Origin of the sequence: Myceligenerans indicum (genome assembly GCF_016742955.1) — a bacterium.
GTDB classification, from domain to species: domain Bacteria; phylum Actinomycetota; class Actinomycetes; order Actinomycetales; family Cellulomonadaceae; genus Myceligenerans; species Myceligenerans indicum.
Window position 1 is genome coordinate 1 of the sequence record NZ_JABBYC010000034.1, and the last position, 51796, is coordinate 51796.

A 51796-nucleotide genomic window follows, 5' to 3' on the forward strand; every position below is an offset into this window, starting at 1 on the left:
CATACGAGATGTAGCTCCGTCTCGTGGGCTCGGAGATGTGTATAAGAGACAGCCCCGAAAGCACCCAGCCCTGGCACCCGGCCCGCTCAGGGACAGACCGCCAGGAGCGTGCGGTCCACCGCCTCCAGGTGATGCGGCCCCGTCCCCGGACGGAACACCGTACGCTCCCCGCGCACCAGGCGGCGCCGGCCCTCGGCGTCGACCAGGACCGCGCCGTCCGCGTCCACCGCGATCAGGTCGCCCCCGGTGCGCAGCAGCACGGGCTCACCCGGTCCGGGAAACCGCGCGATCGCGGTACGGCCGGCGGCCACGGCCTCCAGGATCGCCTCGGGCGTGCGCTCGGCCGCCGCGACCCAGGTGGTCGGTGTCCCCGGCGGGAACCCCGCCTCGGGCGTGTGGAAGTCGGACCCGCCCAGCAGCACCGGCGGCTCCCCGCCCCGCGACCACTCCTTCAGGAAGGCCCACGGGGCGCGGGCCGCCGGGCTGAGGAACCACGAGATGTGCCACAGCTCCAGCGCCGTGCGGGCCCGGGCGTCGTGGGACAGGTCCGACAGCCAGGCGCAGTCCTCCTGGACGGGGTGGTTGACCGACATGACGCCGCCGCGAGCGGCGGTCTGACGCGACCACTGCTCGGCCGGGGCCCGGAAGTCGATCCAGCCGACGTCGCCGAAAGCGTTCGCGTGGCCGTCGTCGGTGGTGACCTCCTGGCCCGGCAGGAGGCACGTGTCGTAACGGGAGGCCGCCTCGGGCAGATGGGCGTGATGGGAGACGGTGTTGTGGTCCGTCACGGCCAGGAAGTCCAGCCCGCGCGTGGCCGCCGCGGCCGTGAGCTCGTGCAGCGACAGGCTCCCGTCCGAATGCGTGGAATGGGTGTGCAGATCGCCGGCGTACCAGGTCAGCCCCTCGGGTGCGGGCAGCCCGCGCTGGGACGCACGAGGGTTGGTCGGCGCCGGCGGCGAAGGGGGTTCGGGCTCGACGTCCGCGGCGTCGTCGTTCACGACCACGGTGACGGTCACGGGAATCGGGTCGGCCGTCACGGAGTGCAGGCCCAGCACCACGGCCCAGCCGCCGTCCGGCAGGCCGCCCGGCTCGTAGCCCGGAGTGGCCCGGGTGGGCCGGATGACGAAGCCGTCGCGTGCGGTACCCGACCATCCGCGCCACCGCTGCGGGTCGCGACAGCCCAGCTCGATCGACGCGGCGTGCCGGTCGTAGGACACGCGCACCTCGATCGCGTGGGCGCCGGACACGTCGAACGGCACCTCGACGTAACGGTGCGCGATCTGTTCCTCGATCCCCAGTAGCAGGCGTTCTACCTGGTGAGTCACGAGGCACGAGCCTAGCGGGAAGGGACGGCGCCTGCCTGCCCCCGGTGCGGTACGCGAGGGGACCGCACCGGGGGCGCCGGGGGCGCCGACCTGCCGGCCCGGGCCTCTCGCGCTACCCGGCCATCTGGACGTAGTGGGCGTTGTACATGACCCCGAGCACGTTGCCGAACGGGTCGACGACGGCCGCGGTCACGAAGCCGTCACCGCGCGGGGTGACGGGCTGGTACTCGGTGGCCCCCTTCTCCAGGAGCCGCTCGACGGTGCCCGGCAGGTCGTCGACGTGCCAGTACATGATCGCGCCGCCGGGCAGGTCAGGCAGGCCCGCCGGCGCGAACGCCCGGCTGACCAGGCCGAGCTCGGCCTGGTGGTCGCCGATGCGGAACTCGACGTACGCGGGCCGCCCGTCCGGACCGGGCCGGGAGAAGTACGGCTCGGTTCCCAGCAGGTCCGCATACCAGGCGGCAGCCGACCCGACGTCGTCCGCCCAGTAGTTGATCGTGGCAAATCCGCGCAGGCTCATGTCGTTCTCCATGGTGCAGCAGGGGCAGGAGTGCTCATCACAGCACGAGACACCGACATCGGAGCGAGTGCCGTCGAGCCGGCCGGCCCGGAGGATTCCGGGCTGGCGCCCGCCCGACACCTCCCGGCACTGCTCCACGCAGTCCTGCCCACGTCAGGAGACCTTCCCGCTCAGGCATCCGGCCCCGCCACGACGGAGACGTCCTGCTCACCCGGCCCGTCCGGCCGGGTCTGGCGGAGGGCTGCCACCTCCCCCTCCAGCCGGGCGGCCGCGACCGCCTGACGTGACGCCTCCGCCTCGGCGGCACCCCGGGCAGCCTCCGCCTGGGCGCGGGCATCACGCTCGGCGTCGAGCCGGCCCTGCGCGGCGGCCACCTCACGGGCGGCCTGGTCACGAGCGACCTCCAGGGCTTCACGTGCCACTCGTGCCTCCTCGCGCGCCACACCGGTGTCCTCCCGGGAGGCCGCCGCGGCCTCGCGGGCCTGGTCCAGGTTCTCGCGCAGCGCGGCAAGAGTTGCCTGCGACTGGGCATGAGCGGCCTCGGCCGCAGCACGCTCCCGGTCCGCGGTGGCTCGCGCGCTCTCCACGTCGCGCCGCGCCTGCTCGACGCCGGTCATCGCGGCCTGCACCCGGGCCAGCTCGTCGCGGGCCTCGCCGAGCGTCTTCTCCACGGCGGAGACCTCACCCTCGGCGCGGGCGCGGGCGGACTGGGCGGCCGTCCGGTCCCGGTCCGCGGCGCCGCGCGCCTCCTCGGCGTGTTCGAGCTGCTCACGCAGGTGGGCCAGCGTGCTGCGGGCCTCGGTGAGCTCGGCGGTCAGGTCGTCGACGGAGCGCGCGAGCTCGTCCGCGTCCCGGCCCGCCCGCTCCAGGGCGTCCCGCGCCCCGGCCAGCTCGGCGTCGTGGTCCTCGCGCGCCCGGCGGACCGCCTCCTGCCACAGTGCGGCGATCCCGCGCCGGGCGATCCGGGTGACGGCCTCGGGCGGGGTGTCGGCCTCGGTCTCGTCCGCCTGGCGTGCGGCGCGGTCCTCCCGCCATTCGCGCAGGAAGCGCGTGGCAGCCGCGTTGGAGCAGCCGGCGCGCTCGCGCACGGTCGTGACGGTGGGGGAGATGCCCTCGGCGGCGAGCGCCTCGATGGCTTCGACGACGCGTTCCTTGTCGCGCACGCGGATTCCTCTCGTGTCGTGCCGCCGTCCCGGGGGATCCCAGTTTTCGGCGGCCGATCGTAGTAGTGGTAGTAGCGCAATACTACTGCTACTACCGCCCTCACACCACCGACACCCGCTTTCATAGAGCGGGTGTCGGCTATGGAGAGAGCCCTGAGAACACACCGAAATCTGAGGGTCGTGAGCCCGCTCGACACCTCTGATGTGCATATGGTGAGCACTCGAATCCGGCTGATCTGCCTTGTGACCTGCGCTGATTCCGGACGCCGACGCGCACCGCGCCCCACCGGGCGAGCACGTCAGGGAACGAGCGCTGCCAGGCCCGGGCCCCGCCGCGACGCGGCTGGATTCAGCTGGATCCCGCACCTGCGCCGCGGGAGGATCAGGCCGTGACCCGCACCGCCGCCCGTGAGCTCGTCGTACTGGGCACCTCCAGCCAGGTACCCACCCGCACCCGCAACCACAACGGGTACGTCCTGTTCTGGGACGACCAGGCGATCCTGTTCGACCCCGGCGAGGGCACCCAGCGCCAGCTGATCCGCGCCGGCGTCGCGGCCTCGGACCTCACCCGGATCGCGCTCACCCACCTGCACGGCGACCACAGTCTCGGCCTGGCCGGCGTCGTGCAGCGGATCAGCCTGGACAGCGTGCCGCACACGGTGCCGATCAGCTTCCCCGCCTCGGGGGAGTCGTGGGTGCGCAACCTGTGCGACGCGACGGCCTTCTTCCACCGCGAGCGCCTCGCTCTCCAGCCGCTGTCCGAGAGCCCGCTGGTTGCGGCCGGTCGGCTGCCGTCCGGTCGGCTGCCGTCCGGTGCGGTCTCGGTGCCGCGCGTGCCGGGAGAGCGGCCCTCGGCGGCGGACGTGGGGCTGACCGCGCGCCGGCTGGACCACGGGATCGAGACGTTCGGGTACCGGCTGCAGGAGGCGGACTCGGTGTCGTTCGACCCGGAACGGCTGGCGGCACGCGGGATTGCGGGGCCCGACGTCGGGCGCCTGCGGCGCGAGGGCTCGGTGACGGTGCCGGGCGGCGGTGTCGTGCACCGGGACGAGGTGACGGTGCCGCGGCGGGGGCAGTCGTTCGCGTTCGTGATGGACACGCGGTTGTGCGATGCGGTGGGGGAGCTGGCCGACGGCGTCGACCTCCTGGTCATCGAGTCGACCTATCTGGAGCGTGACGCCCGGCTCGCGGCCGAGCACGGGCACCTGACGGCGCTTCAGGCCGCGCGGGTGGCGGCCGAGGCGGGCGTGCGGCACCTGGTGCTGACGCACTTCTCCCAGCGGTACGAGGCGGCCGACGGCAGCGGGGCGCTGGAGTTCGAGCGCGAGGCTCGCGAGGCGTTCGACGGCGGCCTCACCGTGGCGCGCGATCTGGACCAGGTTCCGGTGCCGCGGCGCGGGTGAGGAGTCGCGGGGGCGGTGGCGACGTCGGATCGCCGGCGTGGATCAGTGCCGGTCCACCCGGCCCGCGGGGGCTGTGGCGGGCTGCAGGGCGAAGGAGATCGCCTCCATGAGGCGGTTGTGCTTCGTCTTCTGGACGGCGGCGATGCGCCAGGTGCCCTCGGCGTCGCGGACCAGGGTGTAGGTGGCGCGCTTGCCGAGGTGCCGGGGACGCTTCCTGGCGACGTCTCCGCTGGTGACCGCGACGGCGACGTCGGGGGTGAGGAGATCGACCGAGAGGACGTCCGTGTGGAGGCGCGTGTCCTTGAGGAAGCTGTCGAAGAGCGCCTGATGGGCGCGTCCGATGGCCTCGGCGCCCCGGTAGACGGTTCCGACGAAGGTGACGTCGGTGGCGTCGGGGGTGAAGCAGGCGCCGTAGGCGGCGCCGTCGCCCCGGTCCCAGGCGTCCTGGCTGCGGCGCAGCACTGCGGTGATCTCGGCGGTGAGCTCGGCGGCGTTCATGAAAGGCGCTCCTTGGGTTGGACCGGGTGGGGTGGGTGGACCGGGTGGGGTGCTGCTGCGGGTGGACGGTGGAGCGGGTGGCCGGACGGGCACCCGCTCCCGTAGAATCTTCCGCAACACAGTTTCTTCGTTCGAGCAGTCTCTTCCTAGAGGAAGAGAATAGGGACAGGGTGACCCGATGTCAACGTCCGCGCAAGCCTCGCGGCTCTACCGGCGCTACCTGAGCGCGGTACTGCTGCACGGGCACGCCAGCGCCAAGGCCTGCGGCCTGGGCGCCACCGACCTGTACGCACTCAACATCCTCGAGCTGGCCGGATCCATGACCCCGGGCGAGCTCGGCGCCCGCGCGGGACTGACCACCGGCCCCACCACGCGGCTGATCGACCGCCTCGAACAGGCCGGCTACGTGCGCCGCACCGCCGATCCCGGCGACCGCCGCAAGGTGATCGTGGAGTCCGTCGGCACGCCGGCCCGGCTGGACGAGGTCATGGCACCGGCCCGGGAACGGATCGGCGAGATCCTGCGCGGCTACACCACCGAGCAGCAGGAAGTTCTCCTCGACTACTTCGGCCGCGCCGCCGACGCCTACGAACACGCCGCGGACCCGCGCCCGGACGACGGCTGACCGGCGCCGTGGAAGCCGCGGGCGCCGCGGAGGAGTACGCGGTGCTCGTCGCCGGCATGACGGCGGCCCGCCCGCGCGAACGCGACGACGTCACGCCGGAAATATTCGCTCGGCCCCCGCCGGCCCCTCCGACACCATGGGACCGTGACAGCATCACCTACCCGCAACCGTGAGCGACGTCGCGCCGTCGCGGCCGAGACCATGGACATCATCGAACGCGGCACCTACCGGCTCGACGGGCGAGAGGTCGAGATCGGCCCGGCCCTGACCCGCGCGGCCGCGGACACCCGCCTCGTCCTGCCCGGCGACACCGTGGCGCCGCCGGAGCCGGCTCCCGCGCCCGCCCGGATCGAGGTCACGGGGGAGACGAGCCTCGAGGCCGCCCGGCGGCTCGGCCCCGGCGCCGCCTGCCTCGTGTTCGCCTCCGCCCGCAACCCCGGTGGCGGCTTCCTCAACGGTGCGCAGGCGCAGGAGGAGGCGCTCGCCCGCAGCTCCGGCCTGTACGCCTGCCAGAACACCGTCCCCGAGTTCTACGACCACCACCGCGGCGAACAGTCCCTCCTGTACAGCGACCGGGTGATCGTCTCCCCGTCGGTCCCGGTGTTCCGGGACGACGCCGGCGCCCTGCTCCCCGAGCCGTACGCGGTCACGTTCCTCACCGCGGCCGCACCCAACCGCGGCGCCGTCGAGCGCAACGCACCCCAGGACGCGGCCCAGGTGCCGTCCGCTCTCGCGCGGCGTGCGGCCCGGGTGCTGGACGTGGCCGCCGGCCACGGCCTGCGACGCCTCGTCCTCGGAGCCTGGGGCTGCGGGGTGTTCGGCAACGACCCCCACGAGGTCGCCGGTGCGTTCGCCGGCGCGCTGCGGACCCGGCCCTGGTTCACGCACGTCACGTTCGCGACGTTCGACCCCCGACCCGGCCGGCCGGTGCTGCGGGCGTTCGAGGAGGTGCTCGGCTGAAGGCCGCCGCGCCGCCGGCGCCCGAGCCCCCGGCGCACGCGGCGTCCCGTCAGGAGGGCACGGCACGCAGCCGGGCAGGCGCGGCGTCAGGCACGGTGCCCGGCGCCCCCGCCGCGAACCCGGCCGACATCACCTCGCCCACCGCGTCCAGGTCGTCCTCGAACAGGCCCGCATACGTGGACAGGGTCAGCATCGGCGACTCGTGACCGAGCAGGCGCTGCACCGCCTTCACGCTCGCCCCGCCCGCGATCGCCAGCGACGCGGCGGTGTGCCGCAGATCGTGCAGGGTGAGCGTGTCGAAGTCCTCCGCACCGGGGGCGAGAGTGGTGCGCGCCAGCGTCGCCAGCAGGCGCGTGCGGGACACCTTCTGCCCGCGTGTCAGCCCGTCACGGTGTGCCTTGTCGAGCTCGGCCAGCACGGCCCAGGTCTCCGGCCCGCACGTTCCGGTGGGTTCCAGCCCGTGGTCGGCCTGGAGGCGACGGACACGGCCCGCCAGGACGTCGTCGTACACGGTGCGTCCGGCGGTGCGCAGGCCGGGGACGTCAGCCGGCCCGGCACCGTCGTCGGACCGGCCCGTGCGCCCGGAACCGCGGGCGACCGCCGCCCCGAGGATCTCCTCGATCAGCGAGACCGCCGCGCCCGCGGCCCGCACGGCGGGCCGGAACACGGACCGGTCGAAACTCTCACGGCGCAGCGGGGCTCCCGTCGCCCCGGGAAACAGGAGATCGCCGGGCACGCGGCCACCGGTGAGCGCGACGACGTCGTCGGCCACCACCGCGGGCAGCGGCACCTCGCGCCGCGCGTGCGTCTTGGTGTCCCCGAGCAGGAGCGTGCCGTCGTCGAGACGGGTGTAGGCCTTGGTCACGCCGAGGCGGGCACGCAGGGGGTCCACGTCGGACACGCGCAGCGCGCTGACCTCGCCCCAGCGCAGCCCCGTCAGAGCGGTCAGGAGGACGAGGGTGCGCGCCGGCGTTCCGGGCAGGCCCGCGGCGTCGGCCACGCGGCGCAGCTGTTCGTGGCTCAGGTAGCGGTGAGGTTTCGTCTTCGGGGCGCGGGGGAGTGCCGTCACCTTGCCCGACGCCGACCGGGCCGGGTTGGCCAGAAGCCGGCGGGCATCGACGGCGGCATCCAGAAGGGCGACCAGCAGACGCATCGCGTCCCGCCGGCGCGCCGCGGAGGCGGCCTCACCCGTGGTGGGAGAGGCCATCGTCGCCGACCAGCGCGTCACGTCCTCGTGCACGACCTGCCGCAGCGGCACGCCCCCGAAGCGGGGAGCCACCAGCGAACGGAACCGCTCCCGCTCCGCCTCCAGCGTGCGGGGGGCGCGGTCGGCACGGCCTGCCTGCCAGGCCTCGAACCACTCGGCGACCGTGATGCGGGAGGCCGCGGGATCCACCCACTCGCCGCGCTTGCCCGCCTCCTCCAGGCGCCTCGCGGTCGCGAGCGCCTCGCGCCGGGAGGACATCTGCCGGGTGCTGCGCAGCCGTCCGTCCACTCGGTACCGGCCCACGTGGACGGTGCGTCCGGTGCGGTCGGTGCGGGTCTCGGTGTAGGCCACGCGGGAAGACTAGTCGGGCATGCCGGACGGGCCGGCCCGCGACGCGCCGGGCCGATCCGGCCCGGCGCGCCCGGTCAGTTCCCGCTGACGCTGCGCACGGCACCCGCCACGGCCTCGGCGACGCGGTGGTCGAACACGCCGGGGATGATGAAGGCGCTGTTCAGCTCGTCCTCGCCCACGACGTCCGCGATCGCGACCGCCGCGACGCGCAGCATCTCCGTGGTGATCTGTGAGGCACCGGTGTCCAGCAGGCCGCGGAACAGGCCGGGGAAGGCCAGCACGTTGTTGATCTGGTTCGGGTAGTCGCTGCGGCCGGTCGCCACCACGGCCGCGCTCTGGCTCGCGGCGGCCGGGTCGACCTCCGGTGTGGGGTTGGCCAGCGCCAGGACGATCGCGTCCTCGGCCATCGTGGCGACGTCGGCGCCGGTGAGGATGTTGCCGGCCGACACGCCGATGAACACGTCCGCACCCCGCAGGCCCTCGGCGAGGGTTCCCGAGAAGTCCTCGGCGTTGGTGTTCTGCGCGATCCAGTCACGGTGCGGGTCGCCGCTGAGGCTGTCGGCCCGCAGCGCGCCCGAACGCCCGAACGCCACGACGTGCTGGGCGCCCTGGGCCTTGAGCAGCCGGATGATCGCGTTGCCGGCGGCTCCGACGCCGGAGACGACGACGCGCACCTCCGGCAGCTTCTTGTCCACCACCTTCAACGCGTTGATCAGGGCGGCGAGCACCACGATGGCGGTGCCGTGCTGGTCGTCGTGGAAGACGGGGATGTCGAGCTCGGCGCGCAGGCGGGCCTCGATCTCGAAGCAGCGGGGAGCGGCGATGTCCTCGAGGTTCACGCCGCCGTACACGGGCGCGAGGGCCTTGACCGTGCGGATGATCTCCTCGGTGTCCGTGGTGTCCAGGCAGACCGGCCAGGCGTCCACGCCGCCGAACTCCTTGAACAGTGCCGCCTTGCCCTCCATGACGGGCAGTGCCGCGGCCGGGCCGATGTCGCCCAGGCCGAGCACGGCGGTGCCGTCGGTCACCACGGCGACCGTGTTGCGCTTGATCGTCAGGTGGCGTGCTTCCTCGGGACGGCGGGCGATCGCCTCGCACACGCGGGCGACCCCGGGCGTGTAGGCGCGGGACAGGTCGCGGCGGTTCCTGATCGGCGCCTTGGTGGAGACCTCGATCTTCCCGCCCAGGTGCATGAGGAACGTGGAGTCGCTGACCTTGAGCACGCGCACGCCCGGCAGCGCGTCGAGGGCGGCGACGATGCGGTCCGAGTGGTCGCCGTCGATCGCATCGCAGGTCACGTCCACCACGAGGCCCTCGTGCGTGGAGTGGGCGATGTCGACGCCGGTCACGGCGGCACCCGCATCGGCGACCGCGCCGACCACGGTGCTGGTGGCGCGCTGCGAGGCGGGAACCTCCACGCGCAGGGTGATGGTGTAGCTGGGGCTGGGCAGAGCCAAGGGTCTTTCCTCCTGTGGTCCCGGCAGGCACCACGCATCGGCCGGGCCGGTCCAACGGCACGGTCGAAACGGTACGAACGGGACTCGTCGTGCGGTGAAGCGAACGTCAGAGGCAGATCCGTGGCGTGGGTCGCGGGTGGGCGGACGACACACGGAGAAGAGAGGTGTGGGTCAAGGATGACATCCACGGTGCCGAAGCGCGAAGTCCGCCCGCGTGATGCGGGCGGACCCGGGTACATTGCCGCCATGCGCGTTCTTGTCTCCGGCGGTGCCGGCTACATCGGCTCCCACACAGTCCTCGCCCTTCTCGACGCGGGGCACGACGTCGTCGTCGTCGACGACTTCTCCAACAGCAAGCCCACCGTGCAGGGACGCCTGGAGGCGCTCAGCGGCAAGCACGTGCCGTTCCACGCCTTCGACCTCACGGACGCCGACAAGACCGAGCAGCTGTTCGTGCACGAGCAGATCGACGCCGTGATCCACTTCGCCGGGTTCAAGGCCGTGGGCGAGTCGGTCTCCGAACCGCTGCGCTACTACCAGAACAACCTCGACGCGACGTTCTCGCTGCTGCGCGCCATGCAGCGCAGCGGGGTCTCGAAGTTCGTGTTCTCCTCCTCGGCGACCGTCTACGGCGAGAACGCCCCCGTCCCGTACCAGGAGGACTACGAGTACCTGTCCGCGTCCTCGCCGTACGGGCAGACCAAGGTCGTCATCGAGCGGGTCCTGTCCGACGTCGCCGCCGTCCACGAGGGCTGGAAGGTCGCCCTGCTGCGCTACTTCAACCCTGTCGGCGCCCACCCGTCCGGGCAGATCGGGGAGGACCCGCAGGGCATCCCGAACAACCTCATGCCGTTCATCGCCCAGGTCGCCGTCGGCCGTCGCGAGCGCCTGACGGTGTTCGGCGACGACTACCCGACGGCCGACGGGACGTGCGAGCGGGACTACATCCACGTGATGGATCTTGCCGAGGGGCATGTCGCGGCCCTGGAGCATCTCGGGGACCTGGCCGAGCCGGTACGGGCGTTCAACCTCGGGACGGGGACGGGGACGTCGGTGCTGCAGATGCTGCACGCGTTCGAGCGGGCGACGGGCAAGGAGCTGCCGTACGAGGTCGGTCCGCGGCGGGCGGGAGACCTGGCGGCGTTCTGGGCGGACCCGGCGCGGGCGAACACGGAGCTGGGCTGGAGGGCGACCCGCACGATCGACGAGATCTGCGCGGACACGTGGCGGTGGCAGTCGGCGAACCCGCAGGGGTACCCCGGCGCGTGAGCGGGCGCGGCGCCTCAGTTCTGCGCGTCGCGGGCTTCCTCGAACGCCCGGACCACGTCCCAGGGGATCTTCTCCTCGGGTTCGATGGCGTAGCCGTTGGCGGCGGCCCAGGCCCGGATGGCCTTGGGACCGGCGCCGGTGGCGACGGCCGGGCGGGCGCTGCTGCCGGTGTTGTCCACGACCTTCGGGAAGTCGACGGGTGTGGCCTCCACGATGGGTTCGAGCACCACGGACCACGGCACGCCGAGCAGTGAGGCGAGCTGGAACAGTTCGCCTCGTTCCTCCTGGGCGTAGCGGTCCTCCTCGATCGCCTGGGCGATCAGGGTGTTGATGAAGGCGCGGTGCAGTTCGGTGGGGTCGCCGACCCGCAGGAGGGCCGCGGCTTCGTGCAGGATCCGCAGGGCGGGGTTTCCCGCGGGCTCGTCGCGGCCGGTGCGACCGCCCCGGGCGGGGGGCTCGGGCTGCGGGAGCCGCTCCTGGGCGAGAGCCTCGGCGAGCATGGTCAGGTACGCGTGCTCGTGCCCGGTGGTGTCCGCGGCGCCGTCGGCGAGTTGTCGTTCGTTCAGGTGCCGGAGTGAGGCGGTCGGCGTGGCCGGCTCGACGAACCGGTAGAACGTGGGGCGCGGGCGGGGCGCTGCGGCGCGGGCGGGTCGTTCGGGCCAGGGGTACACCCAGGCACGCAGGGTGACCCCGGTCAGCTCGTGCGTGGGCGTGACACCGCCGGCGCCGTCGATGAACCGTACGAGCAGTTCGGCCGTGGCCCGCGCCTGCCCGTTCGCGTCGGTGCCGGCCCCGGCGACCCCGGCCGCCGTGCAGCAGTCCACGAGCCGGCGCCGGCTCAGGCGCGGCAGGTAGCTGAAGCTGGCCTCCAGGGTGGTGACCTGCGCGATGGTGGGCACGTCCCATCCGGAGCGGGTCATGACACGGCGGAGCATCTCGACGCCCAGGCGTCCGTTGTGCGTGACCACGGCCATCTGCGACAGCAGCCCGCGCAGGTGCGTGCCCTGGTCGGCGAACGTGCCGTCGTCCAGCGTGGTGCCCCATTCGTCGACGAGGCCGCCTGCCTCGTCGAGCCGGACCACGGCGAGGTCGCGGACGGTGTCGTTCTCCAGGTCCAGCCCGCTGGTGGTGAAGCCGAGGACGGCGTACGCGGGCGTGCCGGTCTCCGACCTGGCCAGTGTCATCGTCCCGTCAGCTCCCTTGCCGCAGCATCACCCTGGGTTCGACGGCGTGCCACGAAGGCCGCTGAGGGCGGGCGTGGCGCCCACCGCGGACCACCGTCGGCCCATAGAGTGCCACCAGGCCAAATGGTCCGAAAGTCGAATCGCCGCCGAGAGGCATTTCACGCCGCGAGGAGGCGTCCGCGGGGCTCGATCGAGACCCCTGGTAGCGCTCTGGCCTGCGTGAATGCACAATGGATCGCGGATTATCACAAGTTGGACAAGGAATCGCGTCCGGCCGTGTCGCCGGCACCGGGGACGCAGAGAGTGAACCTGCAGAGAGCGAGATCAGCATGGCGAAGCTGACGGTCATCGACTGGAGGGCGCTGGCCGCGCTCGGCCTGGGCATCCCGTACGCGGCCCTGTGGCTCGCGGACGCCCGGGCCACGGGGGCCGGCCTCACCGAGAGCGTCCCGCGCTGGGTGGACTGGTGGTCGGACGCCGTGAGGAACCTGATGAGCACGGGGGAGCTGACGTTCCCGATCTGGTTCTTCGCGCTGGTGCTGCTGCTCGGCGGGGCGGGGCTGGCCCTCGAGCCGGTGATCCGTGAGCCCGCGCAGCGGCGCTATCCGGTGATCAACCTGGTCGTCGCGTTGGGCATGTTCGCGGCGTTCGCGTTCGCGGCGTGGAGCGTCGGGGTCGAGTACTACACCGCGTGAGCACGTACCGCACCGCATGAGCGAGGCCCCGGGGCTCGTGCCCCGGGGCCTCGCGTGCGCCGCGACGGTGACGCGTCACGGCGCACACCGTGGCAGTCGTGCGCTCCGGCGTCTCACAGCACGCCGAGAGCGGTCTTGACCGCCTCACCGAACACCACGCTCCCCGCGACGACCAGCGCGAGGAGTGCGATCCCCGACGCCACCAGCGGGATCCACGCGCTGATCTCGCGAGGAGCGGTGTACCTGTCGTTCCCCGGCACCGGGCCGGACCCGAAACCGGGGTCGGTGAGATCACCTCTGCCCATCGTGATGTTGCTCATGGCTTGCGCCCCCTCGTCGTCATCTTGCCTGCCTGCGATGACTTGTTGCGCGGCGTTTCCCTGCCGAACGCCTCTCTTCCATGGACGCACGAGATCCACATCTGGATGCATGGAAGCCGGTTACGGTCCCATCACGATGCCGGGAGCGAATCGGGCAACCGATTGTCACCCGGGGCAATCCACCGGTGCGGCGGCTCGCGTCAAGGACGGATCACGCCCGATGGAGGGGTGGTCATGTCTCGGTGTTGTCTCGATCGAGTCGCCGACGGCGTTCCGGAGCGTCGTCGAAACATGAGCGCGTTACGTTGGGCCCCGCCTCAAGCGGGACGAACGAGCCCGCAAAGGGCACGACTTGATAGCGACCAGGGAGTACATCCATGCGAACCCGCGGAAAGCTCAACGCCGCGGCCGGCCTTGCGGTCGGCCTCGCCGCCAGCCTGACCTTGACCGCGTGCAGCGGTAACGACTCGTCCGGCGGAGGCGACGGCCGGCTCAACGGCGTCAGCATCACGGTCGGGTCCAAGGACTTCACGGAGAACATCCTGCTCGGGGAAATGCTGGTCCAGGCCCTGGAGGCCGAGGGGGCCGACGTCACCTCGCAGACCAACCTGGGCGGCACCTCGGTCGCCCGCGACGCGCTGCTGGCCGGCGAGATCGACGTGTACCCGGAGTACAACGGCACGGGCTGGACCGTCCACCTCGGGCACGACGACCCGAGCAGCGACCCGGCGGAGCTGTTCCAGGTCACCGCCGACGAGGATCTCGAGACGAACGACATCAAGTGGGTGGGCACCACCCCGTTCAACGACACCTACGGGTTCGCCGCCAACGGCGACCTCGCTGCCGCCGAGGGCGGTTTCGACTTCCAGGGCATGGCCGACTACCTCGAGGCCAACCCCGACGCGTCCCTCTGCCTGGAGACCGAGTTCCCGGACCGCCCCGACGGGCTCATCCTGTTCGAGGAGGCCACCGGCTACGAGGTGCCTCAGTCCCAGATCCAGATCCTGGACACCGGCCTGATCTACACCGAGACCGCGGCGGGCAACTGCGACTTCGGTGAGGTCTTCACGACCGACGGCCGCATCGAGGCGCTCAACATCGACCTCGTCGAGGACCCGAGCGTCATGATCGTCTACAACGCCTCCTACACGTTCAACAACTCCGTGTACGAGGAGAACGCCGACGTGTACGACGAGCTGGTCGACACCATCTTCGCCCCGCTCGACAACGCCAAGATGGCCGAGCTGAACGCGAAGGTCGACGTCGACGGCGAGAGCGCCGACGACGTGGCGATGGAGTACCTGCAGGAGCAGGGCCTGCTCTGAGGCGCCGCGCCCTCACGACGGAAGCGGGGGGCGGGCGGCCGGGACACCACGCGAGAACGTGGTACCGGCCGCCCGCCCCCCGCTTCCGTGCTCGGCAGGGCGCGCGGGGCGCTTACAGCCCCCGCGGGTGCAGGAACCGCTCGGCCAGCGCGCCGAGCCAGTCGAAGGTGAGTGCGACCAGCGCCACCATGATGGCGCCGACCAGGAGTACCGGGTCCTGGTTGAGCTTCAGGCCCGAGTTGATCGTGATGCCGAGCCCGCCCCCGCCGATCAGGAACGCGAGGGTGGCCATGCCGATGTTGATGATCATGGCGGTGCGGATGCCCGCCACGATCACGGGCACGGCGAGCGGCAGCTCGATGCGCAGCAGGGTCTGCAGGCGGGTCATGCCCATGCCGCGCCCCGCTTCCAGCGTGCTGCGGTCGACACTGTCCAGGCCCACCATCGTGTTGCGCAGCACAGGCAGGATCGCGTAGACCACCAGGGCGACGATCACGGTGCGGGCGCCCTGGCCCAGCAGCGCCAGGAAGATGATCAGCAGACCGTACGCCGGCAGCGCCTGACCGGAGTTGGCGACCGTCAGCACCGCGGGGCCGATCTTGCGCACCCCGCTGCGGGTCAGCAGGACGCCCAGCGGCACGGCGATGGCGATCACCAGGAGCGTGGACCAGAACGCGATCGTCAGGTGCTGGGTCAGCTGGGGCCGCAGCTTGGTGTCCCAGTCCAGCGCGGAGGACACCTGGATCTGGGCCGTGGTGCCCACGCCGAGGCTCTGGTAGTAGAACCACAGGACCAGGGCCAGCGCCACGATGAGGACCGGCGCGAGCAGGAGCGAGAACCGGCGCCAGAGGCGGGTGGTGCTCGTGACGCTGACGACGGCCGCCTTCGCGGCGTCGTCCTGGTCCGCCCGCCGCTTGGTGATGACCGGCGCGACCGACTCGCTCACGATGCCGCCTCGAGCTCGTCGTAGTGGCGGCGCGCCTCGTCCTGGGCCGTGCGCAGCGCGTCGCTGAGGTGGCTCAGCTCCACCACGCCGGCGGGCTCACCGGAGTCGTCGAGCACGATGGTCTTGCCGTCCGCGGTACGCAGCATCTCCTCGAGCGCCTCGTACAGGGTGGCGTCCGCCGTGATCGTGCCCGTGGGCTCGGCGCCGGACTCGCCGTTGCCGTTCGGCCCGTCGAACGGCGCGAGGTCCAGGTCGCCGACACGCTCGAACGCGAGGCCCTTCATCGCCGTGCCGGCGCCGATGAAGCTGCGCACGAAGTCGTCCACCGGGTAGGCGAGGATGCGCTCCGGGGTGTCGGCCTGGTGCACCACGCTCTGCTTGCCCAGGATCGCGATCCGGTCACCCATCTTGATGGCCTCGTCGATGTCGTGCGTGACGAACACGATCGTCTTCCTCAGCTCGTCCTGCAGCCGCAGGAACTCGTTCTGCAGGCTCTCGCGCGTGATCGGGTCGATGGCGCCGAACGGCTCGTCCATCAGCATGATCGACGGGTCCGCGCCCAGGGCCCGGGCGACGCCGACACGCTGCGCCTGGCCGCCGGACAGCTCCTTCGGGTAGCGGCCCCCGTACACGCGCGGGTCGAGACCGACCATGTCCAGCAGCTCGTCCACGCGCGCGGAGATCTTCTTCTTCTCCCACTTGAGCATCTTGGGGACCGTGGCCACGTTCTCCGCGATGGTCTGGTGCGGGAAGAGACCGATCTGCTGGATCACGTACCCGATCCGGCGGCGCAGCTGGTCCGGGTTGACGTCGGTGACGTCGTCCCCGTCCAGGTAGATGCGCCCTCCGGTGGGCTCGATCATCCGGTTGATCAGCCGCAGCGTCGTGCTCTTGCCGCAGCCGGACGGCCCCACCAGGACCAGGATCTCCCCGGGGTCGATGTCGAGGGTGAGCTCGGAGACCGCCGGGGTGTCGGTCCCCGGATAGACCTTGCTCACGTGATCGAGTCGGATCTTCGGTTCGACAGCCATGAGTTCCTTACCTTCGCGTTCAGGCCCGTAGGCCGCGGGAGCTGGTCAAGCGCTGGATGAGAGACAGCACGGCGTCGAGCGCGAGCCCCAGGACGACGGTGAAGACCGTCCCGACCCACACCGACTCCACACTGTTCGGCAGTCCCAGACGCGTGAGGCCGCCCTGGATGAAGACTCCGAGGCCACCGCCGCCCACCAGGATCGCGATCGCCGCGATGCCCACCGTCAGGAGCGTCGAGATGCGCACGCCCGTCATGATCAGCGGCCAGGCCAGGGGCAGACGCACCCGCCACAGCTGCTGCGCCGGGCTCATGCCCATGCCCCGGGCGGACTCGACCACCGCGGGGCTGACCTCGTCCAGTCCTGTCACGGTATTGCGCAGGATCGGCAGGATCGCGTAAAGGAACAGGGCCATCATCGCGGGGCTGTTGCCCGGCCCGACCAGCGGGATGAAGAGCGCGAAGAGCGCGAGCGCCGGGATCGTCAGGAAGATTCCCGAGATCGCCAGGGCTATCGCCTTGCTGGTGGGACGTGACTGCACGTAGATCCCGAGAGCGACGGAGAACACCGTCGCCAGGATGACGACGGTCACGGTGATCTGGGCATGCTCCAAGGTGGCCTCAAAAACGTCGTCGCTGTGCCCGACGACGTAGCTCCACCAGCTCTGCAATCCGTCCACGCGCGCCTTCCCCCATATTCGAGTTATCTCTCACACCACTCTTACGGGTGCATCACCATACACAAGCCTGACACGAACCATGTAAAAGGCTGGCAACGACACTGCAACACTACGCCCCTCGTGACACACCTGAGATCATCGTCAAATGAGTACATCAGCATCCGAACGCGAGCGCCTGCGCGTCCTCGCGCTGCTGCGCCGCGTGCGGGACCGGATCGACCGGGAGTACGCGCAGCCGCTGGACGTGGAGGCGCTGGCGAGCGGGGTCCACCTGTCGGCGGGGTACCTGAGCCGCGAGTTCAGGCGGGCCTACGGCGAGTCACCGTACTCGTACCTGATGACGCGGCGGATCGAGCGGGCGATGGCGCTGCTGCGCCGCGGGGAGCTGAGCGTCACCGAGGTGTGCTTCGCCGTGGGCTTCTCCTCCCTGGGGACCTTCAGCACGCGGTTCGCGGAACTGGTGGGCGTGCCGCCCAGCGTCTACCGGACCGACGGGGCGGGCGACGTCGCGGGCATGCCGCCGTGCATCGCCAAGCAGGTGACGCGGCCGGTGCGGAACGGTCCGGCCCCGGCGGCGGGCCTGCCGGTCAGGAATCAAGAAGCGTCCCCGGCCGCACGCCCCTAGCGTCAGGGGCATGGACATCACGATTCACCACACGTTCCTTCCGCACACCGACCCGGCCGAGTCGCTGGCCTTCTACCGTGACATCCTCGGCTTCGAGGTCCGCGGCGACGTCGGCGGCGGCGCGATGCGCTGGATCACGGTCGCTCCCAAGGGGTCGGACACCTCGGTGGTCCTGACGCCGCCGGCGGCGAATCCGGGCATCACCGAGGACGAGCGCCGGACCATCGCGGAGATGATGGCCAAGGGCACCTACGCCACGCTCGTCCTGGCCACCCCCGACCTGGACGAGGTGTTCGACACGATCCAGGCGGCGGGCGCCGAGGTCGTCCAGGAGCCGGTCGACCAGCCGTACGGTGTCCGGGACTGCGCGTTCCGCGACCCGGCCGGCAACCACGTGCGCTTCAACGAGGTGAAGTGACCCCCGTGCGCCGTAGGTTTCGCGAAGCGGTGCGGACCGTCGTGGAGACTGAGGACATGATCACCGACACCCCAGCGACCGGCACCGATGCAGCAGCCCCCGACGGGGCGCGGGCCACCCGGCACCCGGCGGACAGCCACGACGTGATCCGGGTGACCGGCGCCCGCGAGAACAACCTGAAGGACGTGGACGTCCAGCTCCCCAAACGCCGCCTGACGGTGTTCACGGGGGTGTCGGGATCCGGCAAGAGCTCGCTCGTGTTCGGCACGATCGCGGCCGAGTCGCGGCGGCTGATCGACGAGACGTATTCGACGTTCGTGCAGGGGTTCATGCCCTCGCTGCCGCGGCCCGACGTCGACCACCTGGAGGGGATCACGACGGCGATCCTGGTGGACCAGGAGCGCCTGGGGGCGAACGTCCGCTCGACGGTGGGCACCGTCACCGACGCGCACGCGATGCTGCGCAGCCTGTTCAGCCGGATCGGCCGGCCGTACGTGGGGCCCCCGGCCGCGTTCTCGTTCAACGTGCCCACCAGCAAGGCCAGCGGGGTGATGAGCACGCAGAAGGCCGGCGGGAAGGTCGACAAGGCCGTCGTGCGCGAGCAGGTGTACCTGGGCGGCATGTGCCCGGAGTGCGAGGGGCGGGGGAGTGTCTCGGACCTGGACCTGTCCGTGATCGTGGACGAGAGCAGGTCCCTGTCCGACGGCGCGATCCTGGTGCCCGGCTACACCGCCGACGGCTGGATGGTGCGCGGGTTCGCCGAGTCCGGGTTCGTGGACCCCCGCAAACCGGTCCAGGACTACTCCGCCCAGGAGCGCGAGGACTTCCTGTACAAGGAGAAGACCAAGGTCAAGGCCATGGGGATGAACTTCACCTACGAGGGGCTCATCCCGAAGATCCGCGCCTCGATGTTCAGCAAGGACCCCGAGTCCCTGCAGCCGCACCTGAGGCGTTTCGTGGAGGCGGCGGCCGTGTTCGGGCCGTGCCCGGCGTGCGAGGGCACCCGGCTGAACGCCTCGGCCCGGTCGGCCAGGATCCGCGGCAGGAACATCGCCGAGGTCTGCGCCATGCAGATCACCGACGCCGCGCAGTGGGCGCGGACCGTGGACGATCCCGGTGTCGCGCCGCTGATCGCCGGCCTGCTGCACCTGTTCGACTCGTTCGTCGGCATCGGCCTGGGCTACCTGTCGCTGGACCGTCCCGCCGGCACGCTGTCCGGGGGAGAGGCGCAGCGCACCAAGATGATCCGGCACCTCGGCTCGGCGCTGACCGACGTCACGTACGTGTTCGACGAGCCGACGATCGGCCTGCACCCGCACGACATCCAGTTGATGAACAACCTCCTGGTGAACCTGCGCGACAAGGGCAACACGGTGCTGGTCGTCGAGCACAAGCCCGAGGCGATCGCGATCGCGGACCACGTGGTCGACCTCGGTCCGGGCGCCGGGACCGACGGCGGCACCGTCTGCTACGAGGGCACGGTCGACGGGCTCGCGGCCGCCGACACGCTGACCGGCAAGCACCTGGGCTACCGCGCCCGGCTCAAGGACTCGGTCCGCACCGCCACCGGCGCGCTGGAGATCCGCGGGGCGGACCAGAACAACCTGCGCCACGTCGACGTCGACGTCCCCACCGGCGTGCTGACCGTCGTGACCGGCGTGGCCGGCTCGGGCAAGAGCTCGCTCGTGCACGGGAACCTGGCCGGGCGCGAGGGCGTCGTCGTCGTCGACCAGGGCGCGATCAAGGGGTCACGCCGCTCCAACCCCGCCACCTACACCGGCATGCTGGACGCGATCCGCAAGGCCTTCGCCAAGGCGAACGGCGTCAAGCCCGCGCTGTTCAGCGCGAACTCCGAGGGTGCCTGCCCCACGTGCAAGGGCAACGGCATGATCTACACCGAGCTCGGCTTCATGGAGACCGTGGCCACGCCCTGCGAGGACTGCGGCGGCAAACGGTACCGCGCCTCCGTCCTGGAGCACCGGCTGGGCGGGCTGAACATCGCCGAGGTCCTGGACCTGTCCGTGAGCCAGGCCCACGAGTTCTTCGGCGGACCCGACTCCGGCGTCCCGGCGGCGCGCACGCTGCTGGGACACCTGCGCGAGGTCGGACTCGGGTACCTGGCGCTCGGGCAGCCGCTCAACACGCTCTCCGGCGGAGAGCGCCAGCGCCTCAAGCTCGCCGTGCACATGAGCACCAAGGGTGGCGTCCTCGTCCTGGACGAACCGACGACGGGCCTGCACCTCGCCGACGTCGAGAACCTCCTGCGCCTGCTCGACAAGCTGGTCGACGCCGGCCGGTCCGTCATCGTCATCGAGCACCACCAGGCCGTCATGGCGCACGCGGACCGGATCATCGACCTCGGGCCGGGCGCCGGGCACGACGGCGGGCAGGTCGTCTTCGAGGGGACCCCCGCGGACCTCGTCGCGGACGCCTCCACGCTCACGGGACAGCACCTGGCGCGGTACGTGGGGGAGTGACCCCGGGGCGCTCCCGGCCCTTCCCGGCCGGGAGCGCCCCGGGGTCAGTCGTGCAGCACCACCTTCGTGAACCGCAGGTCGACCCGGCACACCTCGTCGTCGTGCAACTGGTCGACCGAGACCTCCAGCCACGCGGAGGCCGTCGCGCCGGTGACCGACACGTCGGCCGGCTCCCCGGACCGCGCACGCACGGCGGTCCCGGCATTCCCGTCGACGTACGGGGTGACCACGACCCGGGCCGGCTCGACGCACGTGCCGGTGCCGTCGGGCGACCGGTTCGCCACGTGCCCCACCACCGTGACGTGGTCCCGCACCGGGGGCCGGCCCGGCAGCAGGACCGTGGCGGCGTCGCACTCGTCACGGCGGTCGGGCGCGCCGTCGGGACCCTGGACGTAGCAGTCCTGCAGGTCCGTCGCGCCGCTGGTGGTGACCGTTCCCGTCACCGGGACGGACGAGGCGGCCACGTAGAACCACGCCAGGTACACGCCCGAGGCCAGGACCAGGACGAAGGACCCCCCGATCGTCCAGGCCAGCCTCTGGTGCCGCACCGCGGCCCGCGCGAAACGTACGGTCCACGGCTCGGCGGCGTCCTTCAGGACGTACTGGTTCATCCGCGGGATGCTCACCACGGCCGCACTTCCACCACTGGTCAGCGCAAGATAGCTGACGATCAGCGCGAGCGCGTCGACCACGGACCCCTCACCGAGCGCGAACTCGATCACCACCGCGACGAGGCACCCGGCGACACCGAGCCCGATCACCGCGCCACGACGCAGCGAGGAGCCGCCGAGCTGTCTCGCGGCCGTACTCACGCCTGCCCGCCGTCGGTGCACCGCTCGTAGTCGGCCGGCCGGAACTCCTCGGGCGACGTCACCTCGGGAAGCGCGTTCTCGAACGCGTCCGTCCACCACTGGCTGACGATGGCCGCGTCGATCGCCTCGGTCAGCGCCTCGCACAGCCGGACCTCACCGTAGGGGATCCCGATGCCGTACAGCTCCTGGTGCCCGAACACGTCGTCCAGCACCGTGAGACTGCCCTCCGCCTCCTCCTGCAGGGGCGACCTGGCCGCGGCGAAGCCGTACAGGATGAGCTGGTCCGTCGAGACGGCGTCCACGTCACCCTCGATGAGGGCCCGCGTGCACTGGCCGAAGCCGTCACGCTCGTCCAGGATCGCGTCCGGGAGGAACCGGACGAGCTGATCGGCGGACGTGGTACCGCGCGCGGCGCACACGGTGTGCCCCGCGAGATCCTCCAGGCCGGCGATCCTCGAACCGTCCCGCACCATCACCCCCTGCTGGGTGCGCGCGTAGGGCCCCGCGAAGGAGACGACGTCCTTGCGCTCGTCGGTGATCGAGTATGTCGCGATCACCAGGTCGAGCTGTCCCGAGATCAGCGCCGTCTCCCGCTGGGCGCTCGCGATCCGGGTGGGCGTGACGGTGAACCCGCAGTAGTGGCCGAGCCAGCGGGCGAACTCGTAGTCGAACCCGCTCCAGCTGGCGTCGTCGGGCGCGTAGCTCCACCCGGGCAGGTCGCTGTGCAGGCCGATCGTGACCCGGTCGTTGTCGTCGCGCGGAACGGCCTGGACGCACGCCGGTTCGGCGCCTCCGCTCGGGGCGCAGCCGGAGGACAGGGCCAGCGCCAGGGCGCAGAGGGGAGCGCTCACCAGCCTGAGCAGCCTTGTCGTCATGCAGGGGACCGTAGCAACCCGTGCCGGTGTAATCCAGGTTTCCTCGGAATTGACGGATATGCCGTGCGGTACCAGCCGTGTGGCCGCGGGGCGGCGGTACCGGGTCGAGTCGCCCCTGATGTCCGCCGCGCAGCTCACCACGGGGGGTCTCGGAGGGGATAGTTCCGATAAGACCATTGTGTTGCGCTATACACCATTGTCTGATGTTCACGACGGCGCGCCGGCCGCCGGCGACGGGGGTGCGCCACCGGCGGCCGGCGCCCGGCGTGCGTGACTCGACAATTCGGACAGCGTCGTCGCGCGCGACCTCGGGGCGCGACCGGCAGCCGGCCCGTGCCGCGAGCGCCACCGGCGTCGAGTTCTCCCGGCCGGGCCTGCCGGGAGAGCGCCCGCCGGGAGGCCCTCCGAGCCGCGCGGCAGGGAGAACGCGCGGCGCCTCAGGACGGGCGACTCAAGGCGATCGCACGGGTCCGGGGAGGGCTCCGCCGCGTCGAAATGACATAATGTGCATTATCGGTTCGCGGCTGTTCCTGTGTGGGCTACCGGGTGGTGACGCCGGCCGGGGCGTTCGCCGAACCGGACGGCGGCTGCGACAGGACGTGCTCCAGGTCGGACTCGTCCACCAGCGGATCGTCCAGGTCGACCGTGATGTGCGAGTGCGCCATCAGGCGCGCGCCGCCCGTGATGGTCGAGTGCAGCGCCGGGTAGTCGCCCACCTGCGCGTTGTCCATCACGGTGCCGACGAACCGGCTGCCGCGCGGCGAGACGGTCTCGAGCTCGTCGCCCTCGTGGATCTCGCCGCGTCGCGCCATGAGCGCCAGCCGCGCCGACGTCCCTGTTCCGGTCGGGCTCCGGCACAGCACGCCCGGATGCACGTACGTCGCCGACGGCGACTCGTACCGCACGTGCCCCTCGCCGGTCCGGCCCGTCTCGCGGACCGGTCCCATGAAATGGGCGAACGGCAGCGGGCCGACGTCGCCCAGTTCCGGGTGCACCTGCAGGAGACCGGGCCGTGCCGCCCGGACGAACGCGTCGCCGAACGCGGTGAGCGCGATCTGCTCGGTGCTCCCCAGGCCGAACCCGTGGCGCGAGGCGTCGATCATCGCGTAGTACGCACCGCTCCACACGAGGTCGAAACGCACCTCGCCGTAGTGCGGCACCTGGACCGACAGCCCCTGATCGGCCACGTAGGCCGGCTCGCCCTGGGTCGTGACCGACACGACACGCCCGTCGGTGACACGCGCACTGACCCGCGCGAGACCCGCCGGGGACTCCAGGACCACGTTCTGCAGCCCCTCGCGCATCGGGATCATGCCGCTGTGCAGGAGCGCCGTCGCGGTGCAGATGGTGTTGGACCCCGAGTACAGCGGATACCCCATCGCCTCCATGATGATGTAGCCGGCCTGCGCCTCGGGATGCGACGGCTCCACGATCAGGTCGACGGACATCGCCGGGTCGCCGTAGGGCTCGGACAGCAGCAGCCGCCGCAGCCCGTCACCGTCGCGCTGCAGGTAGCGGGCCTTGTCCAGCACCGTGGCCCCGGGCAGGGGCCCGACGCCGGCCACCACGATCCGGCTGACGTCTCCCCCGGACTGCGTGTCCAGGAGTTCCAGGGTCCGTTCACGATGCCGCATGGGGCGCTCCCACCGTGGTCCAGTGCCGGTCGGGCACGACGACGAGCTTGCCGATGTAGGTCTTGCTCATGAAGGCGCGCTGCGCCTCGTGGAAGTCGGACAGCCGGTAGGTGCGGTCCAGCAGCGGCCGGATGTCGCCGTTCTCGATGTACCGCACCAGCCGGCGGAAGGCCGTGCGCGTGCCCTGCGAGGAGCCGTGCAGCTCGAGCTGCTTGAGGTACATGGTGCGCAGGTCGAGATCGACCACCGGACCGCCGATCGCGCCCGCCGTCGTGTAGCGGCCCTCGGGCCGCAGGATCCGCAGCAGCGAGTTGAACATCGGCCCCGCGACCAGGTCCGCGACGACGTCGACCGGACCGTCGACCATCCGCTCCACCGCGGCCACCAGGTCCGGGGCGTCCCGCAGGACGACGTCCTGGGCACCGATCGCCCGCAGCGCGTCCTCCTTGCCGGGGCTGGACACGGCGTACGGGATCGCGCCGCGCACGCGCGCCAGCTGGAGGATCGCCGAGCCGACACCGCCCGACGCCCCGGTCACCAGGACCCGCTCCCCCGACGCCAGCCGCGCCCGGTCCAGCATCTGCTCGGCGGTCAGGTACGCGCAGCAGAACGTGGCCAGCTCGGCGTCGTCGATGCCGGAGGTGATCTCGTAGGCGTTCTCGGCCGGCACGGTGACGTACTCGGCGTAGCCGCCGTCGCGCCCGTGACCGATGTAGTCGATGTCGGCGAGGCTGTCGTCGCCCTCGGGCCGGTTGTAGATGCTGAAGTCCACCATCACCCGCTCCCCGACCCGCTCGGCGGGCACGCCGGGACCGACCGCCACGATCTCCCCGACCGTGTCGGTGCCCTGGATACGGGGGAAAGTCAGGGTGGAGCGGCCACGCCGCCACGTGGACACGGAGCCCGGATCCGTCTCCGTGCCGTACGCGCCCTCGCGGACCCAGACGTCGGTGTTGTTCATGCCGCACGCATGGACGTCGATCAGGACCTCACCGGGGCCTGGCGTGGGCGTCGGGACGTCGTCACTGTAGACAAGCTGGTCCAGGCCCCCGTGACCGAGGAGCCGCACCGCCTTCATCACCCCTGGTATCGGCGTCATTCCTGCGAGCATAGGGGCACCGCGGCCCAGGCGCCGACCAGGCGCCGACCAGATCGCGGCCAGGTCGCGGCCCGCGCCGCGCAAATCTGCCGCGTGAAGCTCGACGTCAGTGTCCCCACATAGTCTGACCTGCATGGTTGCACCACCACGCCTGGAGCGCATCACCGTGGACGAGGCAGTCCGCCGCTACCTCGCCGCCGTCGAGGTCGACACGGTGCGCGACGTCCTGTCCCCCGCCACCGCCCGCAGCTACACCCGCGACGTCACCGAGTTCGCGCGCCTGGCCGGCTCCGCCACGGTGCTGGACGACATCAGCGGCTCCGACGTGGACACCATCCTCGTGCGCTACCAGTCCGCGCCCGACGCCCGGTACACCGACCCCGAGGCCAAGGCCGGCCCCGGACGCGCCACCGCCACCGTCAACCGGTTCCGCCAGTCGGTGTCGCGGTTCTTCTCCTACGCGGCACGGGAGTGCTGGGTGCAGGCCGACCCCATGCAGTGGGCCTCTCCCCCGGCCCGGAGCCGCGAGCCGCTGCGCACCGCCCGCACGGCCCTGTCCGCCGGCGCCGCCCGCTCCCTGTTGTCGGCCGACGACGCCGCATCCTCCCGGGCCGACCAGGACCTCGCCGCGCGCGACCGCCTCGTCCTCGCGTTCCTGCTGGTCCTGGGCCCCCGCGTCTCCGAACTGGCCCGGGCCGACCTGGCGGACGTCACCCGCGGCGACGACCACACCACCTGGCGGATCCGCGGCAAGGGAGGCCACACGCGGACCGTTGCCCTGAGCCCGCCGCTCGCCGACGCGCTCGACGCCTACCTCACCGGCCTGCGCCCGCGCCTCGCGGCCCGCCGCCCGGACGACGCCGACGCGCAGCGCGCCCTCCTGCTGTCCTGGCGCGGGCGGCGCATCGACACCCAGGCCGTGCGCGGACTGCTGCGCCGTGCCGTGGACCGGATGCCCTCCCGGGTACGCCGCGAGGTCACCCCGCACGCCCTGCGGCACACCACCGCCACCCTGCTGGTCGCCGAGGGGTGGGACGTCAAGGTCGTCGCCGAGCTCCTCGGGCACGCGTCCATCGCCACCACCGGCGTCTACCTCGATCGCATCGACGGCGAACTGGCCGCCGCGATCCGCACCCACCCGCTGGCGGCCGCCATCGACTGAACCGACCGACCGAACCGACCGACCGAACCGACCGAGAGCGACCGATCGAGACGACCGGCCCCGCACGGACGGCACCACCGCGGTGGACGTCACCCCGTACCTCCGGGTGACCGACGCCCACGGGAGGGCTCCCGGTCAGGAGGACGCGGCTCCCTCCGGCGAGCCCGCCGGTGCCGGCGGGCCCGCCGGCAACCTCACGGTGACCCTGGTCCCCTCCCCGAGCGTGCCGTCCACGTCGAGCGTGCCGCCGTGCGCGTCCGCGATCGCGTGCGCGACCGGCAGCCCCAGCCCGAGACCGAGGACCTGCCCCCCGGTGGAACGACGAGCTCGGCGGAGGCGCTCGGTCAGCCGGCCCAGGTCCTCCGGTCCCAGGCCGGCACCGGAGTCGGTGACCTCGATCACCGCCTCCCGCCGCGCGTCCTCGTCCAGGCGGACCCGCGTGGTGACCGCACCACCGCGCGGGGTCTCCTTCACCGCACGCCCCACCAGGGTGAGGCACAGCTGGGCAAGGAGCTCCGGATCGCCCCGCACCGGCACGGGGCCCGGCGCCGCCATCGTGAACGACAGCCCGGCGTCCCGCGCCGCCGGGCCCAGTTCGGCGCCACAGGTACGCGCCACCTCGGCCAGGTCCACGTCCCTCCGGGTGCGACCCGGCTCCCCCACCGTGAGCCCGACGCTCACCATCAGCTCGTCGATCGTGCGCAGCAGCCGCCGCCCGTTGCGCTCGATCACCCGCACGTACCCGTGCTGCTCGTCGGTCAGGGAACCCGCGGCCAGGATCTGCGCGTACCCGAGCACCGAGGTCAGCGGCGAACGGAGGTCATGGCCGACCGCACCGATGAGTTCCTCCTGCGGAATCAGGGACGGCTCACGCGCCAGGGCTCGCAGGTACCGGGTCACGCCGAAGGTGGCGAGCGCGACCAGGAGGGCCACGAGCGGTACGACGACCGTCTGCGGCAGGAACCGTTCCGGAACGCCCCCCGGTCCGGCGGGCGCGGGCCAGGCCTGCAGGCCCACCGCTGCGGCGGCCGCCAGCACCACCCCGGACCACGTCGCCAGCACCCCGAGACCCGCCACCGGCAGCATCAGCAGCGCGTCCACCGTGGCACCGGCGGCACCGGAGCCTCCTCCCAGCGCGACCAGCGCCCCGACCTGGATGAGCGGCAGCGCCGCCTGCCACGCGACCCCGATCCGGGACCAGGGAAGGACGACCCCCAGGACCTGGGCGGCCAGCACCATCGCCGGCCCCGTCCACAGCCACGGCCGGGCACCGGCCGGCCCGCCCGCGGGCAGGAGCACCCAGGCCACCGCATACGCGAGAGTGAACGGAACCTGGCGCAGCGCCACGGACTCCGGGGCGATCAGGCGGCCCACGGCCCGGTCGAGACGCCTGCCCACACCGCCGGCCGCCGCCGCGTCGTCCGTCATCGGCCCTCCCCCTCCTGGAGCGGCCCTCGCACCCGGACGCCCCCCGTGACTACCTAGACGGTAGGCACGAACACCGCAGGTTGCCCGTCCGGGCACCGCCGGCCGCCGGAGTCCCGTGCGCAGGCGCGAGCAGGCGCGGCCGTGGCACGATGAAACGAGCCGACAGCGCCGACCGAGCGCGAGGAGGTCGAACGGCAGATGCTGAAGCTACCCGGGACCGCAGGTCCGCAGGCAGTCCCATGAACCGCCGCATCCTGGTCGTCGACGACGACGAAGCGATCCGGGAAGTCGTCCGTGCCGGCCTGTCGACGATCCCGGATTGGGACATCGTGCTCGCCGCCAGCGGTCCCCAGGCGATCGACCTGTGCAGGAGCGATCCGCCGGACGCGGTCCTGCTCGACGTCATGATGCCCGTGATGGACGGGCCGACGACGTTCGCCCACCTGCAGGAAGACCCCCGCACGCACGACATCCCCGTGATCCTGCTGACCGCGAAGGTCCAGCCCGCGGAACGGCGCAAGTACGAGGACCTCGCCGTGGCCGGGGTGCTGGCCAAGCCGTTCGACCCCATCGCGCTGCCCCGCAACCTCGCGGCGCTCCTCGAGTGGTCGATCTGAGTCCCCGGCCGCCCGGCCCGAGCTGAACCGCCGGACCGAACCGCCGCGCTGAACTGCGAGGCCGACGATGGTGCCCTACGCTCGGGCGCATGGTGTCGTGGCGCGCTGCCGCGCAGTCAGGGAACAGCTTCATCCGGTGGTGCTGGATAGCCGGCGCCACGGTACTTCTGCTCGTGCTCGTCCTCGCCGGCCCCTTCGAACAGGCGATCCGCGCCGACATCTCCATGCTGGCGATCGCCGGCGCCGGCGCCGTCACGGCGGTGAGCTGCGGACGGCGGGCCGTGCAGTCCCAAGGACGGCGCCGCCGCGCGTGGGGACTGCTGTCCCTCGGCGGGAGCGTGGGACTGGCGGGCAACGTCTACGCGGGACTCGTCGGAGACCCCGAGACGGGCGACATCGCCTACGTCACCGCGCTCCTGCTCGGCGTGGTCGGCCTGTCCCTGTTCCCCGCCGTCCGCCCGCGCGGGCCGGAGACGATCCGGATGCTGCTCGACAGCATCGTGGTCGGCGGATCCGTCCTGTACATCGCTCTGTTCGCCGTCGTCGCGGACGTCGGCGTCTGGGAGGCGCAGGTCTCCGTCACGGCGTACGCGCTACCGGTGGTCGACGCCCTGCTCGCCACCCTCGCCGTCCTCGTCATGACCAGGTCGAGCGCCGCCGAACGCGTCCCACTGGTCCTCGTGGGCGGCGGGTTCGTCCTGTACGCCGTGGCCGACGTCGCGTTTGCCCTCCTGTCGGCCTCGGGCTCCTTCTCGTTCGGCAGCCCCGTCGACGCGGGGTGGGTCGGCGGCTACCTCGCCATCGCGCTCGCGGCACGCCACCCCGCCGCGTCGGGCACCACCGTCACCGACCAGCGGGAGACCGGGACACCCGTGCTCGGAACCGTCGTGGCCTTCGGCATGTTCCTCGCCGCGGCCCTCGTACGAGTCGTCCAGTCGGGCCTGGGACTGCCCTGGTTCGCGAACGCGCTGTGGGTGACCGTGCTCGTCGCCGTCGTCGTGCGCCAGATCCTGGTCGTCGCGGACAACGAGTCCCTGCGACAAGGCCTGGAGCGGCGTGTCCAGGAGCGCACCACCCAGCTGCGCTCGCTGGCGAGCGAACGAGAGCGGACGCTGGAGTCCGTGGCCGACGGGATCTACGGGGTGGATCGCGAGGGACGCGTCACCTTCGTCAACGCGGCCGCGGCGCACACGCTCGGTGCATCCGTCGCGGAGCTCGTGGGCTGTGACGCGCACGCCACGTTCCACGCACCCGCCGAGGACGGCACCCCGTTCCCGGTGGACGGCTGCTATCTCACGGAGGCCCTGCGGGACGGGATCACCGTCACGGCCGAGCAGGACGTCTACCGACGTCTCGACCAGACGGACGTTCCGGTCGAGGTCACGGCCAGCCCGCTGCGCGGCGAGGACGGGATCCGCGGCGCGGTCGTCGCGTTCCGCGACGTGACGGGACGGCGTGAGATGGAGCGCATCAAGGACGAGTTCGTGTCCGTGGTGAGCCATGAGCTGCGCACCCCGCTGACCGCGATCCGCGGGGCGCTCGGGCTCCTCGACAGCCAGGCCCTGGACCACTCGCCCGACCAGGTGGCGCGCATGATCCACATCGCGCTCACCAGCAGCGAGCGGCTCGGCCAGCTCGTGGACGACATCCTCGACATCGAACGCATGGACGCCGGCACCACTCCGCTCGAGCTGGCCGAGCACCCGCTCGACTCCCTCGTCGCCGCGGCGGTGGAGCAGGTCCAGGTCCTCGCCGACGAGGCCGGCGTCACGCTCAGCCCCGCGGAGTCCTCGGAGGTCGTCCGGGCGGACTCCGGGCGTATCGTGCAGACGCTGATCAACCTGCTGGGCAACGCCGTGCGGTTCTCCCCGCCGGGCAGCACCGTGCGCGTGACCACCAAGCCCGTGGGCGACACGGTCGAGGTGCGCGTCGACGACGAGGGCCGCGGGATCCCGCCGGACAAGCTGGAGTCGATCTTCCGCCGGTTCGAGCAGGTGGACGCGTCCGACACCCGTGAACAGGGCGGGTCGGGGCTCGGACTGGCCATCGCGCGCAGCATCGTGGAACGGCACGGCGGACGCCTCTGGGCCGTCAGCGACGGCGAGGGCCACGGGTCCAGCTTCCGGTTCACCCTCCGCCGAGCCGTCCCGCACGCGGCCCCCGCCCGGCCGCGGCCGCAGGAGGCCGCGTCCGTCGCGACGCGGGTGATCGTGGTGGACGACGACCCGGAGGTCGTCGAGGTGCTCCGGACGGTGCTCGAGGAGCGCGGGTACGACGTGGCCGGTGTCACGGACGGGCGGGAGGCACTGGACGCCGTGGACGACGAGCGTCCCGCCGCTATCGTCCTCGACCTGGCGATGCCCGGCACGAGCGGTGCCGAGGTGCTCACCAGACTGCGGCTGTCCGCCGCGACGGCCGACGTCCCGGTCGTCGTCGTCTCGGGCACCCGCCCGCTGGAGGCTCTGGAGAGCGCCGCGCTGGCCGACGACTGGCTCGTCAAGCCCGTGGAGCCGGCGCGGCTCATCGAGACGGTTCGCGACGTCATCCGCCGTCAGCCGCACGACAACCGCGTGCTGATGGTCGAGGACGACGACGACCTGCGGACCGTCGTGGCGACGGTCCTGGAGAACGGCGGTCTCGCCGTCACTCAGGCACGTTCCGTCGAGGAGGCGCGGGCCGCCCTCGCCCACGGCTTCGAACCGGACCTCGTCGTGCTCGACCTCATGCTTCCGGGCGGCAGCGGGCACGATCTCGTGGCCGACCTGCGCCGCGACGGCCGGCTCAGATGGGTGCCCCTCGTGGTCTACTCAGGAGCCGAGGTCGGCTCCGCCGAACGCGAGGACCTGCGTCTGGGCAGCACCGTCTTTCTGACGAAGCGCCAGTCGAACCCGGACGAGGTCCTGCGTGCCGTGCTCGATCTCCTGGACGCCGCGGCGGGTCACACGGGCGAGATCGACGAATCCGGACAGCTTCCATCTTCGAGGACCAGGTGACTGAGAATCTGACGATCCGAGTGAGTACGGGAGTCGGCGCGGGGCAGACCACTCTGGCGGCGTTCGACGCGGCACTCGCCGCAGCGGGCGTCTGCGACTTCAACCTCGTCCAGCTGAGCTCCATCATCCCCGCGGGCAGCGAGGTCCAGGAGGTGAAGAGCAAGGAGCAGCTGCAGGGCCGCCACGGGGACGTCCTCTACTGCGTGTACGCGCGTGCGCACGCCTCTCTGCCGGGCCACGAGGCCTGGGCGGGGGTCGCCTGGTCGCGGCACGACGACGGCAGCGGAGCCGGACTGTTCGTCGAGCACAGCGGGCCCTCCCGCGAGCAGGTCTCCACGGACCTCACCCACAGCCTCGACGACCTGGCGAACACCCGCGGCGAGCCGTACCACCCCGAGGGACGGCAGATCGCGGGCATCTCCTGCGTCACGCTCCCCGTGTGCGCCGTGGTCGTGGCGACCTTCCGGTGCGCGGGCTGGAAGGAGATCGGCCGTGGACGCTGACATCACCTTCGAGACCGCTGTGACGGGTGCGGTCGTCGATCGGATGTGGGAGCTCTACCTCGACGCCTTCGAGCCGTTGCGCACGCGCGCCGCGGCCCGGCACGTCCTGCGCCGCGAGGAGTTCGACCAGGAGATGGCGGACCGGCGCGTGACGAAGCTCGTCGCACGTGACCGGGACGGTGAGCCGGTCGGGCTGACCACGCTCGCGACGGACCTCACCGCCGTCCCCTGGGTGAGTCCGGAGTTCTTCACGGCCCGGTACCCCGAGCACGCCGCACGCGGCGCGGTCTGGTACATCGGTTTCACCCTCTCCCACCCCAGCCGGCGCTCCACGCGCACCTTCATGGACATGATCGACGCGCTCGTCGCCCACCTCACGGAGAACCAGGTCGTGTGCGCCTACGACGTCTCCCGGTTCAACGACGAGTCCCGGCACTTCGCCGACAACCTGCGACGGCACCTGGAACGCACCGAGGACGTCACGGTCGAGACCGTGGACCAGCAGACGTACTACGCGACCACGTTCCACTGAGGTTCCGGCTCGCGCCTCCTCCCGCTCCCGCGCCACCGGCCCTGCGGCGCTGTCGGCGCGAGGCCGTCGACGAGCAAAAGTCCCGCGCGGTTCCACCACTCCCGGTACCGTGAGCATCGTGCCGTCTCGCGACATCCCCGGACTCACCATCGACGTCGCACCCGCCCTCCTGGGCCGGATGCGCAAGTTCGCCGTACGCGCCGGGCTCGTCGCGGCCGCCGTGCCCGTCACCGTGGCCGCCGCGCTGACCGTCACCGACGCGATCCGTCGGCGCATGCATCCGCTCACGGCGACGTTCCCCACGGAGAAGCCGCTCACCGAGTACGTCGAGGAGACCGCCACCACGGTCTACACCTACGGCGCCGACCTGTACGACTCGATGCTGGAGGCCATCCGCGGCGCCCGGCACACCGTCATGCTGGAGACGTACATCTGGAAGGACGACGCCGTCGGCCGGCAGTTCAAGCGGGAACTCATCGACGCGTCCGCCCGCGGGGTCCACGTGTACGTCGTGGTCGACGGCTTCGCCAACCTGGTCGTGCCGGCCGCGTTCTTCCGCTTCCCGCCCGACGTGCACGTCCTGCGCTTCCCCGTGATGCGGCCCGGCATGATCGCGCTGAACATCCGCAAGTCCGGCCGCGACCACCGCAAGATCCTCGTGGTCGACGACCGTGTCGGCTACGTCGGCGGCTACAACATCGGCTCCGTGTACGCGACCCAGTGGCGCGACACCCACATCCGCCTCGAGGGGCCCGCCGTGTGGGAGCTGCGCAACGCGTTCGTCGACTTCTGGAACCGGCAGCGTGGCGCCCGCCTGCCGCAGCTGACCGACGTCGGGTCCGAGACGTGGCTGCCTCACCTCAAGGCGGCGCGCAACGCCCCGTCCGAACTCGTCTTCCCCATCCGCGGCCTGTATCTCGACGCCATCGACCGCGCCACGAGCCACGTCTACATCACCCAGGCGTACTTCATCCCGGACCACGACATCCACGCCGCGCTGCTGGCCGCGGCCGGCCGGGGCGTGGACGTGCGCGTGCTGGTCCCGCACCGTTCCAACCATGTCGTCGCCGACTGGCTCGCACGCGGGCTGTACACCTCGCTCCTGCGCGGCGGGGTGCGTATCTTCCTGTACCAGGACGCCATGGTCCACGCCAAGACCGCCACGGTCGACGGCCGGTGGACCACGATCGGGACGGCGAACATCGACCGGCTCAGCCTCACGGGCAACTACGAGGTCAACCTCGAGATCGTCGACCGCGGCCTCGCCGGCCGCATGGAGGACGTGTTCCGCCTCGACCTGACCAACGCCCGCGAGCTCACCATCGACCAGTGGGAACGGCGGTCCGGGCTCGCGAAGGTCGGCGAGACCCTCATCTCGCCGCTGCGGCCCCTGCTGTAGCCCCGCCTGCTGTGGCCCCGCCTGCTGGTGCCCCGCCGGCGTCAGCCGGCGTTGCGGGTCTTGTCCCGCTGCAGCCGTCGGCGGGTGAACTCGTCGTCACTCCCGGCGAGCGGCTGGGTGAGGCCGTCGTCCTCGGCCTCGCCGGACTCGGGCGCCCCGAACGTCTCCGTGGGCAGCTCCGAGAGCGTCCCCTCGATCTCGCGCCACACCCGTCCCACGGCGATCCCGAACACGCCCTGGCCCCCCTGGACGAGGTCCACGACCTCGTCGGCGGACATGCACTCGTACACGGACGCGCCGTCCGACATGAGCGTGATCTGCGCGAGGTCCTCCACGCCGCGCTCGCGCAGGTGCGTGACCGCGGTACGGATCTGCTGGAGGGAGACACCGGTGTCCAGCAGCCGCTTGACGACCTTGAGCACGAGGATGTCGCGGAAGCTGTACAAGCGGTGCGTGCCCGAGCCCGTGGCCGGTTTGATGCTCGGCTCGACGAGGCCCGTGCGTGCCCAGTAGTCGAGCTGCCGGTAGGTGATCCCGGCGACACTGCACGCCGTGGTCCCACGGTAGCCCGTGGACGCGTCCTGCTCGGTCAGGTCCTCCCCGAAGAGGAGACCTTGAGCGCCGTGCGGGATCGGCTCACCGGCAGCTCTGACCTCACCATGGGTGTTCACTGTGCCTCCTGGAAGTCTCGTGACCACGCTAGGGCTCCCGGGCTCGTTCGCGGGCCAGGCCGCCCGGCGTGTCGCCGTGCGGGAACCCCGCACCACGACGTCTCAGCGCCGTGCGGGCCGGCGCCGTGCGGGCGCGTCGTGTCGATCACTGGCCCGACGGACCGGAGAAGTCCTCCGGGCTGACGTGGTCCAGGAACGCACGGAACTTCTCCATCTCCTCACGCTGCTCCACGTCCACGATCTCGACCCCTGCCAGCGCCACGATCTCGGCGGAGCACAGCACCGGGCTGCCGGTACGCACGGCGAGGGCGATCGCGTCCGAGGCGCGCGAGTCGAGCCGTGCCCCGCCCGAGAGAACCAGCTCGGCGAAGTAGATGCCGCCCTCCAGCGCGACGATCTCGACACGTTCCAGCTCGACGCCCACCGCGGCGAGCACGTCCCGCAGGAGGTCGTGCGTCATGGGCCGGGGGGTGGCGAGTCCCGCCTGTGCCATGGCGATCGCGCTCGCCTCCCGCGGGCCGATGACGATCGGGACGGCGAGGTCCGCAGCCGTGTCCAGCAGCAGGACCACGATCTCCTGATCGCGCTGCTGCTGGCGAACGCCGAGGATCTCCACCGGAACCATCGGCACGTCTGAGGTCACCGTTTCACGGTATGCCGACCGTCACAGATCCGCCACACCCTGGCGCACCCAGACTGCGTGCAATCGGGTCAGCAGTTCACCGATCTCCGTGGCCATCGCGGCCGCCTGGCCCTGTGCGCTCGACGAATGCCGCCCACGCCACGGCGCGACCACCTGATCGGCCAGCGCGACCTGGCGATCGGCCGCGCTGCGCAACGTGCGCATGTGGCGGGGCTCGATGCCGTGCTCGGCCAGTGCGACCGCGATGCGCACGACGTCGACCGAGCCGGCGCCGAGCGTACCGGGGCCGGACTGCTCGACCGCGCCGACCCGGACCAGCTCGTCGACGAGCTCGGGCGACGCCCCGGCAGCCTCCGCGACCTGGTCGCGCGTCCAGCGGCGGCGGGCCGACGACTCGGCAGGCGCGAGGCGCGGGGCCGGCCGGGCCTCGTCCTCTCCCGCGTCCATCGCGGCCAGCCGCTCCTTGATGACCTTGAGCGGTAGGTAGGAGTCGCGCTGCTCGGTCAGGACGTAGCGGAGACGTTCGACGTCGGCCTGGCTGTACTGACGGTAGCCCGACGGCGTGCGTACGGGCGTGATGAGTCCCTGTTCCTCCAGGAACCGCAGCTTGGAGTGCGACACGTCGCCGAACTCCGGGGCGAGTGCGCGCAGCACGTCGCTGATGCGCATCGTGGCCTGGCGTGAGATACCCCGCGGCCACGGCTCGACTTCCTGCCTGGTGGCTCGCTCGTCCGGCCGCGGGCTGTCCGCGGCTCGGCGGGCGGCCCCGGGGCTCACCGCTGCGGCACCCCTGGGAACGCCTGTACCGTGGCCTGCGGGCTGGCGTGGAAGGTGAGACGGAACTTGCCGATCTGCACCTCGTCGCCGGTGGTGAGCGTGGCACCGTCGATACGTTCGCGGTTGACGTACGTGCCGTTCAGCGAGCCGATGTCACGCACGGCGAACGTGTCGCCGTCGCGCACGAACTCGGCGTGCTTGCGGGAGACCGTGACGTCGTCGAGGAAGATGTCCGCCTGCTCGCTGCGCCCGGCCACGCACCGGTCGGTGTCCAGGAGGAAACGGGCACCGAAACCGGGCCCGCGCTGCACGACGAGCAGGGCGGAATGGCGCGGCAGCGCGGCGACGGCCGCGGCCTCTTCAGGGCTGAGGGCGGTCCGCCCCGTTGCGGCGTCGTCCCCGGTCGGGAAGACGATGCGGCCGAGGTTGGCCGTGGTCGCCGTCGGGTCGGGGCCCGGATGAGGCAGGCCACTGGGGTCGGTCATCGGGTCTCCTCGGTCTGAACGGGTCGGTCTGAACGGGTTGGACGTGTCTCGCCCGGATCGTGCCGGCAGGCGGCATGAGTGCTTTCACGTGCGGGTTCACCGGTAGCCCGGTCCGAACCAACTTACATGGCACGGGCCGGGGTCGGCTACTCTTCGCTCGGTACGGCGTTCTCGGGGTCGGACGGCATGCGCGTCGCATCGACGCTCACGAGGTCCTTGCGCTCGACGTTCGCGGTCGCCCCCGCGTCGCGCAGCGTGGGCAGCGCGCCGCCCGGAATCTCCAGGGCACGGTCGACCGTCTCGGGGTCCCCGATCGCCACCCAGGTGTACGGCGGTTCGAGCAGCCGGCCGTCCAGGAGGATGCGGTGCTGCTCGTCCACGGTCTCCTCGAAGTGGCTGCTGGTGACGATCCTCACGTCGTTCAGCTGCTGCGCCTCGACGCCGGCGTTGCGCAGTTCTTCGAGCATGTTGAACATGTTCGCCGCGCTGACGGTACCGGGCCCGGCCTGGATCTCGATCACGACGCCGGGCCCCTCGGCGGGCAGCCTGCCGGACAGGATGCCTTCGTACTCGGCACGTTGCTCGGCCACCTCGCGGGCCGCCCGGTCCTGCCCGTCGGCCGAGCGCAGGTCATCACGTGTCCGGGTCAGGTTGGCGACCTCGGTGTCGAGCTGCTCGCCGCGCTGGGTGACCTCGTCGAGCAGGCGCACGAGCTCGTCCTGTCGCAGGGAGGCGAGCTGATCGCCCGTCGACTGCGCCACCTGCACGGCGAGCGCGAACCCGAAGGCGACGCACAACGCCGCGGTGATGTACTCGGCACGGCGGTTCCCGGGCCGGAACACCTGCCACAGCCTGCGGGTCCCGCCGGGCGGGGGATCGTCGACGACGGCCGACTCGGCGCCGCCGGTGTCCGCGTGTCCGGAACCTGCGTGTCCGGGACCTGCCGGCTCCGGGCCCGGACCCGACCCCGTCGAGGTGTCGTCCTCGGGGGTGCCGGACGCGGTCGAGCCGTGCGCCACCCCGTCATCTCCGGCGGACTCCTGCCCCGAAGGCTCGTGCGCCGACGGCTCGTGCGCAGTCGATCCGCGCTCCGCCGAGTCCCGCGCCGACGTGCGGGCCGCGGTGTCATCGGCTGCGGTGTCATCGTCCGCCGGAAGGTCTCCGGCCGGGAGGTCTCCCTCCACGACGTCGTGCGGCACCGCCTCATCCCTCGCGGCCTCGTGCGGCACCGTGCCGTCCGTGGTGCCGTCGTCGTGGGGTGCTGGTGCGTTCGGCGGCGGGCCCGGTTCCTCGCCCGCCCCGCCCTCCGGGTTCGGCGGCGTCGCGGCCTCCTCGCCCGCCGGGCCGGGTGCGCCGGCCGTGTCCGGCACCTCGGCGGCGGAGGAGCCGGCATGCGGGTCCTGCGCCGTGTGCGGGTCCTGCGCGTGGTCGCGGGCCGGCACGGGCGTCCCGCCGTCGGGCGGCTCGGGCGCCGGGCGCGTCGGTTCCTCGCCGGGGCCGGCGGGCTCGGCGTCGTCGTGGCGCGGGTCCGGCTCGCCGTGCTGCTCGTCGCTCATGCTCAGGCCTTGAAGATGTTGCGGCGGATGGAGGCGGCGTTGGAGAAGATCCGGATGCCGAGCACGACCACGACGGCGGTGGACAACTGCGAGCCCACGCCGAGCTGGTCGCCGAGAAACACGATGAACGCGGCGATGAGGATGTTGAACAGGAACGAGGTGAGGAACACCCGGTCGTCGAACATCCCTTCGAGCGCGGCACGCAGGCCACCGGCCAGGGCGTCGAGCGCGGCGACGACGGCGATCGGCAGGTAGGGCTGCAACACCACCGGAACGGTGGGCTGCAGGATGAGGCCGGCGATCACGCCGACCACGAGGCCGATGACTGGGATCATGCTCCGTCCTTCGCTGTGTCGTCCTGGTCGTTCCCGCCGGTGCCCGGATCCGGTGCCCGGCTCGATGTCTCACCCGGCGTCCCGGTCGGTCCCGGGCTGCCGGTGTCCGTGGCAGGGCTCGTGGCGAACCGCAGGGTCTGGGGCCTGCCGGCCGGCAGGGACAGCTCGTCGGCACCCTGCACCGACGACTCGATCCCGTGGGTGGTGAGCACCTGGAGGAACGCCGGGCCGCTGGACCGCGCGAACTCGACCTGGAGGTCCTCCGTGTCCCCGATCGCCTCGACCTGGTAGGAGGGCCCGTTGAGGGGCTGCAGGTCCACCAGGATGGCGTCACCGGCACTGCGGATCGCGCTGACGGCGGTCAGGCGCTCGCCGCCGACGGCGACCGCCTCGGCACCCGAGGCCCACAGGGCGTTCACGACGAACTGCAGGTCGGTGTCCCACACGCGCTGGTCCCGGTCGTCGCCCGCCAGCCCGCCGTCGGTCAGGGTGATCACGACGCCGGGCCCGCTGACGGCGGTGGTGCCGTTGGCGAGCTTGTCGAGGTCGTTGGTCTCACGCAGGGAACTGGGCAGGGTCCCGGCACGCTCGAGCCGGTCGACCTCGGCCGCCAGCGCGACGGACCGGTCCGTAAGCTCCTCGACCTGCATGCTGCGCTCGGCGACCTGGTCGGCCAGGACGGAACGGGCCTGGGTCACGGCGGGCTGCGGTGCGCGCAGATGGACCACGGCCACGGTGACGACCAGGCCGAGCCCCACCGCGACCAGCATCGCCACCACGAGGGCCGGGACACGGGGCTCGGTGGGCTCCCCGGCCGCCGCCCGCCGCGCGCGACGCCTCGCGGCATCGGCGTACCCCGGGTCGAGCGGCCGCCTCATCACCTCGTTGAGGAGTGTCATGGAGGCGTCCGGACGACGCCCCGGCTCGGGGACGGTCTGCTTCATCCGCGGGCCGCCAGCCGGCGCACCTGCGCCACGTACTGCAGTCCGGCGAACCAGTACAGGGCGACGCCCCACCAGGTGAAGGCCCAGCCGACCACGTGCGCCGTGGTGCCGAGCCTGCCGCCGGCCTCGGCCAGCAGGAGCAGCGGGAACGCGTACAGCAGGGCGAAGGTGGCGACCTTGCCCGACTGGCTGACGTTCAGCGTGCCGTAGCCGAGACGGGCCAGCACGGGAACGGTCAGGGCGAGCATCAGGTCGCGCGCCAGGATCGCGGCCACGAGCCAGAGCGGGACGATCTCACGCCACGCGAGACCGAGCAGGGTGGCGAAGATGAAGAGCCGGTCGGCCAGCGGATCGAGCATCTGGCCCAGCCTGCTGACCTGATGCAGCGAGCGGGCGAGCACGCCGTCGAGCCAGTCCGTCACGCCCGAGACGGCCAGCACCACCAGTGCCCAGACATCCTCGTGTGCGACGATCAGGACGGCGAAGACGGGAACGAGGGCCAGACGCACCAGACTGATCGCGTTGGGCACCGTCAGAACGCGGGAGCTGATCTCCTGTCCCCTGGACACAAACACCGCCTCACGCCTGCCGTTTCCTGCCGTGCGCGCCATACTACGGGCCCGATGTTGCGGATCCGCACAGGGTCCCCGGGCGCGTCCCCGCCCCGTACGACACCACGGCGACGCCCCATGGGTGCCACACGTCACCCCGCGCCCGTCTGGCCTGGCCCGGGGCGTGGCACGTAGGATGGTCACGATCCCCCTGGAGTTGGTCGCCTTTCTGCGCGTGTCGGCATGAGTCGCCGGAGCGAGTGTGTGTTCGCCGAGTGAGCGGCCCGGGGCCAGGCGCTGCAGGCGCCACGAGGTCCGGACTCCCTCTCGACGACGAACGGTTGACACCCCCATGCCCGCTGCTGCCCTGACCACCCCTGCGCCCGAGGCCCCGGCCGACGACGCGACCGCGACGACACCGCCCACGGACTCCGCGCCCGCCGAGCCGCAGCAGCGGTTCGACGACCTGCCGCTGCCCGCCGCCCTTCTCGCCGCGACCAGGGACCTCGGCTTCTCCACCCCGTCGGACATCCAGGCCGCCGCGATCCCGCCGCTGCTGGACGGCCGCGACATCACCGGCGTCGCCCAGACCGGCACCGGGAAGACCGCCGCGTTCGGCCTGCCGCTGCTGGCCGCCGTCGACCCGGACGCCGACGTCGCCCGCGGGCACGTGCAGGCGCTCGTGCTCGCCCCGACCCGCGAGCTGGCGATGCAGGTCGCCGACGCGATCGAGTCCTTCGCCGCCCACCTGCCGGGCGTGCGCGTCCTGCCCGTGTACGGCGGCGCGCCCTACGTGCCGCAGCAGCGCGCGCTGCGCGACGGCGTGCACGTCGTGGTCGGCACCCCCGGCCGCGTCATGGACCACATGGAACGCGGAGCCCTCGTGCTCGACAGCGTGAAGTTCCTCGTCCTGGACGAGGCCGACGAGATGCTCCGCATGGGCTTCGCCGAGGACGTCGAGCAGATCTTCTCCACCGCGCCCGCGCAACGGCAGGTCGCCCTGTTCTCCGCCACCATGCCGCCGGCCATCCGCAAGGTCGCCGACCAGCACCTGACCGACCCGGTCGAGATCGCCGTGTCCCGCCAGTCCTCCACCGTGACCTCGGTCAACCAGACCTACGCCGTGGTCCCCTTCCGGCACAAGACCGGGTCCCTCGTGCGCGTGCTGGCCACCTCCGACGCCGACGCCGCGATCGTGTTCACCCGCACCCGCGGGGCCGCGGAGGACGTGGGCGCCGCCCTGATCGAACGCGGCATCTCCGCCGCCACCATCTCCGGCGACGTGGCCCAGAAGGAACGCGAGAAGATCGTCGAACGGCTACGCTCGGGCGCCCTGGACGTCCTGGTCGCCACCGACGTCGCCGCCCGCGGCCTCGACGTCGACCGCATCGGCCTCGTCGTCAACTTCGACCTGCCGCGCGAGCCCGAAGCCTACGTGCACCGCATCGGCCGTACCGGCCGCGCCGGCCGCACCGGCGAAGCCCTCACCTTCGTCACCCCGCAGGAGCGCGGCCTGCTGCGCCGGATCGAGCGCACCGTCCGCACCCGCCTCACCGAGGCGGACATCCCCTCCCCGCGGGACGTGTCCGCGCACAAGTTCGCCACGCTCCTGAAGCAGGTCCCCGACCGCCGCGAGGCCGGACGCCTCGACCTGTACGCGAGCATGCTGCGCGACTACCTCACCGAGAACACCACGGGCTCGGGCGGAACCGCCGTGGCCGACGCCCCCGCGACGTCCGGCACCACCGAGGCCGCCGCCACTGCGCCCGCCGCCACCGAGCCCAACACCGACACCGCGCCCGGCACCGCCGGCACGGAGACCACACGGCCGGCCCGCACGGCCGCCGACGAAGAACTGCTCCAGATCGCCGCGGCGCTCGCGGCGATGGCCGTCGGCGACGACGGCCCGCGCCTGCGCGCCGAGCAGGAGGAGTACGAGCGCGAGCAGGCCCGGAACAAGGCTGCCGCGACGCGGCGTACCACGCACGACGCCGAGCGGCACGACCGTTCCGGTGAGCGCACCGGTCACCGCGACCGGCCGGGCCGGGGTGCACGGGACCACAGCCGGTCGGGCACGCGGTACCGGCTCGCGGTGGGCCACACCCACGGGGTGAACCCGGGCGGCATCGTCGGTGCGCTGACCAACGAGGGCGGCCTGACCGGGTCCGACGTCGGCAAGATCGACATCTTCGGGTCCTTCTCGCTGGTCGACATCACCGCGCCGCTCGACGAGCCGACCATGGACCGGCTGGGCCGGGCCCGCGTGTCGGGCCGGGCGCTGCGCATCCAGGTGGACCGTGGCGCCCCGGCGCACCGGGACCGCTTCGACGACGACCGGCGCGGCGGCCTCAACCGTCGTGAGGGTGGCCGGGACCGGGGTCAGCGGCCTCACCGTGCTCAGCGATGAGCTTCACGAGGCGTCTCGCCTCGTTCATCCCGTGCTCGCCGTCGGCCCGCTGGACGGCCATGACGGCGAGCACGGTCCCGTCGGCCAGATCGAGGTGGACCCACGGGTCCCCTGACCCGAACCGGACGGCGACGATCTCGGCCCAGTCGAGGCGCCGTCGCCGGGCGTAGTTGACGACGGTCAGCCCCGCCCGGTCCGGTTCGGCGCGCACGGCGGCGAACCGGACCGTGAGCAGGGCGAAGAACAGCCCGACCACGATCGTCGAGACCCGGTTCAGGGCGCTGTCGGAACCGGGCCCCTCGGCGACCAGCGCGACGAAGACGCAGCCCACCGCGAGGGCCGCGCCCATCGCCCAGGCCGTCGGCGTGGTGAAGCGGCCGCGGAACGTGCGGTACCGGACGGTGTCCGGCTCCCGGGACGCGCCCTGGTGCTCGCCGTGCTCGTCCCGGTGCTCGCCGTCGTCCGCGGAAGTTCCCACGTGCGGCCTCCTCTACATACGGCTGGCGTGGATCGATGTGACGATGATCGCGCGCGCACCGATGTCGTGCAGGGCATCCATGACGCGGTTGGTGTCACCGCGCGGCACCATGACACGGACCGCCGACGCGTCCCGGTGGTGCTGCGGCGAGACCGTGGGCGACTCGAAGCCGGGCGTGATCGCCACGGCCTGCTCCAGCAGCTCGTTCGGCACCACGTAGTCCATCAGGACGTAGGAGCGGGCCGTGATGACGCCCTCGAGACGGCGCGTCAGCGTGCGCACGCCGGGCGGGGCGACGGCGTCGGCCTGACGGATCAGTACCGCCTCGCTCGTGAGGATCGGGTCGCCGAACACCTCCAGGCCTGCGGCCTTGAGGGTGCTGCCGGTCTCCACGACATCGGCGATGAGGTCGGCGACCCCGAGCCCGACCGAGCTCTCCACCGCACCGTCCAGGTGGACGACGCCGGCCGGGGTGATCCCCTGCTTCGCGAGGTGGTCGGCGACCAGGGTCGTGTACGACGACGCGACCCGGCGGCCCGCGATCTCGCCGACCTCACGCAGGGTCCCGACAGGCGCGGCGAAGCGGAACGTGGACCGCGCGAACCCGAGCGGCAGGTGCTCGACGGCGTTCGCGCCGGAGTCCAGCAGCAGGTCACGGCCGGTGATCCCGGCATCCACGGTGCCTGCGCCGACATAGACGGCCACGTCTCGCGGACGCAGGAAGAAGAACTCGCACCCGTTCTCGGGATCGGCGAGCACGAGCTCACGGCTGGAGCGGCGCTGCCGGTACCCGGCCTCGCGCAGCATCTCGGACGCGGGCTCCGACAGGGAGCCCTTGTTGGGGACGGCGATTCGCAGCATGTCTGTCTTTCCTTGTCGGACGTACGGCTGATCCAGGAGCGGGTTCCCGGCGCCTGCGGGCCCGGCCGTCGGCGGCCGGACCCGCGGGAGCCTGCCCGCTACAGATGCGTGTACACGTCCTCAAGGGTGAGACCCTTGGCGAGCATGATCACCTGCAGGTGGTAGAGGAGCTGGGAGATCTCCTCGGCCGTCTCGGCGTCCGACTGGTACTCCGCGGCCATCCAGACCTCGGCCGCCTCCTCGACGACCTTCTTGCCGATGGCATGCACGCCGGCGTCCAGCTGCGCCACGGTGCCCGACCCTTCGGGGCGGGTGGCGGCCTTCTCGGAGAGCTCGGCGAACAGGGACTCGAAGGTCTTCACGGGCCCGAGCCTAGCCGCTACCGCAGGGCCACGGCCGTGGCGACCGCAGCCTGGACAGCCTCCTGCCCCTTGTCCTCCCGGCTGCCCGGCAGCCCCGCCCGGTCCAGCGCCTGCGCCTCGTCGTCGCACGTCAGCAGCCCGAACCCGACCGGGATACCCGTGCGCACGCTCACGTCGGCCAGGCCCGTGGTCGCGGCCGAGCACACGTAGTCGAAGTGAGGGGTGCCACCGCGGATCACCACACCGAGCGCCACCACGGCGTCGGGCAGCCGCGCGGCCGTGTCCCCCGCCTCCGGCACCGGCCGCCCGGACAGCCCGGTCAGTCGCGCGGCCGCCACCGGCAGCTCGAACGACCCGGGCACCCGTACCTCGCTCCATCGCGCCCCGGACTCCCGCAGCGCCCGCCGTGCCCCTTCCAGCAGCCCGTCCATCACCTGGGTGTGCCAGCTCGCGGCGATCACCACCACGTTCAGCCCGCTGCCGTCCACCGACATCGCCGGTGCCCCTGCTCCACTCATCGTGCGTCCTCCAGCATGTGTCCCATCCGATCCCGCTTCGTACTCAGGTAGGCCGCGTTGTGCGGCCCGGCGCCGACCCGCAGCGCCCGCTGCCCGGCGACGTCGACCCCCTCGGCCCGCAGGCCGGAGGTCTTGGCCGGGTTGTTCGTCAGCAGCTCGACGCGGTCGATCCCCAGGTCGCCGAGGATCGCGGCGGCGGCGCCGTACTCCCGGGCGTCCACCGGAAGGCCGAGCGAGGAGTTCGCGTCCACCGTGTCCAGGCCGCCGTCCTGCAGCGCGTAGGCCGCGATCTTGTCCGCCAGGCCGATCCCGCGGCCCTCGTGCCCGCGCAGGTACACCACCGCACCGGGCCGCCCCTCGTCCGCGGCCTGAGCCACCGCCTCCAGCGACGCGGTCAGCTGCGGACCGCAGTCGCAGCGCAGCGAGCCCAGCGCGTCGCCGGTCAGGCACTCCGAGTGCATCCGGACCAGCGCCGGGAGCGCGGAACGCGCGCCCTCACCGGGAGCCGCCGGCCCGGCCGGAGCCTCCGGCACGACGTCCGGGACGAGCGCCAGGTGCTCGGCGCCGGTGGCGGTGTCCCGGTAGGACGTGACCCGGAACATGCCGTGCGCGGTGGGCAGGAACGCCTCGGCGACCCGGATCGTGCGGGGCCGGGCCGGAGCCTCGCCCCCGGGCGCCTCCCGGACGGCCGTGTCGTCGTGGGTCGCCGACGGGGCCGCGCCGGGTGACGTGTCCGGCCCACCGGGACGCCCGTGGCCGGGCTCCGCGCCGCGGGCGAGGTGCTGGACGATGTCGGACACCGTCACCAGGACCAGCCCCTCGGCGTCGGCCAGGTGCAGGGCGTCGTCGTACCGCAGCATCTCGCCGTCGTCGGCGACGAGCTCGGCGATCCCCGCGACGGCACCGGAGCCGGTGTCGAGCCCGGCGAGGCGGACCAGGTCGACGGACGCCTCCGTGTGGCCGCGGCGTTCCGCGACCCCGCCGGGGCGGGCCCGCAGCGGGAGCACATGACCGGGCCGGATCAGGTCGGCGGCCGTGGCGGCGGGATCTGCCAGCGTGCGCAGCGTCAGCGCGCGGTCGGCCGCGCTGATCCCGGTGCCCACACCGCGCGCGTCGACCGACACGGTGTAGGCCGTGCGGCGCGGGTCCTCGCCGTTCTCCCACATCAGGGGCAGGCCCAGGGCGTCGGCCCGGTCCAGCGGCATGGGCGCGCACAGGTAGCCCGACGAGTGGCGCACCGTCCAGGCGACCCATTCGGTGGTCGCGGTACGGGCGGGCAGCACGACGTCGACCTCGTTCTCCCGGGACGCGTCGTCCGCGACGAGGACGGGCCGCCCGGCGCGCAGCGCCTCCAGCGCGGCGGCGACGGTGTGGCCGGTGCCGGTTGTGGTCGCTGCGCGGTGATCAGGGACGACGGCGGTCATGCGTGCACCTCCGGGTTCGATGCGGGGACGTGGGGTGGCAGGAGGGAGGGCCCGCCGGCGGCGGGGCCGGGGTGCGCCCCGGAGGCCGTCAGGAGGCGTTCGGCGTACTTCGCGAGGACGTCCACCTCGACGTTCACGGCCGATCCGGGCGTGAGCTCTCCGAGGGTCGTGGCCTCCAGCGTCGTGGGGATGAGGGAAACGCCGAACGTGCCCTGCCCGGGTCCGGCCGGGTCGGAGACGTGGGTGACGGTCAGGGAGACACCGCCCAGCGCGATGGAACCCTTCTCGGCGACGTAGCGCAGGAGTGCGGGATCGGCCTCGAACGTGAGCTCGTCCCAGCGCGGTCCCGGGTTCCGCGTCACCAGGGTGGCGGTGCCGTCGACGTGGCCCTGGACGACGTGGCCGCCCAGGCGGCCGTTCGCCGGCAGCGCGCGCTCCAGGTTCACCCGGGCTCCCGGGGTGAGCCCGCCGAGGGTGCTGCGGCGCAGGGTCTCGGGCATGACCTCGAAGGTGAGGGTGGGCTCGGAGCCGGCCGTGGCGTGGTCCTCGGTGACGTCGGTGACGGTCAGGCAGACGCCGTTGACGGCGACGGAGTCGCCCAGGCGGGCGTCGGAGGCGGCCAGGGGCGCGGCGACCGTGAGAATCGCGTCGGTACCTGCCGCGTCGGGATGAGCGAAGGAGCGGACCGTGCCGGTCTCCTCGACGATGCCGGTGAACATCTGCGGTTTCCCTCCCAGAGCGTCGGTGCTCCGGGGTTCGCCGAGAGATCGCCTGCGAGCCAGGCCGGGAATCCTCCCGGGCGGCGCACGGACGACGGCGCCGGCCACGAACACCGGCCCGTCCCGTGAGGTACGGCCCGACGCCCACGGCCGTACGTGCTTCCTCCCATCCGGACTTTCACCGTCGGCCCTGGAATTTCACCAGGTCAACCGGCCTGCCGTGAGGCAGGTCGCGGGTCGCGGGCTGTCACCGCCGGTTCGGAATTACACCGACCCCGGAGCACGTAGGTGTGGTACTGCTTGCACCGATAAGCATGCCACAACCGGTGCGCGCCCCGGGAGTGTCCTTCGTCTCACGGCACGGCCGAGGACGCCCGGAGATTCAGGGCAGGTTCTCCGGCGGGTTCAGTGCCGGGATCAGGGCGCGTTCAGTGACGGTGGGCGGAGGCCAGGTCGCGCAGGGCCGCGATCTCGCCGGCGGCGTCGTCGGCCCCGTAGACCGCCGATCCGGCGACGAACACGTTCGCGCCGGCGTCGGCCGCGCGGTCGATGGTGTCACGGGAGATGCCGCCGTCCACCTGTACCCACACGTCCAGCCCGGACTCGCCGATCGCCTGGCGGGCGCGGCGGATCTTGGGCAGGGTGCCGTCGATGAACGACTGGCCGCCGAAACCGGGCTCGACCGTCATGACCAGGATCATGTCGACCTCGGCGAGCAGGTCGAGGAACGGTTCGACGGGCGTGGCCGGGCGCAGCGCCACACCGGCGCGCGAGCCCAGGCGGCGCAGTTCGCGGGCGAGGCGGACGGGCGCCTGGGCGGCCTCGGCGTGGAACGTCACGGACGCAGCCCCGGCCTCCGCGTAGGCGGGCGCCCAGCGGTCCGGGTCCTCGATCATCAGGTGCGCGTCCACGGGCACCGGCGACACCTTGGTCAGCCGCTCGAACACGGGCAGGCCCAGGGTCAGGTTCGGCACGAAGTGGTTGTCCATGACGTCCACGTGCGCGAAGTCGGCGTCGGAGATGCGCTGCAGCTCGCTCTCCAGGTTCATGAAGTCCGCCGACAGGATGCTCGGTGCGATGAGGGCGCTCATGCGGCCAAGCCTAGAGTGCGGCAGCACGACTCCTGGTCGGCGTCCCATGACGGCACAATGTCCTCCGTGCCCGAATTCTTGGAACAGCGGTCTTCTCCGGGCCGCCGCAGACCCGATGCCGCGGCCTGCGGGGAGCATCACCGTTGACCCGTTCCCGAGGGCCGTTCGGGCTGCTGGTGGCCGTCATCCGTCGGCAGGCAGCGCAGACGTCACGGGCGAGCCTGGGGCACCTGGTCAAGAACCTGATCGCCGCCGCCGTGCTGCTCCCGTGGATCACCACGCTGGTGGTCCACGCGGCGATCACCCAGTACGCGCTCGACACCCGTGGTGTGGTCGCGGACGCCGTCGTCGCCGAGACCCAGCCCGAGCCCGCCGCCCGCGGGAACGTCGCCATCGACATCGAGCCGTTCGGGGACGGTGACATCCGCATCCTGCGCCACTACGCGCAGCGCCCCGCGAGCTGGGACGGCTACACCTTCTCCGTGACCTACGATCCCCTCGACCCGGACCGCGTCACCCAGACCGGGGTGGACGTGTGGCCTCCCGTGCTGGGCCCGATGGGGATCGCCGCCGCTCTCGTCCTGCTGTGGATGCTGCCCTTCGAGGTCCTGGAGCTCCTGGGCCGAGCCTCCGGGCTGCGCATCCGGCAGGAGGCGCGGGAACCACCCCGGTGACACCGGCGGCGCACCGTGCCGGCCGCCGGTGCCCGGTGGGCCGGTGGGCCAGTGGTGCCACGACGATGCCTCGCCCGCTCCGGTGAGGCGGCACAATCGCCTGTGTGAGAGAACTTCTGGGGATCACGCCGCTCGAAGCCGTCGCCGTCGTCCTGGCCACCGTGGGAATGTACGCGGCGCTGGTGGTGCTGGTGCGGCTGCTCGGGCAGCGCATGCTGGCCGGGCTGTCGGCGTTCGACCTGGCCGCGATCATCGGGATCGGCTCCATCATGGGCCGCGCCGCCCTCGGTGAGGCACCACACCTGGCCGGCGGCATCATCGCCCTGGCGACGCTGGCGGGCTGTCAGCTGGCGACGAGCCGGATCGGCGGCTGGGGAGCCCGCGCGATCACCACGCGCCCGGTGGTGCTCATGGCCGGGTCGCAGGTCGTGGAGCGCAATCTGCGGCGCTGCCGCATCGCCCCGCACGAGCTGGCGGGCAGGCTGCGGCAGGCCGGGATCCGGAACGTCGACGAGGTGGCGATGGCGGTGCTGGAGCCGTCGGGGACGATCAGCGTGACGCGGCGCGGCACGGACGTCTCCCCGTTCCTGCTCGACGGCGTGGACGGCGCGGACCTGGTGCGCAAGTCGCTGGGCCGTACCGAGTGACTGGACGGGCCCCCGTCATCGGGGCCCCGTCCGGTCACGGGACGGGCCGGTGGGCCGTCAGCGTTTGCGCAGCAGGGTCAGGTGCATCGCGTCGGTGCCGTGGACGTGCGGCCAGAGCTGGACGTCGTCGCGGGCGGCGTCGCCCGCGGGCAGCCGCAGGTCCGGCGTCGTGCCGTCGGGCAGGCGGCGCAGCACCGACCGCACGGCGTGAGGGGTGTCGAGGCGTTCGACGTCGTCCCGTTTGCGCAGCACGTCGGTCACCACGAGCTGCGTCTCGGCCAGCACGGGTGAGCAGGTGACGTAGGCGACAACGCCGCCGGGCCGGACCGCGTCGAGCGCGGAGGCCAGGAGCTCACGTTGCAGGCCGGTCAGGGTCGCCAGGTCCGCCGGGGTGCGGCGCCAGCGGGACTCGGGGCGGCGGCGCAGGGCGCCCAGGCCCGTGCAGGGCGCGTCGAGGAGCACGCGGTCGTAGGCGCCGGGTTCGTCGGTCCCGAGGTCGCGGCCGTCGCCGGTGCGCACCTCCTCCACGACGCCCTCCGGAACGGCGTGCAGCGCCCGCCGCACGAGCCGTGCCCGGTGGGGCTGCACCTCGTTGGCGACGAGCGTCGCGCCCTGCCGTGCGGCCAGGGCGGCGAGCAGTGCCGCCTTGCCGCCGGGTCCGGCGCACAGGTCGAGCCAGCGCTCGGCCCGCCCGCCGGCGGCCTCCGGTGCGGCCTCGTGAGACGCCGGCGGAGCGGCGTCGGGCCGCGGCGCGGTGTCCTCGTCCTGCGCCGTGTCGAGCGGGACACCCGCCAGGGCGAGAGTGACCAGCTGGGAGCCTTCGTCCTGCACCCCGGCGCGCCCGTCACGCACGGCGGGCACGGCCCCCGGGTCGTTGCCGTCCAGCACGAGCGCGGTGGGCGCCCAGCGGCCCGGCACGAGGTCGGCGTCGTGCCAGGCGTCGTCGTCGGACACGTCGACCAGGCCCGGGCGGGCCACGAGCGTGACGCGCGGCGCGGCGTTGTCGGCGGCCAGCAGGTCACCGATCTCGGACGGGTCCCGGCCGTGGCCGGCCAGCGCCTCGCGCAGGGAACGCGCGACCCACACCGGGTGGGACTCCACCGCGGCCAGCGCGGTCAGCTCGTCCGGCGCGCCGGCCCTGATCCGTTCCAGCCATTCCTGACGGCCGGCCTCGGACACGCGGCGCAGGACCGCGTTGACGAACTGCGCCGGCCCGGCCCCCACCTCGGCCCGTGCGAGCGCGACGGTCTCGGACACGGCGGCATGGGACGGGACCCGCATCCCCAGGAGCTGGTGCGTGCCCAGGCGCAGCACGTCCAGCACGGCGGCGTCGAGCTCGCCCAGCGGCCGGTCCACGCAGTCGGCGAGGACGGCGTCGTACCGGCCGCGCAGGCGCAGGGTGCCGTAGGTCAGCTCGGTGGCGAACCCGGCGTCGCGGCCGCGGATGCGTCGCTCGGCCAGCAGGGGCGGCAGGACGAGGTTGGCGTAGGCGTCGGACTCGTCCACCTGGCGCAGCACGTCGAACGCCGCGGTGCGTGCCGGGTCGGTGCGTTTGGCGCGCTGCCCGGGTGCCTGCCGGGAACCAGACCGCTCGCCCCGCAGCCGCGCCGCGGACCGCTCCCGGCCGCGGGCGTTCCTGCGGTCCTCGCCGCCCGTGCGGTGCCGGTCACCGCCGTGTTCCTCGCGCCCGGTCTCCGTCCGGCGCCGGTCGTGCCCGCCCCGGCCCGGGCCACCGGTGCGTCCACCGCGGCGGTCGGCGGACCCGCCTCGGGCGTCGTCGTAGCCGCTCATGCCCGGGCCTCCGTTCCGCCCAGCACGAGCCCGGCGTCGATCAGCGGCCGGCCGGCCCCGCGCGCCCAGTCCGGGGCGGGCATGTGCTTCTTGCCCGGCGGCTTGACCTGGCCCAGCGCGACGGCATGGGTCGCGGTGCCGACCAGGACCCGCTTCTTCTCGCCGCGGACCTGCCCGGGCGCGAGATCGGTGACGTCCGGGACCGGCGTGACCGGGCCGAGGCCGAGCCGCGCCCCGCCTGCGGCATCCTGGCCCTCCGGGTGCGGCAGCTCGGTCCACGCCCCGGGTGCGGGAGTGCAGCCACGCACGAGCCGGTCGATCGCGAGCGCGGGCACGTTCCAGCGGACCTCCGCGTCGGCCGGAGTGAGCTTCGGGGCGATCGAGACGCCGTCGGACGGTTGCGGCTGCGGGGACAGTGCGCCGTCCTCCAGGGCGTCGAGCGTGCGGACGAGCAGTTCGGCGCCGGAGACGGCCAGCCGCTCCAGCAGGTCGCCGGAGGTGTCGGTGGGCCGGATCGATTCGGTGGTGGTGCCGAGCACCGGGCCGGTGTCCATGCCTTCGTCCAGCAGGAACGTGGTGGCGCCGGTCACCTCGTCCCCGGCGATGAGGGCCCGCTGCACGGGTGCGGCGCCCCGCCAGGCGGGCAGCACGGAGAAGTGCAGGTTGACCCAGCCCAGACGGGGCACGGCCAGCACCTCGGGACGCAGGATGTGCCCGTAGGCCACCACGGGCGCGGCGTCGACGGCGAGCTCGCGCAGGGTGGTGAGGAACTCCTCGCCGCGGGGCCGGTCGGTGATCACCGGGATGCCCGCCGCCTCGGCCCGGACACGTACGGGGCTGGGGGTGAGCCTCCGGCCCCGCCCCGACGGCGCGTCGGCGCGGGTCAGCACGGCCACCACCTCGTGACGGGAAGCGATCAGCGCCTCGAGCGAGGCGACGGCAGGTTCAGGAGTTCCGGCAAACAGGAGACGCACCGGGCAAGTCTACGAGCGGGCCGGCGCTCGCGTTGCCTCGGCGACGGCGCTCCCGCACGACCCGCCACCCCCGCCGGCCCCGCACCGCGAGGCATTTCGCAACCGATATCCACGCCTGTTTCCGATACGCCGGGCAACACCGCCGGAACCTACTCTCAGCAGACCGGGGCGTCGACGACGCCGCCCCTCGCGCACGTGCCACCTCACCAGGTCACCGCGCCGAAGGCGGAAGCCGCCCCGCACCGGCCCCCACCGCCCAGAAGGAGAACCGACATGCCCGCACGCCACACCCGACCGGCCCCCGACCTGTCTCTTATACACATCTCCGAGCCCACGAGACGGAGCTACATCTCGTA

Annotated in this window: 51 protein-coding genes and 1 riboswitch; of the genes, 18 read left to right on the plus strand and 33 right to left on the minus strand. The window is 72.5% G+C overall.

What is annotated here, in order from left to right; translation table 11 throughout:
- Positions 1-86: 86 nt before the first annotated feature.
- From HGK34_RS22840 to HGK34_RS15635, 3 genes are all read right to left on the minus strand, one after another.
- Positions 87-1325 carry a CehA/McbA family metallohydrolase gene (locus HGK34_RS22840; protein WP_201849087.1) on the minus strand — a complete coding sequence of 413 codons (1239 nt, stop codon included), beginning with the start codon at positions 1323-1325 and terminating at the stop codon, positions 87-89.
- A 112-nt stretch (positions 1326-1437) separates the two neighbouring features.
- The gene (locus HGK34_RS15630; RefSeq protein ID WP_201849089.1) at positions 1438-1845 is read right to left on the minus strand and encodes a VOC family protein; all 408 of its coding nucleotides are present in this window, start codon (positions 1843-1845) and stop codon (positions 1438-1440) included.
- A 170-nt stretch (positions 1846-2015) separates the two neighbouring features.
- Complete coding sequence (locus tag HGK34_RS15635) at positions 2016-3008, minus strand: DNA-binding protein (RefSeq protein WP_201849091.1); 993 nt, start codon at positions 3006-3008, stop codon at positions 2016-2018.
- Positions 3009-3397: 389 nt separating this feature from the next.
- On the opposite strand from HGK34_RS15635, the gene HGK34_RS15640 reads away from it, so the two are divergent.
- Complete coding sequence (locus tag HGK34_RS15640; protein ID WP_201849093.1) at positions 3398-4411, plus strand: ribonuclease Z; 1014 nt, start codon at positions 3398-3400, stop codon at positions 4409-4411.
- 42 nt (positions 4412-4453) lie between these two features.
- Here the strand turns inward: HGK34_RS15640 and HGK34_RS15645 are convergent, their stop codons facing one another.
- Complete coding sequence (locus tag HGK34_RS15645; RefSeq protein WP_201849100.1) at positions 4454-4909, minus strand: SgcJ/EcaC family oxidoreductase; 456 nt, start codon at positions 4907-4909, stop codon at positions 4454-4456.
- A 178-nt stretch (positions 4910-5087) separates the two neighbouring features.
- On the opposite strand from HGK34_RS15645, the gene HGK34_RS15650 reads away from it, so the two are divergent.
- Together HGK34_RS15650 and HGK34_RS15655 are read left to right on the plus strand one after the other, a co-directional pair.
- Positions 5088-5534 (plus strand): MarR family winged helix-turn-helix transcriptional regulator, encoded by a 447-nt coding sequence (locus HGK34_RS15650; protein ID WP_201849103.1) that lies wholly within the window; start codon positions 5088-5090, stop codon positions 5532-5534.
- Between the two features lie 144 nt (positions 5535-5678).
- A complete protein-coding gene (locus HGK34_RS15655) occupies positions 5679-6494 on the plus strand; it encodes a TIGR02452 family protein (RefSeq protein ID WP_307816001.1) in 816 nt (271 codons plus the stop codon).
- 49 nt (positions 6495-6543) lie between these two features.
- Here HGK34_RS15655 and HGK34_RS22845 read toward each other — a convergent pair whose 3' ends face one another.
- Entirely contained in the window at positions 6544-8052 is a 1509-nt protein-coding gene (locus HGK34_RS22845; protein ID WP_307816002.1) for a tyrosine-type recombinase/integrase, read from the minus strand.
- 74 nt (positions 8053-8126) lie between these two features.
- Positions 8127-9509: an NAD-dependent malic enzyme gene (locus tag HGK34_RS15665; RefSeq protein ID WP_201849105.1), complete on the minus strand. Its 1383-nt coding sequence runs from the start codon at positions 9507-9509 to the stop codon at positions 8127-8129.
- Positions 9510-9755: 246 nt separating this feature from the next.
- Here HGK34_RS15665 and galE point away from each other — a divergent pair, with 246 nt between their 5' ends.
- Entirely contained in the window at positions 9756-10778 is a 1023-nt protein-coding gene (galE, locus tag HGK34_RS15670; protein ID WP_201849107.1) for a UDP-glucose 4-epimerase GalE, read from the plus strand.
- A gap of 14 nt (positions 10779-10792) precedes the next feature.
- On the opposite strand, the gene HGK34_RS15675 is transcribed toward galE, so the two are convergent.
- The gene (locus tag HGK34_RS15675; protein ID WP_201849109.1) at positions 10793-11962 is read right to left on the minus strand and encodes an Lsr2 family protein; all 1170 of its coding nucleotides are present in this window, start codon (positions 11960-11962) and stop codon (positions 10793-10795) included.
- A gap of 329 nt (positions 11963-12291) precedes the next feature.
- Here HGK34_RS15675 and HGK34_RS15680 point away from each other — a divergent pair, with 329 nt between their 5' ends.
- Complete coding sequence (locus HGK34_RS15680) at positions 12292-12657, plus strand: hypothetical protein (RefSeq protein WP_201849111.1); 366 nt, start codon at positions 12292-12294, stop codon at positions 12655-12657.
- A gap of 113 nt (positions 12658-12770) precedes the next feature.
- On the opposite strand, the gene HGK34_RS15685 is transcribed toward HGK34_RS15680, so the two are convergent.
- Positions 12771-12977, minus strand: a complete 207-nt coding sequence (locus tag HGK34_RS15685) for a hypothetical protein (RefSeq protein ID WP_201849113.1) — start codon at positions 12975-12977, stop codon at positions 12771-12773.
- A 377-nt stretch (positions 12978-13354) separates the two neighbouring features.
- On the opposite strand from HGK34_RS15685, the gene HGK34_RS15690 reads away from it, so the two are divergent.
- A complete protein-coding gene (locus tag HGK34_RS15690; RefSeq protein WP_201849115.1) occupies positions 13355-14302 on the plus strand; it encodes a glycine betaine ABC transporter substrate-binding protein in 948 nt (315 codons plus the stop codon).
- A 112-nt stretch (positions 14303-14414) separates the two neighbouring features.
- Here HGK34_RS15690 and HGK34_RS23600 read toward each other — a convergent pair whose 3' ends face one another.
- The 3 genes from HGK34_RS23600 to HGK34_RS15705 are packed head-to-tail and all read right to left on the minus strand — an operon-like array spanning position 14415 to position 16958.
- The gene (locus HGK34_RS23600; RefSeq protein ID WP_307816003.1) at positions 14415-15248 is read right to left on the minus strand and encodes an ABC transporter permease; all 834 of its coding nucleotides are present in this window, start codon (positions 15246-15248) and stop codon (positions 14415-14417) included.
- Positions 15245-16279: an ABC transporter ATP-binding protein gene (locus HGK34_RS15700; RefSeq protein WP_201849117.1), complete on the minus strand. Its 1035-nt coding sequence runs from the start codon at positions 16277-16279 to the stop codon at positions 15245-15247. Before HGK34_RS15700 ends, HGK34_RS23600 begins: the two co-directional genes overlap by 4 nt.
- Positions 16280-16298: 19 nt before the next feature.
- The gene (locus HGK34_RS15705; RefSeq protein WP_201849118.1) at positions 16299-16958 is read right to left on the minus strand and encodes an ABC transporter permease; all 660 of its coding nucleotides are present in this window, start codon (positions 16956-16958) and stop codon (positions 16299-16301) included.
- Between the two features lie 145 nt (positions 16959-17103).
- Here HGK34_RS15705 and HGK34_RS15710 point away from each other — a divergent pair, with 145 nt between their 5' ends.
- The 3 genes from HGK34_RS15710 to HGK34_RS15720 are packed head-to-tail and all read left to right on the plus strand — an operon-like array spanning position 17104 to position 20478.
- Positions 17104-17583, plus strand: coding sequence for a helix-turn-helix transcriptional regulator (locus tag HGK34_RS15710; RefSeq protein ID WP_201849120.1), 480 nt, complete (start codon positions 17104-17106; stop codon positions 17581-17583).
- Between the two features lie 10 nt (positions 17584-17593).
- Positions 17594-18001, plus strand: a complete 408-nt coding sequence (locus HGK34_RS15715; protein WP_201849122.1) for a VOC family protein — start codon at positions 17594-17596, stop codon at positions 17999-18001.
- A gap of 56 nt (positions 18002-18057) precedes the next feature.
- Positions 18058-20478: an ATP-binding cassette domain-containing protein gene (locus HGK34_RS15720; RefSeq protein WP_201849124.1), complete on the plus strand. Its 2421-nt coding sequence runs from the start codon at positions 18058-18060 to the stop codon at positions 20476-20478.
- 44 nt (positions 20479-20522) lie between these two features.
- On the opposite strand, the gene HGK34_RS15725 is transcribed toward HGK34_RS15720, so the two are convergent.
- The 4 genes from HGK34_RS15725 to HGK34_RS15740 form a co-directional block, all read right to left on the minus strand.
- Entirely contained in the window at positions 20523-21290 is a 768-nt protein-coding gene (locus tag HGK34_RS15725) for a hypothetical protein (RefSeq protein WP_201849126.1), read from the minus strand.
- Positions 21287-22120, minus strand: a complete 834-nt coding sequence (locus HGK34_RS15730; RefSeq protein WP_372433140.1) for a transporter substrate-binding domain-containing protein — start codon at positions 22118-22120, stop codon at positions 21287-21289. The genes HGK34_RS15725 and HGK34_RS15730 overlap by 4 nt, the downstream gene beginning before the upstream one ends.
- Before the next feature lie 584 nt (positions 22121-22704).
- On the minus strand, positions 22705-23799 hold the full coding sequence (locus HGK34_RS15735; protein WP_201849129.1) for a proline racemase family protein: 1095 nt from the start codon (positions 23797-23799) through the stop codon (positions 22705-22707).
- Entirely contained in the window at positions 23786-24898 is a 1113-nt protein-coding gene (locus tag HGK34_RS15740; protein WP_244666820.1) for an alcohol dehydrogenase family protein, read from the minus strand. The genes HGK34_RS15735 and HGK34_RS15740 overlap by 14 nt, the downstream gene beginning before the upstream one ends.
- Positions 24899-25031: 133 nt before the next feature.
- On the opposite strand from HGK34_RS15740, the gene HGK34_RS15745 reads away from it, so the two are divergent.
- Entirely contained in the window at positions 25032-26060 is a 1029-nt protein-coding gene (locus HGK34_RS15745) for a tyrosine-type recombinase/integrase (RefSeq protein ID WP_201849131.1), read from the plus strand.
- Positions 26061-26195: 135 nt separating this feature from the next.
- On the opposite strand, the gene HGK34_RS15750 is transcribed toward HGK34_RS15745, so the two are convergent.
- Entirely contained in the window at positions 26196-27488 is a 1293-nt protein-coding gene (locus HGK34_RS15750; RefSeq protein WP_201849133.1) for a sensor histidine kinase, read from the minus strand.
- Positions 27489-27727: 239 nt separating this feature from the next.
- On the opposite strand from HGK34_RS15750, the gene HGK34_RS15755 reads away from it, so the two are divergent.
- The 5 genes from HGK34_RS15755 to HGK34_RS15775 all read left to right on the plus strand — a co-directional run bounded on the left by HGK34_RS15755 (position 27728) and on the right by HGK34_RS15775 (position 33532).
- Positions 27728-28105, plus strand: a complete 378-nt coding sequence (locus tag HGK34_RS15755) for a response regulator (protein ID WP_201849135.1) — start codon at positions 27728-27730, stop codon at positions 28103-28105.
- An 89-nt stretch (positions 28106-28194) separates the two neighbouring features.
- Positions 28195-31098: a response regulator gene (locus HGK34_RS15760; RefSeq protein WP_201849137.1), complete on the plus strand. Its 2904-nt coding sequence runs from the start codon at positions 28195-28197 to the stop codon at positions 31096-31098.
- The gene (locus tag HGK34_RS15765; RefSeq protein WP_201849139.1) at positions 31095-31601 is read left to right on the plus strand and encodes a pyruvoyl-dependent arginine decarboxylase; all 507 of its coding nucleotides are present in this window, start codon (positions 31095-31097) and stop codon (positions 31599-31601) included. Before HGK34_RS15760 ends, HGK34_RS15765 begins: the two co-directional genes overlap by 4 nt.
- Complete coding sequence (locus HGK34_RS15770) at positions 31591-32133, plus strand: hypothetical protein (RefSeq protein ID WP_307816004.1); 543 nt, start codon at positions 31591-31593, stop codon at positions 32131-32133. Before HGK34_RS15765 ends, HGK34_RS15770 begins: the two co-directional genes overlap by 11 nt.
- Positions 32134-32311: 178 nt before the next feature.
- A complete protein-coding gene (locus HGK34_RS15775; protein ID WP_201849186.1) occupies positions 32312-33532 on the plus strand; it encodes a phospholipase D-like domain-containing protein in 1221 nt (406 codons plus the stop codon).
- A 41-nt stretch (positions 33533-33573) separates the two neighbouring features.
- Here the strand turns inward: HGK34_RS15775 and HGK34_RS15780 are convergent, their stop codons facing one another.
- The 8 genes from HGK34_RS15780 to clsA form a co-directional block, all read right to left on the minus strand.
- Positions 33574-34203, minus strand: coding sequence for a MerR family transcriptional regulator (locus tag HGK34_RS15780; protein WP_201849141.1), 630 nt, complete (start codon positions 34201-34203; stop codon positions 33574-33576).
- Between the two features lie 145 nt (positions 34204-34348).
- On the minus strand, positions 34349-34828 hold the full coding sequence (locus HGK34_RS15785; protein WP_201849187.1) for a bifunctional nuclease family protein: 480 nt from the start codon (positions 34826-34828) through the stop codon (positions 34349-34351).
- 39 nt (positions 34829-34867) lie between these two features.
- The gene (gene ftsR, locus HGK34_RS15790; protein WP_201849143.1) at positions 34868-35515 is read right to left on the minus strand and encodes a transcriptional regulator FtsR; all 648 of its coding nucleotides are present in this window, start codon (positions 35513-35515) and stop codon (positions 34868-34870) included.
- Positions 35516-35619: 104 nt separating this feature from the next.
- The gene (locus HGK34_RS15795) at positions 35620-36108 is read right to left on the minus strand and encodes an FHA domain-containing protein (protein ID WP_201849144.1); all 489 of its coding nucleotides are present in this window, start codon (positions 36106-36108) and stop codon (positions 35620-35622) included.
- 146 nt (positions 36109-36254) lie between these two features.
- Positions 36255-37664 (minus strand): DUF881 domain-containing protein, encoded by a 1410-nt coding sequence (locus HGK34_RS22850; RefSeq protein ID WP_244666822.1) that lies wholly within the window; start codon positions 37662-37664, stop codon positions 36255-36257.
- 2 nt (positions 37665-37666) lie between these two features.
- Entirely contained in the window at positions 37667-37999 is a 333-nt protein-coding gene (locus HGK34_RS15805; RefSeq protein ID WP_201849146.1) for a small basic family protein, read from the minus strand.
- On the minus strand, positions 37996-38943 hold the full coding sequence (locus HGK34_RS15810; RefSeq protein WP_201849148.1) for a DUF881 domain-containing protein: 948 nt from the start codon (positions 38941-38943) through the stop codon (positions 37996-37998). Before HGK34_RS15810 ends, HGK34_RS15805 begins: the two co-directional genes overlap by 4 nt.
- Positions 38940-39512 (minus strand): cardiolipin synthase ClsA, encoded by a 573-nt coding sequence (clsA, locus tag HGK34_RS15815; protein ID WP_307816008.1) that lies wholly within the window; start codon positions 39510-39512, stop codon positions 38940-38942. Before clsA ends, HGK34_RS15810 begins: the two co-directional genes overlap by 4 nt.
- Before the next feature lie 334 nt (positions 39513-39846).
- On the opposite strand from clsA, the gene HGK34_RS15820 reads away from it, so the two are divergent.
- Entirely contained in the window at positions 39847-41901 is a 2055-nt protein-coding gene (locus tag HGK34_RS15820) for a DEAD/DEAH box helicase (protein ID WP_201849152.1), read from the plus strand.
- On the opposite strand, the gene HGK34_RS15825 is transcribed toward HGK34_RS15820, so the two are convergent.
- From HGK34_RS15825 to rpe, 7 genes are all read right to left on the minus strand, one after another.
- Positions 41843-42379 carry a PH domain-containing protein gene (locus HGK34_RS15825; RefSeq protein WP_307816009.1) on the minus strand — a complete coding sequence of 179 codons (537 nt, stop codon included), beginning with the start codon at positions 42377-42379 and terminating at the stop codon, positions 41843-41845. The two genes, HGK34_RS15820 and HGK34_RS15825, sit on opposite strands and share 59 nt — an antisense overlap.
- Positions 42380-42391: 12 nt before the next feature.
- Positions 42392-43240: an ATP phosphoribosyltransferase gene (hisG, locus tag HGK34_RS15830; RefSeq protein WP_201849155.1), complete on the minus strand. Its 849-nt coding sequence runs from the start codon at positions 43238-43240 to the stop codon at positions 42392-42394.
- A gap of 98 nt (positions 43241-43338) precedes the next feature.
- Positions 43339-43602 carry a phosphoribosyl-ATP diphosphatase gene (locus HGK34_RS15835; RefSeq protein ID WP_201849157.1) on the minus strand — a complete coding sequence of 88 codons (264 nt, stop codon included), beginning with the start codon at positions 43600-43602 and terminating at the stop codon, positions 43339-43341.
- Between the two features lie 17 nt (positions 43603-43619).
- On the minus strand, positions 43620-44120 hold the full coding sequence (gene ribH / locus HGK34_RS15840; protein ID WP_201849159.1) for a 6,7-dimethyl-8-ribityllumazine synthase: 501 nt from the start codon (positions 44118-44120) through the stop codon (positions 43620-43622).
- On the minus strand, positions 44117-45544 hold the full coding sequence (gene ribB, locus HGK34_RS15845) for a 3,4-dihydroxy-2-butanone-4-phosphate synthase (RefSeq protein ID WP_201849161.1): 1428 nt from the start codon (positions 45542-45544) through the stop codon (positions 44117-44119). Before ribB ends, ribH begins: the two co-directional genes overlap by 4 nt.
- A complete protein-coding gene (locus tag HGK34_RS15850) occupies positions 45541-46263 on the minus strand; it encodes a riboflavin synthase (RefSeq protein WP_201849163.1) in 723 nt (240 codons plus the stop codon). The genes ribB and HGK34_RS15850 overlap by 4 nt, the downstream gene beginning before the upstream one ends.
- Positions 46264-46415: 152 nt before the next feature.
- Positions 46416-46551, minus strand: a riboswitch (FMN riboswitch).
- A gap of 140 nt (positions 46552-46691) precedes the next feature.
- A complete protein-coding gene (gene rpe, locus HGK34_RS15855; RefSeq protein WP_201849165.1) occupies positions 46692-47354 on the minus strand; it encodes a ribulose-phosphate 3-epimerase in 663 nt (220 codons plus the stop codon).
- 143 nt (positions 47355-47497) lie between these two features.
- Here rpe and HGK34_RS15860 point away from each other — a divergent pair, with 143 nt between their 5' ends.
- Together HGK34_RS15860 and HGK34_RS23285 are read left to right on the plus strand one after the other, a co-directional pair.
- Positions 47498-48028, plus strand: a complete 531-nt coding sequence (locus tag HGK34_RS15860; protein WP_201849167.1) for a hypothetical protein — start codon at positions 47498-47500, stop codon at positions 48026-48028.
- Between the two features lie 104 nt (positions 48029-48132).
- Positions 48133-48675, plus strand: a complete 543-nt coding sequence (locus tag HGK34_RS23285; RefSeq protein WP_201849169.1) for a DUF421 domain-containing protein — start codon at positions 48133-48135, stop codon at positions 48673-48675.
- Positions 48676-48732: 57 nt separating this feature from the next.
- On the opposite strand, the gene HGK34_RS15870 is transcribed toward HGK34_RS23285, so the two are convergent.
- A complete protein-coding gene (locus HGK34_RS15870; RefSeq protein ID WP_201849171.1) occupies positions 48733-50466 on the minus strand; it encodes an RsmB/NOP family class I SAM-dependent RNA methyltransferase in 1734 nt (577 codons plus the stop codon).
- Complete coding sequence (gene fmt / locus HGK34_RS15875; RefSeq protein WP_201849173.1) at positions 50463-51440, minus strand: methionyl-tRNA formyltransferase; 978 nt, start codon at positions 51438-51440, stop codon at positions 50463-50465. Before fmt ends, HGK34_RS15870 begins: the two co-directional genes overlap by 4 nt.
- Between the last annotated feature and the right edge of the window lie 356 nt (positions 51441-51796).

What these genes read in the sequence shown, in the direction of transcription:
- HGK34_RS15630 (WP_201849089.1), bottom strand. Translation starts at nt 1,845, where the DNA reads ATGAGCCTGCGCGGATTTGCCACGATCAACTACTGGGCGGACGACGTC.
- HGK34_RS15645 (WP_201849100.1), bottom strand. Translation starts at nt 4,909, where the DNA reads ATGAACGCCGCCGAGCTCACCGCCGAGATCACCGCAGTGCTGCGCCGC.
- HGK34_RS15650 (WP_201849103.1), top strand. Translation starts at nt 5,088, where the DNA reads ATGTCAACGTCCGCGCAAGCCTCGCGGCTCTACCGGCGCTACCTGAGC.
- galE (WP_201849107.1), top strand. Translation starts at nt 9,756, where the DNA reads ATGCGCGTTCTTGTCTCCGGCGGTGCCGGCTACATCGGCTCCCACACA.
- HGK34_RS15675 (WP_201849109.1), bottom strand. Translation starts at nt 11,962, where the DNA reads ATGACACTGGCCAGGTCGGAGACCGGCACGCCCGCGTACGCCGTCCTC.
- HGK34_RS15680 (WP_201849111.1), top strand. Translation starts at nt 12,292, where the DNA reads ATGGCGAAGCTGACGGTCATCGACTGGAGGGCGCTGGCCGCGCTCGGC.
- HGK34_RS15685 (WP_201849113.1), bottom strand. Translation starts at nt 12,977, where the DNA reads ATGAGCAACATCACGATGGGCAGAGGTGATCTCACCGACCCCGGTTTC.
- HGK34_RS15690 (WP_201849115.1), top strand. Translation starts at nt 13,355, where the DNA reads ATGCGAACCCGCGGAAAGCTCAACGCCGCGGCCGGCCTTGCGGTCGGC.
- HGK34_RS15700 (WP_201849117.1), bottom strand. Translation starts at nt 16,279, where the DNA reads ATGGCTGTCGAACCGAAGATCCGACTCGATCACGTGAGCAAGGTCTAT.
- HGK34_RS15710 (WP_201849120.1), top strand. Translation starts at nt 17,104, where the DNA reads ATGAGTACATCAGCATCCGAACGCGAGCGCCTGCGCGTCCTCGCGCTG.
- HGK34_RS15715 (WP_201849122.1), top strand. Translation starts at nt 17,594, where the DNA reads ATGGACATCACGATTCACCACACGTTCCTTCCGCACACCGACCCGGCC.
- HGK34_RS15720 (WP_201849124.1), top strand. Translation starts at nt 18,058, where the DNA reads ATGATCACCGACACCCCAGCGACCGGCACCGATGCAGCAGCCCCCGAC.
- HGK34_RS15735 (WP_201849129.1), bottom strand. Translation starts at nt 23,799, where the DNA reads ATGCGGCATCGTGAACGGACCCTGGAACTCCTGGACACGCAGTCCGGG.
- HGK34_RS15740 (WP_244666820.1), bottom strand. Translation starts at nt 24,898, where the DNA reads ATGACGCCGATACCAGGGGTGATGAAGGCGGTGCGGCTCCTCGGTCAC.
- HGK34_RS15745 (WP_201849131.1), top strand. Translation starts at nt 25,032, where the DNA reads ATGGTTGCACCACCACGCCTGGAGCGCATCACCGTGGACGAGGCAGTC.
- HGK34_RS15750 (WP_201849133.1), bottom strand. Translation starts at nt 27,488, where the DNA reads ATGACGGACGACGCGGCGGCGGCCGGCGGTGTGGGCAGGCGTCTCGAC.
- HGK34_RS15755 (WP_201849135.1), top strand. Translation starts at nt 27,728, where the DNA reads ATGAACCGCCGCATCCTGGTCGTCGACGACGACGAAGCGATCCGGGAA.
- HGK34_RS15760 (WP_201849137.1), top strand. Translation starts at nt 28,195, where the DNA reads ATGGTGTCGTGGCGCGCTGCCGCGCAGTCAGGGAACAGCTTCATCCGG.
- HGK34_RS15775 (WP_201849186.1), top strand. Translation starts at nt 32,312, where the DNA reads ATGCGCAAGTTCGCCGTACGCGCCGGGCTCGTCGCGGCCGCCGTGCCC.
- HGK34_RS15785 (WP_201849187.1), bottom strand. Translation starts at nt 34,828, where the DNA reads ATGGTTCCGGTGGAGATCCTCGGCGTTCGCCAGCAGCAGCGCGATCAG.
- ftsR (WP_201849143.1), bottom strand. Translation starts at nt 35,515, where the DNA reads ATGCGCATCAGCGACGTGCTGCGCGCACTCGCCCCGGAGTTCGGCGAC.
- HGK34_RS15795 (WP_201849144.1), bottom strand. Translation starts at nt 36,108, where the DNA reads ATGACCGACCCCAGTGGCCTGCCTCATCCGGGCCCCGACCCGACGGCG.
- HGK34_RS22850 (WP_244666822.1), bottom strand. Translation starts at nt 37,664, where the DNA reads ATGAGCGACGAGCAGCACGGCGAGCCGGACCCGCGCCACGACGACGCC.
- HGK34_RS15805 (WP_201849146.1), bottom strand. Translation starts at nt 37,999, where the DNA reads ATGATCCCAGTCATCGGCCTCGTGGTCGGCGTGATCGCCGGCCTCATC.
- HGK34_RS15810 (WP_201849148.1), bottom strand. Translation starts at nt 38,943, where the DNA reads ATGAAGCAGACCGTCCCCGAGCCGGGGCGTCGTCCGGACGCCTCCATG.
- HGK34_RS15820 (WP_201849152.1), top strand. Translation starts at nt 39,847, where the DNA reads ATGCCCGCTGCTGCCCTGACCACCCCTGCGCCCGAGGCCCCGGCCGAC.
- hisG (WP_201849155.1), bottom strand. Translation starts at nt 43,240, where the DNA reads ATGCTGCGAATCGCCGTCCCCAACAAGGGCTCCCTGTCGGAGCCCGCG.
- ribH (WP_201849159.1), bottom strand. Translation starts at nt 44,120, where the DNA reads ATGAGTGGAGCAGGGGCACCGGCGATGTCGGTGGACGGCAGCGGGCTG.
- ribB (WP_201849161.1), bottom strand. Translation starts at nt 45,544, where the DNA reads ATGACCGCCGTCGTCCCTGATCACCGCGCAGCGACCACAACCGGCACC.
- HGK34_RS15850 (WP_201849163.1), bottom strand. Translation starts at nt 46,263, where the DNA reads ATGTTCACCGGCATCGTCGAGGAGACCGGCACGGTCCGCTCCTTCGCT.
- rpe (WP_201849165.1), bottom strand. Translation starts at nt 47,354, where the DNA reads ATGAGCGCCCTCATCGCACCGAGCATCCTGTCGGCGGACTTCATGAAC.
- HGK34_RS15870 (WP_201849171.1), bottom strand. Translation starts at nt 50,466, where the DNA reads ATGAGCGGCTACGACGACGCCCGAGGCGGGTCCGCCGACCGCCGCGGT.